51 protein-coding genes and 3 pseudogenes (1 of these 54 cut by a window edge) are annotated in these 57268 nt (G+C 65.2%); 25 read left to right on the plus strand and 29 right to left on the minus strand.

Going from position 1 to position 57268, the window contains the following annotated elements; all coding sequences use genetic code 11:
- The 7 genes and pseudogenes from AWC27_RS23145 to AWC27_RS23170 form a co-directional block, all read left to right on the plus strand.
- On the plus strand, positions 1-2841 hold a 2841-nt coding region (locus AWC27_RS23145; RefSeq protein WP_139837169.1), incomplete at its 5' end, for a type I polyketide synthase.
- 24 nt (positions 2842-2865) lie between these two features.
- Positions 2866-3816, plus strand: a complete 951-nt coding sequence (locus tag AWC27_RS23150) for a 3-oxoacyl-[acyl-carrier-protein] synthase III C-terminal domain-containing protein (protein ID WP_085672618.1) — start codon at positions 2866-2868, stop codon at positions 3814-3816.
- 464 nt (positions 3817-4280) lie between these two features.
- Positions 4281-4412: a hypothetical protein gene (locus AWC27_RS33345; RefSeq protein ID WP_425437507.1), complete on the plus strand. Its 132-nt coding sequence runs from the start codon at positions 4281-4283 to the stop codon at positions 4410-4412.
- Positions 4394-4519, plus strand: a pseudogene (locus tag AWC27_RS23155) (SDR family oxidoreductase); the annotation flags it as partial. The gene AWC27_RS33345 and the pseudogene AWC27_RS23155, both read left to right, overlap by 19 nt.
- A gap of 227 nt (positions 4520-4746) precedes the next feature.
- Entirely contained in the window at positions 4747-6183 is a 1437-nt protein-coding gene (locus AWC27_RS23160; protein ID WP_085672681.1) for an FAD-dependent oxidoreductase, read from the plus strand.
- Between the two features lie 94 nt (positions 6184-6277).
- Entirely contained in the window at positions 6278-7351 is a 1074-nt protein-coding gene (locus tag AWC27_RS23165; protein WP_085672619.1) for a GGDEF domain-containing protein, read from the plus strand.
- A gap of 59 nt (positions 7352-7410) precedes the next feature.
- Positions 7411-7833, plus strand: a complete 423-nt coding sequence (locus tag AWC27_RS23170) for a nitroreductase family deazaflavin-dependent oxidoreductase (RefSeq protein WP_085672620.1) — start codon at positions 7411-7413, stop codon at positions 7831-7833.
- Positions 7834-7836: 3 nt separating this feature from the next.
- On the opposite strand, the gene AWC27_RS23175 is transcribed toward AWC27_RS23170, so the two are convergent.
- Positions 7837-8721: an amidohydrolase family protein gene (locus tag AWC27_RS23175; protein WP_085672621.1), complete on the minus strand. Its 885-nt coding sequence runs from the start codon at positions 8719-8721 to the stop codon at positions 7837-7839.
- Positions 8722-8885: 164 nt separating this feature from the next.
- Between AWC27_RS23175 and AWC27_RS23180 the strand changes: the two genes are divergently transcribed.
- On the plus strand, positions 8886-9830 hold the full coding sequence (locus tag AWC27_RS23180) for an aldo/keto reductase (protein WP_085672622.1): 945 nt from the start codon (positions 8886-8888) through the stop codon (positions 9828-9830).
- 56 nt (positions 9831-9886) lie between these two features.
- Positions 9887-10339 carry a YiiD C-terminal domain-containing protein gene (locus tag AWC27_RS23185; protein WP_085672623.1) on the plus strand — a complete coding sequence of 151 codons (453 nt, stop codon included), beginning with the start codon at positions 9887-9889 and terminating at the stop codon, positions 10337-10339.
- A 5-nt stretch (positions 10340-10344) separates the two neighbouring features.
- Here the strand turns inward: AWC27_RS23185 and AWC27_RS23190 are convergent, their stop codons facing one another.
- Together AWC27_RS23190 and AWC27_RS23195 are read right to left on the minus strand one after the other, a co-directional pair.
- Positions 10345-10914, minus strand: coding sequence for an ATPase (locus AWC27_RS23190; protein ID WP_085672624.1), 570 nt, complete (start codon positions 10912-10914; stop codon positions 10345-10347).
- Positions 10915-10930: 16 nt separating this feature from the next.
- Complete coding sequence (locus AWC27_RS23195) at positions 10931-11341, minus strand: TA system antitoxin ParD family protein (protein ID WP_085672625.1); 411 nt, start codon at positions 11339-11341, stop codon at positions 10931-10933.
- Between the two features lie 229 nt (positions 11342-11570).
- On the opposite strand from AWC27_RS23195, the gene AWC27_RS23200 reads away from it, so the two are divergent.
- Positions 11571-12461: an alpha/beta fold hydrolase gene (locus AWC27_RS23200; protein WP_245847449.1), complete on the plus strand. Its 891-nt coding sequence runs from the start codon at positions 11571-11573 to the stop codon at positions 12459-12461.
- A 20-nt stretch (positions 12462-12481) separates the two neighbouring features.
- Positions 12482-13869, plus strand: a pseudogene (locus AWC27_RS23205) (WS/DGAT/MGAT family O-acyltransferase).
- Between the two features lie 10 nt (positions 13870-13879).
- Here the strand turns inward: AWC27_RS23205 and AWC27_RS23210 are convergent.
- The 3 genes from AWC27_RS23210 to AWC27_RS23220 all read right to left on the minus strand — a co-directional run bounded on the left by AWC27_RS23210 (position 13880) and on the right by AWC27_RS23220 (position 17652).
- Positions 13880-15649 (minus strand): M15 family metallopeptidase, encoded by a 1770-nt coding sequence (locus AWC27_RS23210; protein WP_085672626.1) that lies wholly within the window; start codon positions 15647-15649, stop codon positions 13880-13882.
- 344 nt (positions 15650-15993) lie between these two features.
- Complete coding sequence (locus AWC27_RS23215; RefSeq protein ID WP_085672627.1) at positions 15994-16776, minus strand: PIG-L deacetylase family protein; 783 nt, start codon at positions 16774-16776, stop codon at positions 15994-15996.
- A gap of 18 nt (positions 16777-16794) precedes the next feature.
- A complete protein-coding gene (locus AWC27_RS23220; RefSeq protein WP_085672683.1) occupies positions 16795-17652 on the minus strand; it encodes an LLM class F420-dependent oxidoreductase in 858 nt (285 codons plus the stop codon).
- A 62-nt stretch (positions 17653-17714) separates the two neighbouring features.
- On the opposite strand from AWC27_RS23220, the gene AWC27_RS23225 reads away from it, so the two are divergent.
- Positions 17715-18434 (plus strand): NUDIX hydrolase, encoded by a 720-nt coding sequence (locus AWC27_RS23225; RefSeq protein ID WP_085672628.1) that lies wholly within the window; start codon positions 17715-17717, stop codon positions 18432-18434.
- A 4-nt stretch (positions 18435-18438) separates the two neighbouring features.
- Here the strand turns inward: AWC27_RS23225 and helR are convergent, their stop codons facing one another.
- The gene (gene helR, locus AWC27_RS23230; RefSeq protein ID WP_211281698.1) at positions 18439-20628 is read right to left on the minus strand and encodes an RNA polymerase recycling motor ATPase HelR; all 2190 of its coding nucleotides are present in this window, start codon (positions 20626-20628) and stop codon (positions 18439-18441) included.
- Between the two features lie 111 nt (positions 20629-20739).
- The gene (locus AWC27_RS23235; protein ID WP_085672629.1) at positions 20740-22320 is read right to left on the minus strand and encodes a DHA2 family efflux MFS transporter permease subunit; all 1581 of its coding nucleotides are present in this window, start codon (positions 22318-22320) and stop codon (positions 20740-20742) included.
- A 61-nt stretch (positions 22321-22381) separates the two neighbouring features.
- Here AWC27_RS23235 and AWC27_RS23240 point away from each other — a divergent pair, with 61 nt between their 5' ends.
- Both AWC27_RS23240 and AWC27_RS23245 read left to right on the plus strand, forming a co-directional pair.
- Positions 22382-22591 carry an MbtH family protein gene (locus AWC27_RS23240; protein WP_085672630.1) on the plus strand — a complete coding sequence of 70 codons (210 nt, stop codon included), beginning with the start codon at positions 22382-22384 and terminating at the stop codon, positions 22589-22591.
- A gap of 164 nt (positions 22592-22755) precedes the next feature.
- A complete protein-coding gene (locus tag AWC27_RS23245; RefSeq protein WP_211281699.1) occupies positions 22756-23412 on the plus strand; it encodes a hypothetical protein in 657 nt (218 codons plus the stop codon).
- Here AWC27_RS23245 and AWC27_RS23250 read toward each other — a convergent pair.
- The 6 genes from AWC27_RS23250 to AWC27_RS23275 form a co-directional block, all read right to left on the minus strand.
- Positions 23409-24578 (minus strand): glycosyltransferase, encoded by a 1170-nt coding sequence (locus AWC27_RS23250; protein ID WP_085672632.1) that lies wholly within the window; start codon positions 24576-24578, stop codon positions 23409-23411. The genes AWC27_RS23245 and AWC27_RS23250 overlap by 4 nt on opposite strands.
- 27 nt (positions 24579-24605) lie before the next feature.
- Positions 24606-25817, minus strand: coding sequence for an acyl-CoA dehydrogenase family protein (locus AWC27_RS23255; protein ID WP_085672633.1), 1212 nt, complete (start codon positions 25815-25817; stop codon positions 24606-24608).
- 22 nt (positions 25818-25839) lie between these two features.
- Positions 25840-26436 (minus strand): TetR/AcrR family transcriptional regulator, encoded by a 597-nt coding sequence (locus AWC27_RS23260; protein ID WP_085672634.1) that lies wholly within the window; start codon positions 26434-26436, stop codon positions 25840-25842.
- Positions 26437-26551: 115 nt separating this feature from the next.
- Positions 26552-27766, minus strand: coding sequence for a GNAT family N-acetyltransferase (locus AWC27_RS23265; RefSeq protein WP_085672685.1), 1215 nt, complete (start codon positions 27764-27766; stop codon positions 26552-26554).
- Positions 27767-27802: 36 nt separating this feature from the next.
- On the minus strand, positions 27803-29257 hold the full coding sequence (locus tag AWC27_RS23270; protein WP_085672635.1) for a flavin-containing monooxygenase: 1455 nt from the start codon (positions 29255-29257) through the stop codon (positions 27803-27805).
- 39 nt (positions 29258-29296) lie between these two features.
- A complete protein-coding gene (locus tag AWC27_RS23275) occupies positions 29297-29854 on the minus strand; it encodes a PadR family transcriptional regulator (RefSeq protein ID WP_085672636.1) in 558 nt (185 codons plus the stop codon).
- An 86-nt stretch (positions 29855-29940) separates the two neighbouring features.
- On the opposite strand from AWC27_RS23275, the gene AWC27_RS23280 reads away from it, so the two are divergent.
- From AWC27_RS23280 to AWC27_RS23295, 4 genes are read left to right on the plus strand one after another with little or no spacing between them, the layout of a single operon-like run.
- Positions 29941-30357 (plus strand): nuclear transport factor 2 family protein, encoded by a 417-nt coding sequence (locus AWC27_RS23280; RefSeq protein ID WP_085672637.1) that lies wholly within the window; start codon positions 29941-29943, stop codon positions 30355-30357.
- A 2-nt stretch (positions 30358-30359) separates the two neighbouring features.
- Positions 30360-31400: an LLM class F420-dependent oxidoreductase gene (locus AWC27_RS23285; RefSeq protein WP_085672638.1), complete on the plus strand. Its 1041-nt coding sequence runs from the start codon at positions 30360-30362 to the stop codon at positions 31398-31400.
- A gap of 3 nt (positions 31401-31403) precedes the next feature.
- The gene (locus tag AWC27_RS23290; RefSeq protein WP_085672639.1) at positions 31404-32336 is read left to right on the plus strand and encodes an alpha/beta fold hydrolase; all 933 of its coding nucleotides are present in this window, start codon (positions 31404-31406) and stop codon (positions 32334-32336) included.
- Positions 32337-32344: 8 nt separating this feature from the next.
- Complete coding sequence (locus AWC27_RS23295; RefSeq protein ID WP_085672686.1) at positions 32345-33136, plus strand: MBL fold metallo-hydrolase; 792 nt, start codon at positions 32345-32347, stop codon at positions 33134-33136.
- Positions 33137-33142: 6 nt separating this feature from the next.
- Here AWC27_RS23295 and AWC27_RS23300 read toward each other — a convergent pair whose 3' ends face one another.
- From AWC27_RS23300 to AWC27_RS23310, 3 genes are all read right to left on the minus strand, one after another.
- On the minus strand, positions 33143-35404 hold the full coding sequence (locus tag AWC27_RS23300) for an NADP-dependent isocitrate dehydrogenase (protein WP_085672640.1): 2262 nt from the start codon (positions 35402-35404) through the stop codon (positions 33143-33145).
- Positions 35405-35513: 109 nt separating this feature from the next.
- On the minus strand, positions 35514-36368 hold the full coding sequence (locus AWC27_RS23305; protein ID WP_085672641.1) for a DUF1932 domain-containing protein: 855 nt from the start codon (positions 36366-36368) through the stop codon (positions 35514-35516).
- Positions 36365-36937 carry a TetR/AcrR family transcriptional regulator gene (locus tag AWC27_RS23310; protein WP_085672642.1) on the minus strand — a complete coding sequence of 191 codons (573 nt, stop codon included), beginning with the start codon at positions 36935-36937 and terminating at the stop codon, positions 36365-36367. The genes AWC27_RS23305 and AWC27_RS23310 overlap by 4 nt, the downstream gene beginning before the upstream one ends.
- A 108-nt stretch (positions 36938-37045) precedes the next feature.
- Between AWC27_RS23310 and AWC27_RS23315 the strand changes: the two genes are divergently transcribed.
- Complete coding sequence (locus AWC27_RS23315; protein ID WP_085672643.1) at positions 37046-37957, plus strand: SDR family NAD(P)-dependent oxidoreductase; 912 nt, start codon at positions 37046-37048, stop codon at positions 37955-37957.
- Between the two features lies 1 nt (position 37958).
- Here the strand turns inward: AWC27_RS23315 and AWC27_RS23320 are convergent, their stop codons facing one another.
- The 4 genes from AWC27_RS23320 to AWC27_RS23335 all read right to left on the minus strand — a co-directional run bounded on the left by AWC27_RS23320 (position 37959) and on the right by AWC27_RS23335 (position 42078).
- Positions 37959-38393, minus strand: coding sequence for a hypothetical protein (locus tag AWC27_RS23320; RefSeq protein WP_085672644.1), 435 nt, complete (start codon positions 38391-38393; stop codon positions 37959-37961).
- A 13-nt stretch (positions 38394-38406) separates the two neighbouring features.
- A complete protein-coding gene (locus tag AWC27_RS23325; protein WP_085672645.1) occupies positions 38407-39999 on the minus strand; it encodes an FAD-binding protein in 1593 nt (530 codons plus the stop codon).
- Positions 39996-40748: a PP2C family protein-serine/threonine phosphatase gene (locus AWC27_RS23330; RefSeq protein ID WP_169726848.1), complete on the minus strand. Its 753-nt coding sequence runs from the start codon at positions 40746-40748 to the stop codon at positions 39996-39998. The genes AWC27_RS23325 and AWC27_RS23330 overlap by 4 nt, the downstream gene beginning before the upstream one ends.
- A gap of 70 nt (positions 40749-40818) precedes the next feature.
- On the minus strand, positions 40819-42078 hold the full coding sequence (locus AWC27_RS23335) for a cytochrome P450 (RefSeq protein ID WP_085672687.1): 1260 nt from the start codon (positions 42076-42078) through the stop codon (positions 40819-40821).
- A gap of 181 nt (positions 42079-42259) precedes the next feature.
- On the opposite strand from AWC27_RS23335, the gene AWC27_RS23340 reads away from it, so the two are divergent.
- Positions 42260-45562 carry a helix-turn-helix transcriptional regulator gene (locus AWC27_RS23340; RefSeq protein WP_085672688.1) on the plus strand — a complete coding sequence of 1101 codons (3303 nt, stop codon included), beginning with the start codon at positions 42260-42262 and terminating at the stop codon, positions 45560-45562.
- Here AWC27_RS23340 and AWC27_RS23345 read toward each other — a convergent pair.
- The 4 genes from AWC27_RS23345 to AWC27_RS23360 all read right to left on the minus strand — a co-directional run bounded on the left by AWC27_RS23345 (position 45553) and on the right by AWC27_RS23360 (position 50464).
- Complete coding sequence (locus AWC27_RS23345) at positions 45553-46860, minus strand: aromatic ring-hydroxylating oxygenase subunit alpha (RefSeq protein ID WP_085672647.1); 1308 nt, start codon at positions 46858-46860, stop codon at positions 45553-45555. The genes AWC27_RS23340 and AWC27_RS23345 overlap by 10 nt on opposite strands.
- Before the next feature lie 8 nt (positions 46861-46868).
- The gene (locus tag AWC27_RS23350) at positions 46869-48632 is read right to left on the minus strand and encodes an N-acyl-D-amino-acid deacylase family protein (RefSeq protein ID WP_085672648.1); all 1764 of its coding nucleotides are present in this window, start codon (positions 48630-48632) and stop codon (positions 46869-46871) included.
- Positions 48633-48724: 92 nt separating this feature from the next.
- Positions 48725-49486, minus strand: coding sequence for an SDR family NAD(P)-dependent oxidoreductase (locus tag AWC27_RS23355; protein ID WP_139837172.1), 762 nt, complete (start codon positions 49484-49486; stop codon positions 48725-48727).
- Between the two features lie 36 nt (positions 49487-49522).
- Complete coding sequence (locus AWC27_RS23360; protein WP_085672650.1) at positions 49523-50464, minus strand: extracellular catalytic domain type 1 short-chain-length polyhydroxyalkanoate depolymerase; 942 nt, start codon at positions 50462-50464, stop codon at positions 49523-49525.
- Positions 50465-50538: 74 nt separating this feature from the next.
- Between AWC27_RS23360 and AWC27_RS23365 the strand changes: the two genes are divergently transcribed.
- Positions 50539-51009, plus strand: a complete 471-nt coding sequence (locus tag AWC27_RS23365) for a MarR family winged helix-turn-helix transcriptional regulator (RefSeq protein ID WP_085672651.1) — start codon at positions 50539-50541, stop codon at positions 51007-51009.
- Here AWC27_RS23365 and AWC27_RS23370 read toward each other — a convergent pair.
- From AWC27_RS23370 to AWC27_RS23385, 4 genes and pseudogenes are all read right to left on the minus strand, one after another.
- A pseudogene (locus tag AWC27_RS23370) lies at positions 51008-52273 on the minus strand (acyltransferase family protein); the annotation flags it as partial. The gene AWC27_RS23365 and the pseudogene AWC27_RS23370 sit on opposite strands and share 2 nt — an antisense overlap.
- Before the next feature lie 60 nt (positions 52274-52333).
- Positions 52334-52777: a DUF5078 domain-containing protein gene (locus tag AWC27_RS23375; RefSeq protein ID WP_372516922.1), complete on the minus strand. Its 444-nt coding sequence runs from the start codon at positions 52775-52777 to the stop codon at positions 52334-52336.
- A gap of 61 nt (positions 52778-52838) precedes the next feature.
- The gene (locus AWC27_RS23380) at positions 52839-53540 is read right to left on the minus strand and encodes a YoaK family protein (RefSeq protein WP_085672652.1); all 702 of its coding nucleotides are present in this window, start codon (positions 53538-53540) and stop codon (positions 52839-52841) included.
- 194 nt (positions 53541-53734) lie between these two features.
- On the minus strand, positions 53735-54115 hold the full coding sequence (locus AWC27_RS23385; RefSeq protein WP_085672653.1) for a hypothetical protein: 381 nt from the start codon (positions 54113-54115) through the stop codon (positions 53735-53737).
- Between the two features lie 161 nt (positions 54116-54276).
- Between AWC27_RS23385 and AWC27_RS23390 the strand changes: the two genes are divergently transcribed.
- The 4 genes in view from AWC27_RS23390 to AWC27_RS23405 are tightly spaced (at most 57 nt apart) and all read left to right on the plus strand, a layout consistent with a single transcriptional unit that may run on beyond the window.
- Positions 54277-55422 (plus strand): catalase family peroxidase, encoded by a 1146-nt coding sequence (locus tag AWC27_RS23390; protein WP_372516921.1) that lies wholly within the window; start codon positions 54277-54279, stop codon positions 55420-55422.
- Complete coding sequence (locus AWC27_RS23395; RefSeq protein WP_085672654.1) at positions 55419-55997, plus strand: cytochrome b; 579 nt, start codon at positions 55419-55421, stop codon at positions 55995-55997. Before AWC27_RS23390 ends, AWC27_RS23395 begins: the two co-directional genes overlap by 4 nt.
- Entirely contained in the window at positions 55994-56647 is a 654-nt protein-coding gene (locus AWC27_RS23400; protein ID WP_085672655.1) for a cysteine hydrolase family protein, read from the plus strand. Before AWC27_RS23395 ends, AWC27_RS23400 begins: the two co-directional genes overlap by 4 nt.
- A 57-nt stretch (positions 56648-56704) precedes the next feature.
- Positions 56705-57268: the 5' portion of an ABC transporter permease gene (locus tag AWC27_RS23405; protein WP_085672656.1), read on the plus strand. 486 nt of this gene lie beyond the right edge of the window; 564 of the gene's 1050 nt are visible here — the first part of the coding sequence; the start codon lies at positions 56705-56707; the stop codon falls past the right edge of the window.

Genomic DNA, 57268 nt, shown 5'->3' on the forward strand with positions numbered 1-57268 from the left:
CGCCTGACCCCCACCACCACACTGACCCCCCCACCAGGCCCGCATTGGGAGTTAGTCACTACCGGTAAGGGAGATTTGGCTCATCTGGCCCTGGTCCCTGCGGCCCCGCCCAGCGAGTTAGCCCCCGGGCAGATTCGGGTGGCGGTACGCGCTGCTGGACTCAACTTCCGTGATGTGGTGGTGGCCTTGGGCGCCATCGCCGAAGACGGCTTGGGCGGTGAAGCCGCCGGGATCATCCTCGACGTGGCAGCGGATGTGACCGCCTTCCGCCGCGGTGATGCGGTCATGGGATTGTTTCCTCAAAACGCTTTTGCCCCCACCGCGGTCACTGATCACCGCATGGTGGTTGCGCTGCCAGCGGGATGGTCGATGCCCTCGGCCGCTTCGGTGCCGGTGGCGGTTTTAACCGCTTATGCCTCGCTGATCGAGGTGGGCGGGCTTCGTGCCGGCCAGCGGGTCTTGATCCACGCCGGGGCCGGCGGGGTCGGTCAAGCTGCCATCCAAATTGCTCGGCACCTCGGCGCCGAGGTCTATGCCACTGCCCACCCCAACAAACACCACGTCTTGCATCAGCTGGGCATTGCTGATGACCACATCGCGTCCTCACGGACTCTAGATTTCGCCGACAAGTTCACCCAGACCACTGGTGGGCGCGGCATGGATCTGGTGTTAAACAGCCTGACCGGCGATTTCGTGGACCGTTCACTGGATCTACTTGGCCCGGGCGGATGCTTGGTGGAGATCGGCAAAACCGATATCCGCCAGCCCCACGCCGTTGCGACCACACATCCTGGCGTGAGCTACCACACCTACGACCTGTCCAAGGAAAGCCCCGAGCGGGCTAGTCAGCTCTGGCAGGGCGTGGTCGAAATGATCACCGCCGGTGCACTGCACCCGCTGCCCACCACCAGTTATGGCCTGTTGCAGGCTCCCCGCGCGTTGCGGCATATGAGCCAAGCCCGCCACACCGGAAAAATCGTGCTGGTCCCTCCTCCCGTGTTCACCCCCGAGGGCAGCGTGCTCATCACCGGCGGCACCGGCACCCTGGGCGCCCTGTTCGCCGAGCATCTGATCACCCACTACGGCGTGCGGCATCTGCTTTTAGTCTCTCGCCGCGGCCCCCAGTCCCCCGGCGCCACTGAACTCAGCGCACACCTCAACGCCCTGGGCGCCCAGGTCACCATCAGCGCCGCCGATACCAGCAACCCCACCGAACTCGCCGCCCTACTGGCCGCCATCCCCCCAGCTCACCCCCTGACCGCGATCATCCACACCGCCGCGGTCCTGCAGGACGCCGTGCTCACCGAACTGACCCCCGACCAACTCCACAGCGTCTTGACCGCCAAAGCCGACACCGCCTGGCACCTACACCACCTCACCCGCCACCTACCCCTGGACGCCTTCATCCTGTTCTCCTCGGTTTCTGGGGTACTCGGGGCCTCCGGCCAGGCCAACTACGCCGCAGCCAACGCCTTCCTGGACGCCCTGGCCCACCACCGCCACCACCACCACCAGCCCGCGACCAGCCTGTCCTGGGGCTACTGGCAAACCACCAGCGCCATGACCGCCCACCTCGACAGCACCGACCAAGCCCGCCTCACCCGCAACCACCTGGCCCCCATCACCACCGACCACGGCCTGGCCCTGTTCGACACCGCCCTGACCTATCACCGCCCTCATCTCATCCCCGCTCCTCTCAACCACCACAGCCTGACCCGCCACGCCCGCCAACACGGCCTTGCCCCGCTGCTGTCGGCACTGACCACCACCCGCCGCCAAGCCAGCACCACCCCCACCCACCACAGCCTGCACACCCAACTGGCCACCCAAACCCCCGCACAACAACACGCCACCCTGCTGGCCCTGGTCACCACCACCACCGCCACCGTGTTGGCCCACCCCGATGCCAGCGCACTAGATCCTGACCAACCGTTTAAAGACCTCGGCATCGACTCCCTGAGCGCCCTGGAACTACGCAACACCATGGCCCAACACGCCGGCCTGACCCTGCCCGCCACCTTGATCTTCGACCACCCCACCCCCACCGCCCTCACCCACTACCTGCACAGCGCACTCACCAGCAACACTCGTGCTATTGGCCCGCTTGGCCAGCTACTCAAAGCCGCCTACGACAAAAATCAGCGCTCAACACTGATAAACGTAATTGTCGCCGCATCGGATCTGGACCCCGCCAGTTCTTCTGAATTAACATCCGGCAGCGATCTCGAGAGGTCTCTCTTGAAGCCCGCTCAGGACGCGGCAGTGCACCTAGTGTGCATTTCAGAGTTCAGCGGTCAATACCAACGCTTTGCGCACGGGTTTCCCGATAACGTAGAAGTGATAGAGATCCTCGCACCAGGTTTTTCAGGTACAGAGCCGCCGGCATCGGCGCGAGAGTCGGGGCAGGCGATCTTAGATGCCCTCGACCTGAACATTCTGAATCGCGGGATAGTGATTGTTGGCAGCGGAGTGACCTGCATTCCCGCACTTCAGCTATATCAGTTACTGGAGGCCGCGGATTTACTTTCGAGCGACCATCAACTCGGCCTGGTAGCGATGGCTCCGGTAAACACTTCCGACACCTCGAGCATTGGTGAGGATTCCTTGATAATGGACGCGATCGCAACGCATTTAGAGGATGATGCAGACCTGATCGCGTTTGGACGCTACCTCAGCTTCGGCCTAGTGCTAAAGGATGGCCTGGACAAACGCATTTTGACCTTGAATCCATTTGTCAGCAGCGATATGGATGCCCCGGTCGAGTCACCGCTCACATTTGAGCCAGCAACCGCGGCGCTACGCGTCCATAATTGGTTAACCGACATCGATATACTGATCTAGCTTAGAAGCAAGGGACTGACTCAGATGTTATGGGATGGCATATTTTTGAATTCGATAGGTACATTTCTTCCTCCCCGGATTCCATTCGAAACGATCAAGCCGCAGCTGAAAGGTGAGGTAGTCGACGCAAATGTCGATATCGAAAGTGTTTGCGTGTCGGATAAACCCTCATATGTGATGGGTGGGCTGGCAGCCAAGCAGGCGGTGGATAGATCCACCCATAAGGGGGAGGTGTTATCGCCGATCGTATATGCCGAGCCACTTTGCCTCGAACACCTCACCCCGGCATGTTACATCGAGCGCCTTCTTAAACAGGAGCATTCCTTAGCATTCGACTTAGATGCCGCGAGCGACAGCGGACTGACAGCCATTGAAGTCGTTGCCAAGCTCCTCAAAAGTGACCCATCCACAGATGCCGGCCTCGTATGCGCCGCATCACGCATTCACGCTATAGATCGCTACCAGCATGGTGCTGCTTTAGGCGATGGTGCTGCCGCGGTCGTGGTTTCAAAGAAGGAGGGCTTTGCACGGCTCATCGCCAGCAATAGGACATCCTTTCCAGACTTCGAACTGCTCATGCGCAACAAAGGTTCCGTGGAGCGCCTGGAATTCAAGCACGGATTGGATGAGGTTGGATATGGCCCTTACGTCGGCACACTGTCCCGTGTCGTGCACGCAGGTATCGCTGCGACTTTAGCTGATGCCGAAATCACGGTGGATGACGTTTCGCATTTTTGCCCGCCAGCGCTCTACCGGCTATCCGTGCAAGAGACATTTATCGGCTCTAGCAGCATTCCGCTTGAAAAGACATGTTGGGCCGAGCTGCGAAAGAATGGCCACGTCGGCGCCTGTGACCAGATCATCGGGCTTGGTTATCTACTAGAAACTGGGCAGCTAAGCACAGGGCAGTACGTAATGCTGATTGGCGGTGGGGTGGGGTGGCGCTTCACCTGCCTGCTAATTCAAATGGTGTAACCAGGCGGACGCAAACTCGTTCAGGCATCATCAACGCCCAACGACAGCTCGGCCATCGCTTCGCGCCGGGCATCGACCCGCCGAAATGGGTGTCCGACCGGTTTCCAGCAGCAAGCCTCCAAAACCGGCGGACACCATATCCCGATGCGTTCGGGCCGACTATCTGACTGCGGTGCCACGACCGGCCCGCAGTCCCGCCGAACTTTCACCGCGCTGCTAACCTCAACAGACCGCCGCGACGCCGATTCCCTACGCCTCGCGATCGCGACAACCATGGGCGACCTGCCTCCGCACGTGCTCCGATCGATCACGTGGGCATCGAAATGGCCCGCCACATGCGTGGCGATGAGTCCTGTCCATGCGCAACGGTCCCGGGTCAAGCGACCTAACCTGTGGCGGCCGGATCAAGCGTGAATGCGGTTGGCAGACAGCCTGATAGATGCTTTCGTGACATAACCACATCAATGGGTCTCGGGATATTTGCCTCGCAGGTGACGGGCGATCTGTTGCGGACTCCACCGTTGAGCGAGCAGTTCGGCGACCAGGTCGCACAAGGCGGGGTTCTTGTCGACCCGCCGCCGCACCGCGGGGCATGATGCAGCCGCACGACGTCGCCGCCGTCATCGCCTTTCTTGCCAGCGACGATGCCGTGGCCATCCACGGCGCGGTGTACCGAGTCGACAACGGCAAGGGCGCCGGCTGAATCAGGCCCGATAAAGGTTCGGGCACGTTTCAGTCTCGGCCATTACGGCACCGCCGTATCCGTCGTCCCGTCAATAACAATGCGGGATATGACGCAATCGCCGGATGGTGCCGGCCCGCAGCGCCCGGCTGCGCCGGGCTTGCGACCGGTCACGGGGCCGGATGGTGCCGGCCCGCAGCGCCCGGCTGCGCCGGGCTTGCGACCGGTCACGGGGCGGGAGCCCAGCTTTGGCCCGTGAGATATCCCGCCAGACGTTCCTGCGGGGCGCCGCCGGTGCACTAGCCGCCGGCGCGATCTTTGGGCCGGCGCGGGCTATCGCCGATCCGACTGCCTCCGGCTTAGACGGTCTCACCACCGCCCTCGGCGGACGGGTGCTACAGCCGGGCGACCCCCAATTCGCCACGGCCAAACAGGTTTTCAACACCAACTACAACGATTCGACACCGGCGGTGATCGTCACCCCGACCTCGGCGGCGGACGTGCAAAAGGCGATGGCATTCGCTGCTGCCCACAATCTCAAGGTCGCACCGCGCAGTGGTGGGCACTCCTATACCGGGGCGTCCACGGCCAACGGGACCATGGTGCTCGATCTGCGGCAACTGCCGGGCGGAGTCAAATTCGACGCCGCAACCAATCACGTGACGGTCACACCGGCGACCACGCTCTATGAGATACACGAAGTGTTGGCCGCGTCCGGCCGGGGGATCCCGACGGGCACCTGCCCCTCGGTCGGCGCCGCGGGGCACGCCCTGGGTGGCGGCATGGGGGCTAATTCGAGGCACGCGGGGCTGCTCTGTGACCAGCTGACCTCGGCCTCAGTGGTGCTGCCCAACGGGCAGGCGGTCACCGCGTCAGCCTCCAGCAACCCCGACCTGTTCTGGGCGTTACGCGGCGGCGGTGGCGGAAACTTCGGAGTGACAACCTCTTTGACGTTTGCCACCTTCGCCACCCAGGACGTCGACGCGGTGAACCTCAACTTCCCGCCGGAAGCCTTCGCCCAGGTTCTGGTCGGCTGGCAGAACTGGCTGCGGACCGCGGACAAGAACAGCTGGGCACTGGCCGACAGCACCACCGACGGGCTCGGCACGCATTGCCGGATCCTTGCGACCTGCCCAGCTGGGTCAGGTAATAGCGTTGCGAGCGCCATAATCTCAGCCGTTGGAGTACAACCGACCGGAACCGACAACCACACGTTCAACTACCTGGACCTGGTGAGGTATCTGGCCGTCAACAACCTCAATCCGTCCCCGCTGGGATATGTCGGCGGGTCCGACGTCTTTCCCACCGTCAACGCGGCCGTCGCCAAGGGGATCGCCGCAGCGGTCGACGCCTTTCCCCGCGGTGCCGGGCGCATGCTGGCGATCATGCATGCTCTCGACGGCGCACTCGCCAGCGTGCAACCGGCGGCCTCAGCCTTCCCGTGGCGTCGGCAGTCCGCCCTGGTGCAGTGGTACGTCGAGACTTCCGGATCGCCATCGGCGGCGACCAGCTGGCTGGGCACGGCACACCAAGCGGTACAACCGTATTCGGTTGGTGGGTATGTGAACTACATCGAGGCCAACCAGCCGGCCGCACGCTACTTCGGACCGAATCTGTCTAAGCTAAGCGCTGTACGGCAGAAGTACGATCCCGGCCGGGTCATGTTCTCGGGGCTGAACTTCTAACTGCCAAGACGCCGCCGAAGTACCACAGCGCGATAATCTGCTTCGGGGGCAGCCTCGACCATCGATGTTCGGTGGTAGCTATTGGGAGTCAACGATGACTGCGATGTTCGGCCGATGGTGGCAGGCCGACCAGTATGACTGGTTCTCCGGCTACCTGGCGGCACGCGGCCTCAGCGGTGCCACCCGGGCATTGATGGCATTCATCGCGGCCTCGATGGTGTTGTGCCTTGTCGCGTTGCTGGCCGGCTCGGACGGTCCGCGCGGGCAGGTACCGGTCGCGATGACCTGGGTCGCCATCGCCGGGGGACTCGCGGGGGTCTTGCTATGGATGTGGCGCTGGCCGACGCGCGCGCAGTCGGTGGCCTTCGCGCTCACGTGCAACACCGCGGTCGCTTTGGCGTGTCTGGCGCACCCCAACCCGCTGGCCGCTCTGATCGGCTGCATCGCTTTCGCTACCTTCGGTGCCTACATCGCCTTCTTCCACACCACCGGGTTCGTGCTGTACAACTTCGCAGTGGCCGCCGGTGTCGGCCTCTTTGAGGCCGCGCGACTGGCGACCTCCGGACACCCCAGCCTGGCGGGCGTTGATCTATGGCTGGTGGTCGAGGTCAACATCGCGCTACCGCTTGCCATCCGGATCCTGGTCCGCGCGCTGGCGGGAGACCTGCTGAGTGCCGACCGCGACCCGTTGACGGGCCTGCTCAACCGGCGGGCGTTTCAGCACAACGGCCTGGGGATGATCCTGGCGCGGCGCGGCATCGACGCGCATCTCGTTGTGCTGTCAATCGACCTCGACAACTTCAAAGCCCTCAACGACAGCCGCGGCCACGCCGCAGGCGATCGCGCATTGGTCCAGGTCGCCCAAGCGCTACTGGCAGTCGCCGACAGCCAAGCGGTGGTGGCGCGCAGTGGAGGTGAGGAATTTCTGCTCGCGGGCACCGCGCCGACGTGCAACGCCGACAAGTTGGCCGCCGAGTTGTGCCACGCCATCGCGGCCTCGACCGCGGGAGTGACCGCGAGCATCGGCACCGCCTGCGTCCTGCTGGATGAAACCGCACATAACGACCCTCAGATCCTTCTCGCCGAATTGATCACCGCCTCAGATGCCGCGATGTATCAGGCGAAGCGGCTAGGGGGCAATCGCTTTCATCACCACCAGTTGTGTTGACCCGCCGGGTGCCCCGGCCTTGGGAATGCATTGGACGCGCCGAAGTGTTAAGCACGGGTATGGCTGATCACATCGAGCTGAGCCCTACGGATTGGGTACGCGCGCAGACCGAGAAGATATTGAAGCAGGGCACCACCGACGGGGTTGAAATCTTCGACCGCCCCGTTGTGCTGCTGACCATCACTGGTGCAAAATCGGGCAAGCAGCGCTACGTGCCGCTGATGCGCGTCGAAAAAGACGGGCGCTACGCCATCGTCGCGTCGAAGGGCGGGGCTCCGGAGCACCCTTCCTGGTACCACAACCTGAGGGTCAATCCGGCGGTGACACTGCAGGACGGCGACAAAGTCGTCACCCTCACAGCTCGCGAAGTCGAGGGCAGCGAGCGCGAACAGTGGTGGCAGCTGGCGGTCGAAGCCTATCCCCCCTACGCCGAATACCAGACGAAGACAACCAGGCAGATCCCGGTCTTCGTGCTCGAGTAGTCCTTAGCTGACCGGCAGGCCGAACAGACGGGCGCCGTTGTCGTGAAACACTTTCCGCAGCCACACGTCGTCGATGCCGGGCAGCCGGATAAGGACACGCATGGCATCGATAAACCCATACGGGATGTTGGGAAAGTCGCTGCCGAACAGAATGCGGTCGCCGTGAGCGCGCAGCCGCGCGTATTCCGACGGTGGGAACGGCATGGCTTCTTCCACGAATTCGGTGAACGCCATGGTGGTGTCCAGCCGTACTTCGTCGTAACGCTCGGCCAGGTCGAGGAATTCGGCGTATTCGGGCATGCCCAGGTGTGCGATGATCAGACGCAATCTGGGATGGTGCGCCAGCAGCGTCGCGACCGGCTCGGGTCCGGTGTGTTCGCCAGGCGCAGGACCGGATCCGCAGTGTATGACGACCGGAATGGCGGCGTCTTCGATGACTCCCCAGGCCGCGTCCAGCAGTGGATCAGTCGGATCGTAGCGGCCAACTTGTATGTGCGCCTTGAACACTCGTGCGCCCTCGTCGACCGCTCGCGCGACGTAGGCCTCGACGCCGGGTTCGGGGTAAAGGGTGGCCGTGTGTAGGCAGTCCGGTGTGGCTGCGGCGAACCCCGTCGCCCATTCGTTGAGCCAGGCCGCCATCTGCGGTTTGTGTGGGTAGACCAGTGATGTGAACGCACGCACCCCGAAACCGCGCAGCGTCTCGACCCGGTGTTGCTCGTTGGTGCGGTAGGCGATCGGCCAGGGGCGACCTACGAGCGGCCCGGCATCGTCGAAGTACTGCCACACCTTGTCCATCACCGGTTTCGGCATGAAATGCGTGTGGACGTCGACGATGCCCGGCAACCCAAGGGACTGCCACAGCTGACGTACCGAGTCGGTCTCCTCCATCACCCGTCAGGATGGCAGAGGCAGGCCTGAGGAATATTGGCGGGGGGAAATCACTTGTACTCGGCACGTTCGCCGTCAGACGCCGTTTTGATCTGTTGGCGTGCAATCACTTCGGGATCGCCCCCGTCGCATAATGAAATCATCAAAGCAGGAAGCCGGAAGCCATGGCATCGCACGAGAGTCTGAGTCAGCACAAGTTCCTCTTGAACGATGGCAGCGGTGAGATTCCGGCACTCGGCTTTGGGACGTCGCTTTCGGATAGCACCAAGACGCGAGATGCCGTCAAGGCCGCCGTCGAGGTCGGGTTCCGTCACCTCGACGCCGCAGAGCGGTACCGCAATGAAGCGGAAGTCGGCGCGGCACTCACAGAGCTGTTCGCCAACAAAACGGTGCGCCGCGAGGAGTTGTTCGTCACCACCAAGCTTTGGAACAACAACCATCGACCTGAACGGGTCAAGCCCGCGCTTCAGGCGAGTCTGAACAGGCTCGGGCTAGACGCGGTCGACCTGTACCTGGTCCACACCCCGTTCGCGTTCAGGCCCGGCGACGATCAAGACCCCCGCGACCCGCACGGCGCAGTCATCTACGACGACGGAGTCACCTTGGCCGAAACCTGGGCCGCGATGGAGGCCCTGGTCGATGAGGGACTTTCCCGGGCGATTGGTTTGTCCGACATAGGTGTCGAAGGCACCAGGGAAATCGTCAAGACGGCCCGAATCAAGCCGGCGGTCGTGGAGGTCGAGGCACACCCCTATCACCCGCAATGGGAACTTCACGAGTTGTGCAAGGCGGATGGAATCATCCTGCTGGCATTCGCGTCGCTGGGGCACGCGCTGGAGCCGCGACTGCTCGACGACGCCCTCATCGTCTCGATGGCCCGACGTTTCGGAAAGACCGCCGCACAAATACTTCTGGCCTGGGGTATTCAGCGCGGTAGCGCAGTTCTCACCTCCTCCGTCAAGCCGGCACGCATCGCCGAGAACTTCGATGTGACCGCGCTTCCCGAGAGCGCGATCCACGAGATCAACGAGCATCTTCGGACTCGGTACCGGTTCAATTCGGTTGTGGACGCCGGCGAGCCGGGGTTCGCTGAGGTTCCCACTGGGTGAGCGATCGATCGGGCTCAAGTCTGCGGTTGAGTGACCGACTGTGCGACGATCGGCGAATGGCTGACTCGCTCGTAGAGATGATGAACGCCGGTATGTCGTCGACCATCCCGGTCGCCGACCGGATGGGATTCCGGGTGCTCGAGGCGCGCCGCGGCTTTGCCGCCGCCAGCGTTCCAGTCGAGGGCAATGGCAACCACTTCGGCGTCGTCTACGCCGGCGTCCAATTCACCGTCGCGGAAATGCTCGGCGGAATAATCGCGTTGGCGACGTTCGACGCCGGCAAGTATTTCCCGTTGGTGAAGAAGCTCGAAATCACCTTTGCCGCTAGAGCCACCTCAGCGCTACGCGCCGAGGCGCACATGGACGACGAGACCATCGCCCGGGTCGAAGCCGAGGCCGCCGCGCAGGGCAAGTCCGACTACACGCTGGATGCGGTCATCACCGATGCCGCCGGAACTGTCGTCGCCACCACTCATGGCCTGTATCAGCTACGCGCACAACGCAATTGAAAAAACTAGGGGGAGGTCAGAGCCAACGGGGTCCAGTCCGGCCAGTCGGGTCCGCCGACTAGGTAGCCGTTGCTCATCTGCGCGACGATGCGCGGCCCTTGCCTGCTGCTGTTGTCGTATACCGTGGTCGCGTCGCACCGGGCGACAGCGGCGGCGACGAGCGCCCAAAGGCGTTGGTAGCGGCCGCGTACTTTGGCTTCGGGAACATGGTGCCCGCCGGCGCGGACGCGGTATTGCACACGTTGTACCGCGAGTTCCTCGGGGATGAGCAGGACGTGCAGAACGACGATGTAGCCCGCCGCGTGGGCAGTGTCGATGAGCTCCAACTTCGACGGGTGGGAGAACACCGTCTCGGCGATGAAGGGTCGGCCTAATTCGATGAGCCTGGCCCTGGTTGCGGCGGCGACCCTGGCGGCTTCATAGGAGTGCGACACCGGATCGTCCGGCCACCGTTGCCGGGCGATCTCGTCGGCGTTGACGAATTGGCTCCCGGAAAGCAGTGCGGCCAAGGTGAACTCGACAAACGTCGATTTGCCCGCCCCGTTAGGTCCGACGACGAGATCAAGGCGGTTCATCGGGTGGCTGAGGCAATCACTTCCCGCGCCGGGCGGCTCGACGCTTCGACGTCACCACGGTCGAGGTGCCGTCGGGTTGGTATTCGACTAGCTCGCCGGCGTCGCTGAGGGCGACGGTGGTGATGCCGCGCTGGGCAAGAACCTGGCCGTAATTCGAGTGCGCCAGGCTCTCCTGGATGGCCGCTGAAATCTCGGCGTTGAACACCACACCTTCCTCGACGGTTAGCTCGCGCAGTGCGAGCCGGCCGGCCAGAGCGGCTTCTACGCGCTGACGCGCGGCGCTGTGCTGACTGGACACCGCACGTCCGACCCTGGCCCAGTGGTCGAGCTGCTGCTTGGCGGATCGGCTCTGCCGGCGGCCTTCAACGGCCGCGCTGTCCATCAGGTCTGCGGCGACACGGGTGACTCGATCGGTAGCCTCAGCCATGGCTGCCCGTCTGGAGCATCATGTTACAAATGTAGCAGTCTGCTACATCGTGAGCGTGTCGAATGGTTTCTACGTGCGGGCTGGCCGAGGTTGTCCGCGATCGATGCGCGGGGCGTACCCGCTGGACCCGCCGCTCGAGGTAGCGCTGGAATACAGCGCCAATTTGGGCGGGGGCTAGAACGTGTTCTAATAACCCATCGACAGCTTTTGGCGCCTGCAAGGCATCCCAATGACAAGATTGTCGCGGTTACTCAACGTCCCCGCGTTAGCCTCCGTCGCGCAGATACCCGAGGGATCGGTGGTCGACCTGCCCGGCCGGGGAAGCACCTACGTGTATGACTCGGGACCCTCCGACGGACCGACCTACATTCTGTTGCACTCGCTGGCCTGTACCGGGCTGATGACCTGGTACCCAGCGCTGGACGTGGTGCGCGAGTTCGGCCGGGTGGTGGTCTTCGATCAGCGATGCCACGGGCAAGGCATCACACCGCCCCGCATGCTCTTCGAAGACTGCGCCGACGACGTCGCCGCACTGGCCGACGTCCTCGGCATCGACAGCTTCGTGCCGGTCGGCTATTCGATGGGATCGCTGGTCGCCCAGCTGGTGTGGCGCCGGCACCGCGAGCGGGTCGACGGTCTGGTGCTGTGCGCGGCGACAGCAGCGGTCAGCCGCGCCGCATACGAGCGGGTGGGCACCGGGCTCTTCGCGGCACTGCTGGACTCGCTCACCCCCGGGCCACGCCGCTGTGCACCTGCGGGGGCTGCGACGAGCGGACGCTATGCCGATTATCAGTGGGTACTGGGGCAATTCCGCGCGACCTCGCCTGGAGGTATCACGCGGGCGATCGCCGAAGTGGTCCGGTTCGACTCCTCGACGTGGGTCGGCGACATCGATGTTCCCACTGCCGTCGTTGTGACGGGCAAGGACCGCGCGTTCGGCGTGGGGCGGCAGCAGTGGCTGGCTGAGCACATCCCCGACGCCGAGATGTTCACGGTCGATGCGGGCCACGGCGGCTGCACTCTAGCGCCGGCGGCCTTCGTGCCGGGATTGGCGCGCGCGATCGACTCGGTACACCGGCGGCTTCCGACGGCTGATTACGCCAAGCGGGCAATCACGTAGCCCATAGCGGAGGAGCGGCGGTGAAGCGACTCAGTGGTTGGGACGTGCTGATGCTGGCCAGCGAGACTCCCAACGTTCATCAGCACACGCTCAAGATCGCCGTCGTCGACACCAGGGGCTTCGAGGGCACCGCGACGTTCGAGGCATTCCGCGAGGTGTTCCGCTCCCGGCTCCCGGTCCTGGAACCCATGCGCTACCAATTGGTGTCCACGCCGTGGCGTCTGCATCGCCCGATCTGGCGCGACGACGCCGAACCGGACCTCGATTACCACCTGCAGCGGGTGCGGGTGCCCGCACCCGGCGGCCGGCGCGAACTCGACGCCCTGATCGGCACGATCGCCAGCACCGCGCTGGACCGCACCCGCCCGCTGTGGCAGTTCTACTACGCCGAAGGATTGGCCGATGAGCGCGTGGCGGTGATCGGCAAGGTCCATCACGTCCTGGCCGATGGAGTCGCCTCCGCGAACCTGATGGCACGGGTGATGGATTCCGGCGCCGAACCACCGGCGCAACCAGCGCTTGCCCCGCCGACGACCGCAGAAGTGTTGCGCTTCGCGGCCCGCGACCATGCCGCACGAGTTCGGACGCTGCCGTCGGCAATTCGGGACGGCGTCGTCGGCGCCTACCGGCTGCAGCGCCGAGCGCGGCAGCGCCATGAACATCCGGAATTGGCAAGGCAATTCGACCCCGCGCCGACCTTTCTCAACCACAAGCTGACGCCGGGACGAACATTCGCCAGCGCGGCCCTGCCGCTCGCCGAGGTCAAAGCGACCAGCAAAAAGCTCGGCGTCACCATCAACGACCTGGTCCTGACGGTGGCCGCGGGGGCACTGAGACGGCTGCTGCTGAACTACGGAGAACCCGCCGACCGGCCGCTGACCGCCTCGATACCCACCGCCACCGACACCTCGCCGGACCGGATCGCGGGCAACGCCCTGGCCACCATGCTGGTCTCGCTGCCGGTGCAGATCGCGGAGCCGATGCAGCGGCTTCGGCTCATCTCCACTTCGACGCGCATCGCCAAGGAAGATCACCAACTGCTCGGCCCGACGCTGTGGGCCGCTGGCTGGAGTTCATCCCGCCGACCGTCACACGCACGACCTTCGGCTGGATGTCGCGGCGGGAGGCGCCTAACCAGCTTTTCAACCTGATCGTCTCGAACGTCCCGGGACCTCGCGAGCCCGCCCGCATCGCCGGTGCGGTGGTGACCGAGTTCTATTCGGTGGGGCCACTTGCCGCCGGGGCGGCGCTGAACGTCACGGTCTGGAGCTACGTCGATCAGTTGAGCGTCTCGGTGCTCGCCGACGACGCGACGCTGACCGACACCCACGAGGTGACCGATGCATTCGTCGCCGCCTTCACCGAGTTGCGCGACGTGGCGGCCTGCACCAACGTCCCCGCCGGTTAGGGGCGCGAAGTTACTTGGGCGCGTTCGACTTTGGCCGCCTCCTGGCCTCGGTCTTCGCCGTTGCCTTGGCGGCCCCGGTAGTCCGTTTCGCGGGTGCCTTCCTGGGCCGCGAAACCTTTGCAGCGCCCGCGCGCTGAGGTCGCCCGTTGGTCAAAGCACCAGCAAGGGCCGGCTGTTCGCCGCTTGTCGTGGCCAGGTATTGCTTGAGCAGGTCGCGTACCTCTGTGAGCAGGGCCCGGTCTTCCTCGGTGAAGGTTGTCGGATGCGCGGCCGACACCTGGTCGACCTCAGTCTTCCCCTCCCCGCCGTTGATGCCCCAGGCCTGTAGCCAGGCACTGAGCGTCATACGGCTTTGATTGATGTCGGTCGGTCCGAACGGCGGGGTGTTCTCGTCTTCAGCGTATTGATGGGCAAATACGGAAACCCCCGCGGGAACGACCGGCGGATTGTCGGGTCCGGCGCAGCGGGGCACGATGATCTTGACCCCTTTCGGCAGCGACGCCACCGGCAGCAGGTCGGGGTTGGCGTTGAAGTTTATGTAGATGCTCGCGGCTTGCCGATTGACGAAAAGTGCCTGCCCTTTCGTGATGAATTCGTTGACGCCACCGGATTGGTCGCCGCGGATGTCCCACTTCGGGCCGCCGTCCTCGACGTCGACCATGAACGCCAATTCGGGGAAGACGCCGCCGATGGCATCGATGGCGGCCTTGAACGTGCCCCAGTTGTCGAAGTTGGGCACCCAGAAGTGATACGCGATGATCTTCTTCAGCTTGCCCTCGGCGACCATCTGCTTGGCCCGCGTCATGTTGTCGACGAACTTGGTGTCGATGCCCCCATAGCGAGTCGCGGTCGTGGCGCTGGCATCGGCGATCGATGCGCGGAAGCAGACGACCGGATACGGGTAGGACTCGTCAATGCAGCATTCTTGGTACTGGCTGTAGTCACCCCACTTGACCAACGGAATTTCGGGGCCTTCGACTTTGGAGGCATCCCAGTCTTTGGGAAGCTGCCAGTTGTCCCGCATGACGGCGTCCCATTCGGCGGCGTACACCCCGCCATAGCCGAACGCCGGGTTGGGTTTCCAGCCTCTCTGATGCTGCAATTCGGTCGCGGCCTTGGCAGTCGCATCGTCCCAGTGCTTCGTTACCGGTAGACCCAGCTTTTCCTGCCACCGGCCCAGCCCGTCCTTGGCGGCCTGCGAGTCGGTCGCATAGTCCCCCGAGATGCAGTTGTCGGGTCCCTCCAGCGGTCCGTAGTAGTAACCCAGCGGCAAGGGAAAGGCCAACGGATCGGGCGGGCCGAAGATATTGAGGTACCCGTCGCGCAGCCGTTGAGCGAATTGCGCAAAGCGTGGATTGTTCCAAGTGTCGTAACCGCACTGAAAGTGCATTTCATCCTGGTCGCCGGCACCCCAGTCCCGGCCCCAGTAGATGTTTGCCTCAAACAGCGAAAGACCCTGCTGTACTTTGGTGACCTGGTCTTGCGGCATGTCGTATCTGTATTGATTGAGTTCGTCGGCGCACAGATCGATTGCGGTACCCGACAAATGGTTGGAGTTCCACACACTGTCGACCGGATCCCAATACCACCAATTCTGGTGTCCGTCAGGGGGTTCGATGGAGCGTATGTTGCGGTGGAACCACGCGGCCCAGGCGCACAGCACGGTGGCGGCGTCGCCCGCACGTACCACAAGACGAACCTTGTTAGTGCCGGGTACCGACACCGTTTCGCACTCGTCGCGCGAGCATTGCGGCCATCCGTTTTCGGTGATGAGGACCATTTGGGAACCCCCTTTTGGTTGATTTGGCCGGCTGCGACTGCCCGTTTCAGCCGCCGACCGGTCCGTTCTTGCCGACGTAGGTGAGTGCCGTGAGGTTATGGACGCTCCGGTTTTCCCAGGTGCCCCTCACGCAGATAGCGACATTCTTCGGCATCGCCACTCCTCGTACCGCTGAAGTTGGTACGGACAGTTGATATCTTGGCACTCCAGGGTGCGCTGCGACATACCCAAATGTGGGCTGAGTCCGGCGTAGTCGTCCAGTCCCTTAGAAAGCGATATCGCGGACGATATCGCTTTCCGAATCTGACTATTGGTCTGGAGCCCTCAGCGAACTCGGCGCCCAGTCAGTCGAAGATGTCGCAGCGCGGAGGTCGCGGCAGACCTGACGGACTAGCCGGATCGACGAACCACTCATGGCTGAAGATCAAGCCCAGTACGACGGATGGCAGTCGAAGCAACAGACCGAAAAGCCGCGCGTTGCGTCCCTCACCGATCTGCGATCGATGCGCAGCGAGCGCCACGCATTTCTGCCGCGCGAACCGGCGCACATTGATCCGATGGGTAATGGTGGCTCGCGGGGCGTATGCGGTGCGCACCACGTCGCGGTCGTAGGGCGCCGGCAGGCGCAGCAACCGCGCGAGATCCCCTATGCGGCTGAGCAATTCGCGCGGCATCGTCGCTTCGAGCACGCGTGGAGTCGCGGCCAGCTCAGCGGCTCGCTTGCCGACGTGGTGCACCTGCACGTGGTCGCGGTGGCCGTACCCGCCGTTGCTCTGATAGCTGAGCAAGAGCTGCGCATTTTCGGCGCGAAGTATCGCGGCGAGCCGCTGGGCCGCCTCGTCGACATCGGCACGGCCGAACCGGACCCGTCCCGGGGGGTCCGGGTAGAAGTCGGGCCCGTAGCCGCTGTCGGCGTAGCCCAGGCATTCCACCCGGTGCACTCCGAGAACGCCTGCGCTCGTGCGTAGTTCATGCAAGCGGAGGTCGTCGGCCTCGTTGCCCATCCGGCCGTCGGTCGCGGCCACGACGACCACTCGATGCCCGGCCGCCGCCGCTTTCGCGAGCGTGCCGCCGGTGAGGATGACCTCGTCGTCAGGGTGTGCGTGGAAAGCGACGACGGCGGCCATGAATTGCAGTATGCAGTGCTAGGTGAGGTCCGCCGCGACCCGCTCCAATGCAGCGAGATGGTCGTCGACTCCGGCCAGGCCAGCCTTCATGGTGTTCACCGATACGTGTGTGGCGCCCGCGGCTTTCCAGGCCTCGATGTCGGCCTCGATCTTGTCGAGGTCGCCGGTCCAGCTGACGCGGCCTTCCATCCCAAGGGCCTCGGCATCCCGTCCCGCGGCGGTTGCCGCGCGGTGTACCTGCTCACGGGCGTAGTCCAGGCCGGGCCCGGGCTCCATCATCGGAAACCAGCCGTCGCCGAGCCGGCCCGCGCGCTCATAAGCCCGGTCGGACGCCGCACCGAACCACACCGGAATCGGCTGCTGGGTGGGCAGCGGCGCCAGGCCCGCCCCGGTGACCGTGTGGTACTTCCCGGCGAACGTCACCGACCGCTCGGTCCACAGCTTGCGCATCACCTCGACTTGCTCCTCCGAGCGCCTGCCGCGGTTGCCGAACTTCTCCCCGAGTGCCTCGAACTCGACAGCGTTCCAGCCCAATCCCACCCCGAGCCGAAACCGCCCGCCGGTGAGGAGGTCGACCTCGGCGGCCTGCTTGGCCACCAGCACCGACTGTCGCTGCGGCAGGATGATGATCCCGGTGACCAGCTCCAGCGACGTGATCGCCGCCAGGTAGCCGAACATGACGAACGGCTCATGGAATGTTGAGTCGATGTCGTAGGGCCCCCACCACCCCTGGTGGATTTCCGGGTCGGCGCCCACCACGTGGTCGTAGGCCAAGATGTGGGTGAACCCGAGGTCTTCGACACCCTGCCCGTAGGCACGCACGACCGCGGGGTCTCCACCGAGCTCGGTTTGCGGGAAGACGACTCCAATGCGCATTCCGCATTCAACCGCACCGCACCGCGGCTGCTTCCCAGCGGTACCCGGCATATGGTCGAACGGTGACGATCGCGTACGACGAAACGCTGCGTGCGCAGATCCGTGCGCGCTTGGCGGGCCACGACCGCCGCGCCGTGACCGACCCGACCAAACGGCATGCCGCCGTCGCCGTGGTGCTTGTCGATTCGGAGATCGGTGAGGACCGGATCGATCCGGCGCCGGTGCACGAGTGGATCGGTGGCCGGGCGATGCCGGAACCGGGCCTGGACGGCCATATGGTCGACGTGTCCGGTGGTGCCGCATTCCTGTTGTGCCGCAGAACATCTCGGCTCAGCTCACACGCCGCACAGTGGGCGCTGCCCGGCGGTCGACTGGACCCGGGTGAAAGCGTGGTCGAGGCCGCGTTGCGGGAGCTGCACGAGGAGGTCGGCGTGGAGCTGTCCGACTCGACCGTGCTGGGGGTACTCGACGACTACCCGACGCGATCGGGTTACGTCATCACCCCGGTGGTGATCTGGGGCGGCGGGCGGCTCGAGCTACGACCCGCGCCCGCTGAGGTGCTCGCGGTTTACCGGGTGGGGCTGCACCAATTGCAGCGCCCCGATTCGCCGCGGTTCATCGCAATTCCCGAAAGCCCACGGCCGGTCGTGCAAATCCCGTTGGGAAACGACCTCATTCACGCGCCCACGGGCGCCGTGCTGCTGCAACTGCGCTGGCTGTGCCTGGAGGACCGCCACGACCCGGTCGACGAACTCGAGCAACCGGTGTTCGCCTGGAAGTAAGCCGCTACGAGCCAATCCCGTTCAGAGCGGGTGGCAACGGGCCTAAATGCAGGACGCCCAGCCGCTGGGTGGCGCGGGTGAGAGCGACGTAGAGGTCGGCCGCACCGCGCGGGCCGTCGGCGAGAATTCGCTCCGGCTCGACCACCAGCACGGCGTCGAATTCCAGGCCTTTGGTTTGCGACGGGGTCACCGCGCCCGGCACACCAGGCGGCCCGATCACCACACTGGTGCCCTCTCGCTGCGCTTCGCCGCGGACGAATTCCGCTATGGCAGCCGCCAATTCGTCTTCGCCGACGCGCCGAGCCCAGGGCTGCACCCCGCAGGCACGGACCGATTCCGGCGGCTGGACGCCGGGTGCGAACTCGGCGAGCAGTCTCGCGGCGACGGCCATGATCTCCGCCGGGGTGCGGTAGTTCACCGACAGCGACCGGTACACCCAGCGGCCGGGCACATGCGGCTCCATGATCGGACCCCACTGCGTTGCTCCGGCCGCCGAGCGCCGCTGGGCGAGGTCGCCGACCACCGTGAAGGAACGCGCCGGGCAGCGCCGCATCAGCACCCGCCAGTCCATCTCGGACAACTCCTGGGCCTCGTCTACCACGATGTGCCCGTACGTCCAATCCCGGTCCGCCACAGCGCGTTCGGCGAGATCGCGAGTGTCGTGCTCGTGGAAACGCTCGGCCAGGTCCTCGCCGTAGAGCATGTCCGTCGCGAGCAGCTGATCCTCGTCGTCCATCAGATCCTCGCGGTGGATCATCAGATCCAGCACACCGGCGGCATAGGCGGCCTCCTCGGCGGCCTCGGCATCGCGTTCACGGGCAGCGGCTTCGTCCGCCGCCTTGTCGCGGCCCAGCAGATCCACCAGTTCGTCCAGCAGCGCCACGTCCGAGACCGTCCACGCTTCGCCATCGGTACGCAACAGCGCCTGGTCGGCACCCGCCGCGCGTAGCCGCTCCGGCGAGGTGTACAGCGATGCCAACAGTCCTTCCGGTGTCAGCCTCGGCCAGAGTCGCTCGAGCGCGGCATTGAATTGGGCGCTCTCCGCGAGTTCGGTGAGCAGGTCCTCGCGCAGTCGCTCCCAGGCCTGGCGGTCCTGCCGAGTCAGCCAGCCCCGTCCGATGCGGGCTATCGCTCTTTCGGTGAGGACAAACGTGACGATGTCGCTGAACACCGCTCGGGCCTCGTTGTGCGGCAGTCCGCTGTCGCGTGCCTCCTGCCGGGCCCATTCCGCGGTCTCGGTGTCGATGCGCACCTCGACGTCGGACAGCTGGATCGGCAGCGGTTCCTGCGGTAGCCGCTGCCGATCGGCGATCGCTGCCGTGAGCACCTCCAAGATCTGCAGTGAGCCCTTGATCCGTGCGACTTCCGCAGCGTCCTCGGCGGTGATGTGCAGCCCGGGCATCAGGTCGCCGGTGGTCATGAATACCACCTCCGACTCGCCCAGCGACGGCAGCACCCGGCCGATGTGGTTGAGGAACGCATGGTTGGGCCCCACCACGAGTACCCCGTGCCGTTCAAACCGGTCCCGGTGGGTGTAGAGCAGGTATGCGACGCGGTGCAGTGCCACCACCGTCTTGCCCGTGCCCGGGCCGCCCTCGATAACCAGCACCCCGGGGTGATCGAGCCGGATGATCTGATCCTGTTCGGCCTGGATCGTCGCGACGATATCGCGCATCCCCGCACCGCGAGGCGCGTTGACCGCCGCCAAAAGCGCTGCGTCACCACCCTGTTCGCCGCTGGGGCGGCCGAAAAACTCGTCGGTGAAGTCGAGGATCCGACGTCCGCGGGTGTGGAACTGGCGGCGTCGGCGCATATCCTCCGGGCTCGCGGCGGTGGCGACGTAGAACGCGCGCGATGCCGGCGCCCGCCAGTCGAGCAACAGCGGCTGGTACTCGCTGTCGTTGTCGAGAATGCCGATCCGGCCGATGTAGAGGTGTTCGCCCGACAGGGCGTCCAGCCGGCCGAAGCACAGGCCGTCGTCGGCGACGTCCAACCGCTGCATCGCTTTGGCGAGCGCACGCACCCCGGCATCGCGCTCGACCAATGTACCGCCATTCTGTGGATCAATCGGATGCTGCAGGGCGTCCCGGTAGCCCTCCTTGAGTCGCGCGCGTTCGGCGTCGAGTCGCGTGTAGAGATCGGCCACGTAGCTTTGCTCGGACCGCAATTCCTCGTCGTACTTGTGCGTTGACACGTGCCCCCATCTGCGCCGTTTCTCCCTAGGCCAGCGATTGTGCGCCATCAGGGGGGTCTTGCCGCAAGTCCCCGGGTGCGGTATACGGTGGAAAGGGAAATCGCTGAAATATCAGGTCGTCGCGCTGGTGCTGCCGGCCAATAGCGCAGCCGGCCCCGCCGCTTGTACCGGCCTATTCGGCAGAAGCCAGGCCGGGATCAGTGCAGACCCTGCCAGGCACGCGGCAACCACACCCACAACCGCGTACGCGTGTGAGAGGTCGTTCGCGGCGTGGCTCATGAAATCAGCCGGGAAGGCCTGTTGGGGCGGTGCTGAAAGATCTAGTGGCACATCGGTTTTGGCCGGATCGCCGGGCGACGTGGCCGCCCGTTTGACCGCCGAGAGGTACGGGCTGCGGTTGAACTCGGCGGTCAGGATGACCGACATCAGGGCGGCGCCGGTCGAGATGGCTATCGGCGGATTCACACCCATCAATGTCGAACCGCGCGATACCTGGTGCGGTTTGAGCGTCCCGATCGCCGCCCCGGAAATTGCTGGACTGGTGCAGCCCATACCCATCCCCATCAGGGCGAGGGCAACCAGCACCATCGGCCAATAAGCGCAGTGCCGGCTGGCGGCATATGCGAAGACGACCATCCCCGTCACGATCAGCGCGAGGCCGCCGAGTGCCAAATTACGCGGGCCACGTTTGTCCACGAAGTAGCCGGCGATCGGCATGGTCGCCGCCAATCCCAATGCCTGGGGCATCAGATGCACTCCGGATTGCAGCGGTGTCTGCCCGAGCGCTTGCTGCAAATAGCTCGGTATCAGCAAACCGATGCCCGCGGAGGCGGCCAGGTACAACAACATCGTGGCACTGGCCGCCGCGAAGGTTCGGTTACCGAACAATCGCAGGTCGACAAGCGGATGGCGGGGCCGGTACAGCGCATGGAAGAGGAAACCGGCGAGCAGCACACACCCGATCGACACGAAAAAGTACGGATGCCAACTCTGGGTGGTTCCGCGGCGCGGAATCGAGGAGATGCCGTACAGCAGCGTCGCCAGGCTGGGTGACAGCAGCAGCAAGCCGATGAAGTCGAGCCGCTCGGTGATGGCGCGTTCGCCGTCGGGTAAGACCGCCAGCGCAAGTAGGAATACCACCAGGCAGATGGGCGGGTTGATCAAAAAGATCCATCGCCAGCTGAATGAACCGATCAACCAGCCCCCGAGCATCGGAGCAAAGACGGCGGGAAGCATCATGGGCACGGCGAGAACGACCATGAGCCGGCCGATCCGATGCGCGCCGGCCTCCCGGGTCACGATGATGAAGGTGAGCGGCAGCAATACGCCGCCGGCCAGAGCCTGCACCACCCGGAACGTCACCAGCAAGGCAATGTTGGGCGCCGCGGCACACAGCAGTGATCCCACGCCGAACAACACCACCGCAGCGAGGAAGAGTCGCTTGGTGCCGAAACGGTCGGCGGCCCAGCCGGTGAGCGGAATCACCGCCGCCAACGCCAACGTGTAGCCGGTCAGCGTCCAGGCGACAATGGCTGGCGGCGAGCCGAATTGGCGCGCGAAGGTCCGTTGCGCGACGATCACGATCCAGGAGTCCAGATCGGTGATCATTACGCCCAGCACACAAACGGCCGCGATCCTCAACACGCGTGCGTCGAGGCCGTCGGACACGGTGGTGCTTCGACTTGCGTGCATCGAAAATTCTCGTTAATCGCCGCTGGGTGGATCTAAGGTTGGGACAGTACACTTCCTCCCGATGAGCACCAATCCATTTGATGACGAAAACGGCACCTTCCTGGTGCTGGTCAACGACGAGGAACAGCACAGCCTGTGGCCGACCTTCGCCGACGTCCCAGACGGCTGGAAGGTGGTGTTCGGCGAGGCCAGTCGAGCGGAGTGTCTGGAATACGTCGAACAGAACTGGCCAGATATCCGTCCGAAGAGTCTGCGCGACCGGCTCGGGTAGCCGGTATGTCCGTCGTGTCGCGGACGTACCGCAAACTTCGGTTGCCATAGAGTGCGCTTGAAGCGCACTCGTAGGAAGCAGCCCATATGGACCTAGACCGCATCACCCACCCGTTGCGCTTGGCCCGGGGATCACACCAGCCGGGATCCGCCAAAGGGTGCGCCATGAACGCGATTTCTTACATCAACGGCGACGCGCACATCACCGACTTTCCGGCGACTTCGGCCCGCCCGCTGGCCGCCTTCGTTCAGTTGTGCAACGACCTGCTCGCCGGGCCGGACGGCTACTTGTCTCCGCAAGACAGCTTCGTTGCCCTCGACCTCGGCTGGCTGACGGTCGGAACCGCCGAGTCCACCGATCACGTCATGCACATCTGGGTGGACAAACTGCTGACCAGCCCACCGTGGGGTGTCGTGCGATACGCCGGGGATGCTGCGGCTCGGGCGATCAACGACATCGCCGAGCTACATCGCCGGCTCGGCCCCGGCGACATGCCGTCGATCGCGGCCTGGGACAGCGCCGCGCGCACCGCGCGCGACCTCAGCGCGAACATGCCGGTGGGCGCCGAACGATATGCCGTGCGCGCGGCCTACCAGTCGACCTCGCTCGTCGACCCTGACGACGCTGTCACCCTCGATGCCGTGACCGGCAACGCCTTGCGTGCTCACCGAATGGCGATCGGCGAAACCGACCCGCGCCGGATTGTGGAGATCACTCGTCAGGCCATCCGCTCGTGGCGCCGGCTGGCCGGGCTCAGCGTTGTCAGCAACACTCCGATTCCGGTCAAGGGCGTCGTGCAGCGGGTGGGGATAGCCGCTTAGTCAGGCCTGGTCAGGCCTTCCAGCAGAGCGGCGGCAGCGGCGACGCTTACCGCGGGATCAGTCATCTCGGCGGCCACCGCGCGGGCTCTGCTCGTGCAGTGTGGAGTGAGGATGGTACGCAGGTCCGAGACGAGTGAGTCGCGGGTGGTTGCCGAAAAGGCCCGTGCTGCGCCCACTTCCAGTTCTGCGACGGCGGCTGCCCAGAGCGGTTGATCGAGCCAGAACCAGAGGATCAGGGTTGGAACGCCGGCCCGCAAGCCCGCGGCTGTGGTGCCGGCGCCACCGTGATGAACCACTGCGCGGCATGCCGGGAAAACGGCCGAGTGGTTCACCGCGCCGACGGCCATCAGGTGATCGCTCCGGGTTGGCTCGGTCCCGCTGCCGCAAATCAGCGCACGCTCACCCAGCTGCGCGCAGGCCGCCTCGATCATGGCGACGGTCTCGGCGGGCCGCGCCAGCGGAGTGCTGCCGAATCCGAAGTAAATTGGCGCCTTTCCGGCGGCGATCCAGCACAGCACCGTCTCGTCGGCGTCGGTCGGCAACTGCAGCGTCAGTGCGCCGACGAAGGGCCGGCGAGCATCGGGCTGCACCCATTGCCCGGCAGGCTCGGGCAGGCACAGTTCGTCGTACGCCTGTATCTGTAGCGCTGGTGGCACCGGCTGGGCCTCCGGTAATCCGAGTGCGTCGCGCTGAGCGCCTTCCACCGCCGTGGTGATGAGCGGTGCCGCCCCGCCGGAGGCCCAGATCCGCGCCGGGAAGGGGTGCACGGCGGCCAGCGGAATGCCTTGGTATTCAGCTACATTGGCGGCCAGACCTTGTTCGTTGAAGCTGGCCACCAGCAGGTCGGCGCCGGCCGTGAGCGACGTCAGGGTCGCGCTTTTGTCCAGATTGATCAGGCTGACATGCTCAATCACCTCGGAGAGCATGCTGACCGGATTCTGGACCTGCGTTGCGAGCTTGCGAGCCAGATCCGACGCCGGATTCAGTTCCTCCCGCGAATCCGGCCCGTAGGTAGCGGCAATCAGCCCCGCCGACTCGACGAAGCCAACCAGGTTAGGTGGGACCGCCATGCACACGCTATGACCCCGGCGCGCCAGTTCCACGCCGACGGCCGCGCAGGGCTCGACATCACCGCGACTTCCATACGCTGCCAGCACGACTCGCACTTGCCGACCCTAGCCCGCGGATTGGGGCTAGCGGATCGGCAAGCCCGTCAGCGCGCGCGAAATCACCAGGCGCTGGATTTCGCTGGTTCCCTCGAAGATAGTGAAGATCTTGGAGTCGCGGTGCATCCGCTCCACCGGGTAGTCGCGGGTGTACCCGTTGCCGCCGAGGATCTGGATGGCCTCGTCGGTGACATACACCGCGGTTTCGCTTGCCATCAGCTTGGCCATCGACCCTTCGGCCGAGTCGAAGTTCTGGTTGTTGCGGGCCATCCAGCCGGCCCGCCAGACCAGCAGCCGGGCCGCGTCGATGCGGGTTTTCATGTCCGCGAGCTTGAACGCCACCGCTTGGAATTCGCCGATCTTGCGGCCGAATTGTTCGCGCTGGCAGGAATATTCGAGCGCGTACTCATAGGCGGCGCGGGCAACACCGACGGCCATGGCACCGACGGTGGGCCGGGTGCGTTCGAAGGTCTTCATCGCAGCCTGCCCACCGGCGGAGGCACCGGACTTCACCCGGGCGATGCGTGCTTCGAATTTTTCGCGGCCACCCAGGATCGTGTCCTCGGGAATCCGCACGTTGTCGAGAACCACCTCGGCGGTGTGCGAAGCACGGATCCCGTGCTTTTTGAACTTCTGCCCCTGCGCCAATCCCGGGGTTTCCGGCGGGATGACGAAGGTGGCCTGGCCGCGGGTGCCGAGCTCGGGATAGACCGATGCGACGACGATGTGCACGTTCGCGATACCGCCATTGGTGGCCCAGGTCTTGGTGCCGTTGAGAACCCACTCGCGGGTCGCCTCGTCATAGCGTGCCCGAGTGCGGATGGCGCCGACGTCCGAGCCCGCGTCGGGCTCCGACGAACAGAATGCGCCGAGCTTGGGCTCGCCTGGGGTACCGAACATCTCGGGAAGCCAGCGGCCCAGCTGTTCGGGAGTTCCGTTGCCCGCCAACGCCGCCGCGGCCAGCCCGGTGCCCATGATGGACAGCGCGATACCGGCATCGCCCCAGAACAGCTCCTCTAACACGGTGATCATGGCCAACCCGGTCGGCTCGCCGGACTGCTGCCCGAAGAATTCAGGCGAATACAGGCCCACCTTCGCAGCCTCCTGGATAACCGGCCACGGGGTCTCTTCACGCTCATCCCATTCGGCGGCGGCGGGGCGTATGACCTCGGCGGCAAACTGGTGCACCCAGTCGCGCACCTCGATCACGTCTTCGCTCAATTGCAGCGAGAATGTCATGGCTTTACTCCTTGGTGGTCCTTTATTCCTTGGTGGTTAGGTAGCTGACCGTTTGGCTGACCCACGCCTCGAAATAACGCTTCTCATCAACGTTTCCGGGGAGGCGGCCGGTCAGCGCTTGCAGCGTGGCGGCATAGGACAGGGACCCGATTGCAACTGCCGCGGCTGCTTCGGGATCGCGGACGGTCATCCGTCCGCGGTTGTTCGCCTTGCCGAGTTCGTCGGCGAATCGCTGGTAGGCGTTGTCGGTGATCACCTGCCAGGTCTTCTCGTCGAGATCGCCGAGTTCGTCGGGTTCGCGCAGCATGACCTTCAGCAGATCCTCACTCTGCTTCAGGTTGTTCCAGATCAGCTGGCCTGCGGTGCGCACCGCATCCTCGACGGTCTTCGGCCGGCCTGCGTCGTATTCCTCTCGCGCGGCGACCACGCTCTCGATGCGGTGGCTGACCGCCGCCTCCAGCAGCGCACGCTTGGAGGCGAAATGCTTGTACAGCGCGCCCGATCCCGGCGCCAGGCCGGAGGCGCGCTGAATGTCGGCGACCGACGTCGCCGCATACCCCTTAGCGGCAAACAGCTTCAGCGCCTCGGCCAGCAGCCGGTCACGTCCGGAGGCGAGCATGAGTGAGAGAGTACTCACTCACCTTCCATCGGCGCAAACCGATCCGGCTGCGCCGAACGTGCACCCACAGCGAGAAAACCGGCGAAAAATCGCGGTCAGTGCACGCTCGGTGCTCCTAGAAAAAGAACCCGGCGTATGGAGCCTGCGGTACCGCGAAGAGCCGATCGGCCACTACGAGCGCCGCCGGATCGTCGGTGCGGGCCAGTCCGGCGACCGCGAGGCTGCGCCAGTTATGGCCACCGAGCAGCACCGCGCCCAGGCCCTCGATCGTGATATGCACTTCGGCGGGCCGGGTGCTCGATTCGGCACCGTCGGCGCTGATGGTGAACCGGCCCGAATTTCGCAACACCGGATCGTCGACCGCGATAGTAACGGCGCCCTCGCCCGCATAGCTGCGCGCCGACAGCGCCGTTGCGACGTCGATGACGCGCAGCCACGTTTCGTCGTGCACCGCGGTGATCTTCGCGGCACGGCGGTCGAGCAGCAGGGCCGGCAGCGGATCGTCGAGCGGCAGCATCCAGAACACCACGCGGTCAATGAGATCCAGGCCGAGCAGGAAGCGCAGCAACCCGAGATAGGCCTCGGTGGTGGGGGCGAAGAAATCCTCGACCACGATGGTCCGCTGATCGCTGACGAACCACGTGCCGGTGTCGGTGGGGCGGTAGCGGGCGAAGCCGGATTCGGCGCCCGGCTCGCCGTGCACTGCGATATATGAAGGGCCCGGCGATGATTCGGTGCGCAGCTGCAGACTCTCCCACCACGCCTGCGGGCGGTCAACCGTTCCGGCCCGGCACGGGCGATTCTCCCGGTAGATCCTGGGCAGCAGATCCCACGCCTGCGCGGCCTCGATGAGTCGCACCCGCCCGCCGGCTTCGACTCCTGGCCGCAGCTTTGCCCGCGCCGCCTGCACCTCGATACTTTGCACCGAATTGGCGACGCCATAGCCGTAGCGACCATAGATGGTCGCCTCCGACGCGCGCAGTGTGGCGACCACCTCACCGCGCGCAGCGAAGTCGTGTAGCTGGTGGTGCACCAGTCCGGTGGCGATACCGCGCCTGGTGAACGACGGCAGTACGCCGATGTGTGTCACGCCGGCGTGGGCCACGGTGGCTCCGCCCGGCAACGTCAGTCGGCCGGTTATGGCGTCAGCGGTGCCGATCAATTTGCCGTCGACGAATGCACCGATTGTGCGGCCCGGTTCGAGGAGCTGCGTGATCTGCCCCGGCGGCAGATTCGGTAGTGGCGGCAAGCCGACCATCGCCGCGCGAAACACTTTGGCGGCAGCCAGCAGGTCGTCTTCGCTGTCCAGAACCCGGATATCGGTGCTCACCCGGCAAATGTAATCGCCGACGGCGGCCGGCACGCCTTAGCGGATGTCGAAGTGCCCGGGCTCCGGGTCGGCCAGCATGGCCGTCAGCGTCGCGCGGTCATACGGCCACAGATCGATGGTGTTGTTTTCGGTGCGGTACCAGGAGTTGCAGCCGGTATTCCAGACCGTGGGCGTCATGGCCGCGGCCACCGCGGCGTTGAATTCGTCGGTGGCCTCCTCGGTCACCTCGATCGAGGTCGCCGTGCCGGCGCGCAGCATGTCCAGGAACCGCGCGATGTAATTGGCAGTCCGTTCGGCCGAATACTGCAGAGAGATGGATCCGGTGGGCGAGTTCGGACCCAGCACGGTGAACAGGTTGGGGAATCCGGGGATAGCGGTCATCCGGTATGCCCTCGGGCCGCCGGCCCACGCCTTATCGATGGTCAGGCCGTCACGGCCGGTGATCTCCATGGGCCGCATGTAGTTGTGCGTCTGAAATCCGGTGGCCAGAATGATGACGTCGACGGGCCGGTCACGGCCGTCGGCGGTGCGAATGCCGGTGGGTGTCACCTCGGTGATCCGTTCGGTCACCAGCTCAGCGTTGTCGGATTGTATTGCGCGGTAATAGGTTCCGGACACCACCTGCCGTTTGCACAGCGGCTGGTAGTCGGGGGTCAACCGGCTGCGCAGGTCTGGGTCGCGGACCTGCAGGCGCAGGCAGAGCCGGGCGTAGGCCTGGACCGTGCGCCGGCGCCACGACGGCCTGGTGGTGACGTCGGCCAGAATTCCCGAGCCCCACAGCAGGCCCCGGTACAGTGCCTCGTGCGCCCTGGGCCAACGGGTCAGCGCCGCGCTGAGAAAAACGCTCTGGCGCAACGACATCGGCGCCCAGAGAATCCACTGCGGGGAGCGGACGTAGTGGGCGATGGCCGCCGCGCTCGGCTGCAGCGCGGAAACGATTTGCACACCTGTGGATCCGGTGCCGATGACCGCGATTCGCTTGCCGCACAGATCAAGCTCGTCGTCCCAGCGCGCGGTATGCACCACCGGGCCGGCGAACTCGTCGAGGCCGGGAATGTCCGGGGTCGCCGGGTGGTGGAGCACTCCGGTGGCGCAGACGACGACGTCGGCGACGATCTGCTCGCTGCCGGTGGTGGTCAATGTCCAGCTCGCGGTGTCAGCACACCACTGTGCGGCAACGACTTCGGTGTTCAACCGGATGCGATCGCCCAAGCCGAGCGAATCCACCACCTCGCGGTGATAGCGCTGGATGTCGCGGCCGTCGGCCCAGACGTGCGACCAATCGGGCTTCGGTGCGAAACCGAATTGGTAAAGCTGAGAGGGCACGTCGCAGGTGAGGCCGGGATAGTGGTTCCAGTGCCATACCCCGCCCACGTCGGACGCCTTGTCCAGCACGGTGACGTCGGTGCAGCCACGGTGGGTGAAGATGTGCAGCGCGGTGATTCCGGCCAGACCGGCGCCGATGATGACAACCCGCGGCTCTCGGCTCATCCGCTGATCCCGCTTCTCATAGCTGCGTTCGGATCGGGGTCATAGCCGGTACCGGTGGTCGATGATCGTCAACGCATGCTCAGCCCAGCGAATGTTCTCCTCCTCGAACGAGATTCCGCGCAGCAGCGTCAGGTAGGGGCCCACTCGCTCTGCCTCGGCGAGGAAAGCCCCTTCGGTACGGCCGTCAAGCATGCGGGCCCGAAGCCGTTCGTAGCGTTGCAGTTTGGCGCTGGCCCAGTGAAGTCGTCCGGCGATGAAGTCGCGGACCGCTTGCGTGTCACCGGCGTCGGCGGCTTGGACTTTGACCAGCAACTCATCACGGATCACCGACGGCTTGGGTGCCCGCGCGGTGAACTGCCGGATCGCCTCATGGCCGGCCTCGGTGAGCGTATACATCCGCTTGTTCGGCCGGCGTTCCTGGTGAACGACGCGTGCGGAGATAAGGCCTTGTTCGGCCAGCCGGTCGAGTTCGCGATACAACTGCTGCGGGGTGGCCATCCAGAAGTTCGCCACCGACGCATCGAAGCCCTTGGCCAGGTCGTATCCCGACGATTCGCCCTCGAGCAGCGCAGCCAGCACGGCGTCTCGCAGGGACATCGGGCGATCATATAACCATGCACCTATTCAACAAAGTGATTAATCACCTATGGACACGTCCGGGGTGTGGCGTCTAACTTGTCCACATGCATCCATTCCGTAAGGCGGTCGAAGCGCGCGATGAGGCGGCCGTCCAGGCGATGTTGGCCGACGACGTCGTATTCACCAGCCCGGTGGCGTTCAAGCCGTACGTCGGCAAGCCGATCACCGCAGCCCTGCTGAGCGGTGTGTTGCGGGTCTTCGAGGACTTTCACTACATCCGGGAGATCACCGACGCCAACGGCCGCGATCACGCGTTCGTCTTCGAAGCCGGGATTTCGGGCTCGCCGGGGGTGAAGATCACCGGCTGCGATTTCCTGCACTTCAACGACGACGGCCTCATCGACGACTTCATGGTGATGGTCCGGCCGCTGTCGGGTGCAACCGCACTGTCCGAGGCGATGGGGGCCCAGTTCGACCGGATTCAGCAAGAGGCGCTCGAATTCGCCGCGCAGGCAGGCTGACCATGAGAATCGGATTGGGCATCAACTATGCCGGCGGCTTCAAGGATGTCGCCGCCGAAGTGGCGGACCTGGAACGGGCCGGCCTCGATATTGTCTTTGTCCCCGAAGCGTATTCGTTCGACGCGGTGAGCGCGCTGGGCTACCTGGCCGCAAGCACCGAACGCGTCGAGTTGGCCTCGGGCATCCTGCAGCTCTACACCCGGACACCCACGCTGACCGCGATGACCGCGGCCGGTTTGGACTACGTCTCCGACGGCCGGTTCACCCTCGGTCTGGGTGCCTCCGGCCCCCAGGTGATCGAGGGTTTTCACGGTGTGCCCTACGACGCCCCGATCGGCCGCACCCGGGAAGTGATCGAGATCTGCCGTCGGGTGTGGCGCCGCGAGACTCTCGACTACCAGGGCAAGCACTACACGATTCCGCTGCCGGCCGGGCAGGGCACCGGGCTGGGCAAGCCGCTGAAGCTCATCAACCACCCTGTGCGGGAACGCATTCCGATACTGGTGGCCGCGCTCGGACCCAAGAACGTCGAACTGGCGGCCGAAATCGCCGAAGGCTGGCAACCGATCTTCTATCTGCCGGAGAAGGCGCAGGACGTGTGGGGCGAGTCGCTGGCCACCGGCCAGGCCAAGCGCGATCCGGCGCTGGGCCAGCTCGAGGTGTATGCCGGCCCGGCGCTGGCCATCGGCGAAAACGTCGAATCCCTAAGGGAATTCGTCAAACCCCACTTGGCCCTCTACATCGGCGGAATGGGCGCCAAGGGCAAGAACTTCTATCACACCCTGGCCACCAAGTACGGGTACGGGCCGCAGGCCGACCGCATCCAAGAGCTCTACCTCGCCGGCGACAAGGAGGGTGCGGCCAAGGTGGTACCCGACGAGCTCGTTCGCGACGTCAACCTGATCGGCACCCGCGAGTTCGTCAAGGAGCGAGTGGCGGCGTTCCGCGCGGCGGGGGTCACGACGCTGAACGTGACGCCCATGGCGGGGTCACCAGCGGAGCGGGTCAAGCTCATCGAGGAGTTGCGTCAACTCGTTGACTAGCCGATGAACCGATTCGCATTCACCCTCGCATTGCTGGTTGCGCTGTCGGGATGCGCGGCCGATCCGGTGAACAGCCGACCGGCCCGAGCGGCGGTCGCAGCGGGCGACTTCAGCGGTTCGGTCGACATCGGCAACGGGCGGCACCTTTATCTCGAGTGTCGCGGAAAGGGCAGCCCGACAATCATTTTGGAGTCTGGCTACCACAATGCGTCGGATCTGTGGGGCGTGTCCGATGCTGCCGCGCCGGCGGTAGGACCGGCCGTGTTGCCCGCGCTTGCAAGGCAGCATCGGGTGTGCGCATACGACCGGCCTGGAACCTTGCGCTCGTCCACCCCGCCCACGATTACCGACCGCAGTTCGCCGGCGCCGATGCCACGCACCGCGCAAGACGTCGTTGCCGACCTGCATGCGTTGCTCGGTGCCGCTCGGCTGCCGGGGCCGTACATCCTGGTCGGGCACTCGCTGGGTGGCTTGTTCGTCCGGCTGTACGCGCAGACCTATCCCGCGCAGGTGCGCGCGCTGGTATTCGTCGACGCCTTCGCCGTCGAGATTCCGAGCCTGATGGAATCCGACTGGCCGGCTTATCGGCGGGCGCTGGATGGCCCGTTGCCGCAGTTCGCCACCGCGCCGTCGTTCGAGCTAGTCGACATCGACACCAGCGTCGAGCAGGTGTCCGCCGCTGCTGCGTTCCCGCCCATCCCTACCGCGGTGCTCACCAGAACCGAGCCCTTCATCATTCCCCCGGACGTCCCGACCGAAAAAGGCCCGCAGTTAGAACAGGCATGGCGTGACGGTGCTGCCGATCTCGTCGCACTGCGGCCGCAAACACCACACATCGTGGCCGCGGGCAGCGACCACTTCATTCAGATCCACCAGCCTGACGTGGTGGTGGCCGGCGTCGAGCTGGTAATACAGAGGTCGGCAGGGAGCCACTGATGTCCGATGTGAAAGTTCACCATCTCAACTGCGGCACCATGAAAATGCCGGGAGCGTCGCTGGTGGCCCATGTGCTCCTAGTCGAAACGCAGAACGGGCTCGTGCTCGTCGACACCGGCTTCGGCATCCAGGATTGCGAAAACCCAAGCAGGATTGGTCCTTTCCGGCATTTCCTGCGGCCGGTATTGTCGCGCCAGGAGACCGCAGTCCACCAGATTGAAGAACTCGGCTTCGACCGCAGCGACGTACGGCACATCGTCATCACCCACTTCGACTTCGACCATATCGGCGGTATCGCCGACTTCCCATCCGCCCAAATTCATGTCACCGCGGCCGAAGCGCTGGGCGCCGTGCACGCACCCTCCGCGCGGGAGAAGCTGCGTTACCGCAGCGGGCAATGGGCGCATGGGCCCAGCCTCGTCGAGCACGGCCCAGCCGGCGAATCATGGCGAGGTTTCGCCGCCGCGAAACCCCTCGACGCCATCGATCCAGGGGTCGTGCTGGTTCCCATGCCCGGCCATACGCGTGGCCACGCCGCGGTCGCGGTCGATGCCGGCCACCGCTGGATCCTGCACTGCGGCGACGCCTTCTACCACTCCGGCACCATCGACGGGCGCTCGCGCGTGCCGCGCGTGCTGAGCGCTCAAGAAGCGATGTTCGCCTTCGACCGCAAACAGCTTCGCGCCAACCAGGACCGCTTGACCGAGCTGTACCACCGCCAAGAACCCGGCCTGCTCATCGTGTGCGCACACGACCCGGGGCTCTACGCGCGGGCCCGCGACAGCCAGCATGCGGCGTAAAGCGAGCTAGAGCGACTCAGCGCGGGGGTCTTCCCAGCCCTTGTCGCCGGTCAGCACGGCATTGAACGTCTTGCTCGGCCGCATCACCGCCGCGGTCTTCTCCGGGTCGGGAAAGTAGTAGCCCCCGATGTCGGCCTCTTGGCCCTGGACCTCATTGAGTTCGCGCACAATGACCTCTTCGTTCTCGGCCAACTTTTCGGCGAGCGCGGCGAAGTGCTTCTGCAACTCCTTGTCCTCGGTCTGCGCGCCGAGTTCCTGGGCCCAGTACAGGGCCAGGTAGAACTGGCTGCCCCGATTGTCGAGCTCACCAGTCTTGCGCGACGGGCTCTTGTCGTTTTCCAGCAGCTTGCCCGTCGCCGCGTCGAGGGTCTTGGCCAGAATCTTGGCGCGCTCGTTGTCGCTCTTGCGGCCCAGGTCCTCGAAACTGACGGCCAGTGCCAGGAATTCGCCCAGCGAATCCCAGCGCAGGTGATTCTCTTCCACCAGCTGCTTGACGTGCTTGGGCGCCGAACCGCCCGCCCCGGTTTCATACATCCCACCGCCGGCCATCAGCGGCACGATGGACAGCATTTTGGCGCTGGTGCCCAGCTCCAGGATCGGGAACAGGTCGGTGAGGTAGTCGCGCAAGATGTTGCCGGTGGCCGCGATCGTGTCCAGCCCGCGGATCAGCCGTTCGATCGTGTAACGCATGGCGCGCACCTGCGACATGATCTGGATGTCGAGGCCTTCGGTGTCGTGCTCCTTCAGGTAGGTCTTGACCTTCTTGATCAGCTCGTTCTCGTGCGGCCGGTAGGGGTCCAGCCAGAACAGCACGGGCATGCCGGAGAGGCGGGCGCGGGTCACCGCCAGCTTGACCCAGTCGCGGATGGGTGCGTCCCGAACTATCGGCATGCGCCAGATGTCGCCGGCTTCGACGTTCTGGGTCAGCAGCACCTCGTCGGTGTCCACGTCGACGATGTTGGCGACGCCGTCCTCGGGGATCTCGAAGGTCTTGTCGTGCGAGCCGTACTCTTCGGCCTGCTGTGCCATCAGGCCGACGTTGGGGACGGTGCCCATGGTCTTGGGATCGAAGGCGCCGTTGGTCTTACAGAAGTTGATCAGTTCCTGGTAGATGCGGGAGAAGGTGGATTCCGGCATCACCGCTTTGGTGTCCTTGGTCCGTCCGTCGGCGCCGTACATCTTGCCGCCGGCGCGGATCATGGCCGGCATCGAAGCGTCCACGATCACGTCGCTGGGCGAGTGGAAGTTGGTGATTCCCTTGGCCGAATCCACCATCGCCAGCTCCGGACGATGCTCATGGCAGGCGTGCAGGTCTCTGATGATCTCGTCGTGCTGCGAGGCGGGCAGCGACTCGATCTTGTCGTAGAGATCCACCATGCCGTTGTTGACGTTGACACCGAGTTCGTCGAACAACTGCTGGTGCTTGGCGAAGGCGTCCTTGTAGAAGACCTTCACCGCGTGCCCGAAGACGATCGGATGCGAAATCTTCATCATGGTGGCCTTGACGTGCAACGAGAACATGACGCCGGTCTTGCGGGCGTCTTCCATCTGCTCTTCGTAGAACTCCACCAAGGCTTTCTTGCTCATGAACATGCTGTCGATGATGTCGCCCTCGAGCAGTTCGACCTTGGGCTTGAGCACCAGCGTTTCACCGCTCTTGGTCTCCAGTACCATCTTCACGTTGCGGGCGCGATCCAGCGTCAGCGACTTCTCGCCGTGGTAGAAGTCGCCGTGCTTCATGGTCGCGGCGTGAGTACGGGAGGCCATCGACCACTCGCCCATGCTGTGTGGATGCTTGCGGGCATACTCTTTGACCGCCTTCGGCGCGCGACGGTCCGAATTGCCTTCCCGCAGTACCGGATTCACCGCGCTACCCAAGCAGTTGGCGTAGCGGTCCCGGATCTTCTTCTCCTCGTCGGTCTTGGGATCCTGGGGGAAGTCGGGCAGGTCGTATCCCTTGCTCTTCAACTCCTTGATGGCCGCGACGAGCTGGGGCACCGAGGCGCTGATGTTCGGCAGCTTGATGATGTTGGTTTCCGGCTTCTGCGTCAGCTCGCCCAGCTCGGCAAGGTTGTCGGGCACCCGCTGCTCGTCGGTCAGACGATCGGGGAACTCGGCCAGGATGCGGGCTGCCAGCGAGATGTCGCTGGACTTGATCGTGATGCCTGCCGGTTCGGCGAAGGCGCGGACGATCGGCAGAAAGGCGTAGGTCGCCAGCAGCGGCGCCTCGTCGGTCAGCGTGTAGATGATGGTCGGCTCGGCGCTCATGGTTGTTCTCCCGGCGTCACTGTCGGTCAAGATTGGCGAAGGGGTCCGTACGGATTGCCTGTTCGACCTTACTAATGATCCACCGGTGCTGTGCGTCCGCGGCCAGCTTTCAGCGCACAGCCTCGCCGTTTGGCGGCGGTTTCCAGAGCAGCGCAAGCACGGCGGCGACGTCGAGGTCGTCACGGTCCTTGACTGACGTCCAGCGCTCGAGCGCGGTGGCGGCGCCTACCGCCATGTCGCCGGGAAGCCCGGCGGCGCGCAACGCCTCGTCGGCCTCACGCATTTCCGGTGCCCATCGCCAGGCGCGGGCCGCGGCGGCGCGAAATGCGTCGGTGTCGGCAAGCGGGCGGCTGTGCAACAGGTCGGCCTCCCGGGCCAGGTGGTCTTCAACGCCGTGCCGCTGGGCCAGGGCGTGGGCGACGGCGCCCAAGACCCGACTGGCCTTTTGATAGGACGCGTAGGCCATCTTCAACGCTGACGCCTGGCCGATGTCGCCGGGCAGCGTGACGACCTCGAGTGCGGTGCCTTCGAAGAGCCGCGCGATCCGTTCCGCATGGCCGCATACGTAGAGGCGGGTGGTGCCCGGTGTCATCGGCGGCTCGCCGATGATTGCGCCGTCGGCGAGCAGCGCCGTCGGCAATGCGGCCGCGACCCGTTGCATCCGGGCCGGGGCGATCGCGTTGGCGTCGAGGTAGACACCGGTGAAGGCGCTTTCGGTGCTTTCGGCAACCAAGCGAGCCACGTCCTCGGCGTGCGCGGGTGGGCAGATCGACACGACGATGTCGCTGCCGTCGAGCGCGGCAGCCAGCTCGGCGCATTCGACCAGGTCCGCGTCCTTGGCGCGCCTACCCGTTTCGGCGCTGCGGCCGGCGGCAACCCACCGCACGATCGCGCCGCTACGCCCTGCCTGGGCACCCACCGCGGCGCCCATCGAACCGGGATGCAACAAGGTCACGACTGTCATCGCGGCTGCCCGGCGCGCAGGCCGTCGAGGGCCACCTCAGTGACCCGTTCGGCGATCTCGGCGTTATAACCCTGCATCGCTTGGCAGCCGACCAGCAGCGCCTTTACCTCGGGCACTCCCACATCTGGGCGTGCGGTACCCGCGTCCTGGGCCGCGCGTAGCAGTTCGGCGAGCAGGCTCAGGAAGTCCTGCTCAGCCTCGGGAACGGTGCTGTTGATGTCGATCCCGAGGCCGGCCAGCGCCTCGACAAGGCCGCGGTCGGTGGCGCCCCACTGCAACACCATCGAATGCAGAAACGCAAACAAAGCCTGGCCGGGCTGCTCGGACTTGAGCAAGGCGCGGCCCTCGCCGATGATGCGGCCCATCCGGTCGGCGATCACCGCCTGGAAGAGCGCCTCCTTGGTGGGGAAGTGCCGGTACACGGTGCCGGCGCCGACGCCTGCGCGCCGGGCGATCTCGTCGATCGGCACCGTCAGACCCTCGGCGGCAAAGGTCTCATAGGCGACCTCCAGCACGCGCGCCCGGTTACGGGCGGCGTCTGCGCGAACCGGCCGACCGCATCGACCCAACTTTCACCCCTGGAGTACACGTGTTGACAAAACGGGGCGCACGTTCCGTATAGTCGGAGCCAAGCGGAGCGCTCGCCCCGTTTATCGCATCATAGCGAGGAGTCCCTCATGACCAAATGGACCGCCGACGACATTCCGGACCAAACCGGCCGCACCGCCGTCATCACCGGCGCGAATACCGGCCTTGGCTTTGAGACGGCCGCGGCGCTGGCCGCGCACGGCGCCCGCGTCGTGCTGGCCGTGCGCAATCTCGAGAAGGGCAAGCAGGCGGCGGCCCGGATCGCCGCGGCCACCCCGGGAGCGGAAGTCGAATTGCAGGAGCTCGACCTGTCCTCACTGGAATCGGTGCGTGCGGCCGCGGCGCAGCTGCGCGACGATCACGACCGCATCGACCTGCTGATCAACAACGCCGGCGTGATGTACACACCAAAGTCGACCACCGCGGACGGCTTCGAAATGCAGTTCGGAACAAACCATTTGGGCCACTTCGCATTCACCGGCCTGCTACTGGATCGGCTGTTGCCCGTGCCGGGTTCGCGGGTGATAACCGTCAGTAGCATCGGCCACCGTATCCGCGCCGCGATCCATTTCGACGACCTGCAGTGGGAACGCCGCTACAGCCGGGTCGGAGCGTACGGGCAGGCCAAGCTCGCCAATCTGCTGTTCACCTACGAGCTGCAGCGCCGACTGGCGCCGAGCGGCACCACCATCGCGGTGGCCGCCCACCCGGGTGGCTCCAACACCGAGCTGATGCGCAACCTGCCGCGGGTGCTCGTCGCCGCGAGCGCAGTGCTTGGCCCGCTGTTCCAAGATCCCTCGCTGGGTGCCCTGCCGCAGTTGCGGGCCGCCACCGACCCTGAGGTGCTCGGCGGCCAGTACTTCGGGCCCGATGGATTCCAGGAGACGCGGGGTTACCCGAAAGTCGTGGCGTCCAGCCGGCAGTCGCATGACGCCGGGCTGCAGCGCCGGCTGTGGACGGTCTCCGAAGAACTCACCAAGGTGGTCTATCCCGTCGGCTGATTCAGGCGGCGGCTTCGGCGTGAATGTTTCTGGCGCCCTTGACATTCCGTAGGCCTGAGCAATTCACGCAGCCGATGCACCCGACGCAGTCGGTACATCGCACGCACCCGATGCAGGCCACGCATCGGGTGCAGGCGATGCAGCCCAAACAGGCAACGCATTCGCGGACGGCGACACACAGCACGGTCAACAGGCTGCTGATCACCGCGACGCTGCCCGCGGTGGCCGCCGACCCGGCGACCGCGACGCTGCCCGCGGTGGCGACCGATCCCGCAACTGCCACGCTGCCCGCGGTGCTGGCCGACCCGGCCACCGCGGCGCTGCCGGCGACTGCGACCGATCCCGCTACGGCGACACTGTCCCGGACCGCTATCGAGCCCACGACAACGTCAGCGGCCTCACCATCGACTACCGGCGTATCCCACGCAACTGTCATAGGCCTCATCATCTCAGGCAGATGCTGCGGCCGCGTGTGTCCCGGCTCGCCGGCCGGCGAAGACGCAGTCGGACAGCGATAGCCCGCTGACGTAGGAGTTGGAGCAGATGCCGGTGGCAGTGCGTCCGGCGCTGAACAGGCCGGGAATCCGCTCGCCCGCTCCATTGAGCACCGCGCCGGTGTCTTCGTCGACCCGGATGCCACCCAGGGTAAGCATCGGAGTGGGGTTGAGCAGACTGGGCCGCACCGAGATGTTCAGCAGCGTAAAGGGCGGTTGCGAGATGCGCCGGACGAACTCGGCGGGCTTGCCGGCCGGATCCGGTGTCCCGTTGTCGATCGCATCGTTGTGCGCCGTGACCGTGGCCAGCAGTCCCTCCGGATCGACGCCGGCCGCCTGTGCGACCTCGTGTAGCGAGGCGCGTCTGACGGAGTCGAGGGACATCAGCGCTGCCGACTGCGCACGCTGAAACCACAAGGGCTGCTGGATCATTTGGCGCCGGGCTTCGCGCATCAGCGCGGCGTCGGCCAGAATCCAGCCCTTGCCGTTGTGGTTTCGCACCATGGCTTGTCCGACGGCGGCGCCGTAACGGCTTTCGTCGATGATGCGTTGGCCCTGCGCATCGACGATGATCGCGCTGATGAATGCGCTCGGCGGCGTGATGAAGCGCCACGCCGAAATGTTGTCCATCCGCTCGGTCACCGCTCCGACGCTCTGCGCCAGCGCGATGCCGCTGCCGTCGTCGCCGCTGGTGCCCAGTTGCAGCCCGTTGAGGTATTGCGGCGCGAACCGATGCACCCATTCGGTGTTGGCGATGAACCCGCCGGCGCAGACGATCACCGCGCGCTGCGCGTTGATGCGCAATGTTTGGGCGTAGCGCCGTTCCAGCTTGCGCAGTCGGTGTTCCAGCACGCGCCGCAGCGGCGGGTAGTAGACGCCGGGTTTGGCCGATATAGCCGACAGCTCGGCATATAACCTGCGGATCCGCGGCGGCGCGTAGCTCATTGTGCTCGTTTCGACCCCGCTGACACGCCCGGCCGGATCCTGGATCAGACGGGTCGCGGTGGTATGTGGGAGAAGCCGGACGCCAAGGGACAGTGCGGATTTGGCCAACGGCTCATACATCTTCTTGCCGGAGGTGCCCTTTCCCTTCACCCGATGGCCGCGCTGCACCGGCGGGGTGTGGCAGCGGAAGGCCCCGGCGTTCTCGCTGCCCGAGTGGTACAGGTAGTAGCGATTGTTGGGAAACGAGGTCTTATAGGGGCACAGGGTGGAGTCGAACGGCACGCCGTACTTGATCAGCCAGTCGATCATTTCGGGGCTGCCCTGCACGAAGGATTCCAGCGTCTTCGCGCTGACGGCGTCGCCCACTTCGAGCCGCAGGTAGGTCAGCATCTGCTCGGCGCTGTCGCTGACCCCGGCCTGCCGCTGGATTGCCGTGCCTGCGCCGGCGTAGATGATGCCACCCGACATTGCGGTGGCGCCGCCACCGTTGGCACGGTCCACTGCGATGACGTCGGCACCTTGCTCGCGGGCGGCGATCGCGGCGCACACACCGGCCGCGCCGAAGCCGATCACCACCACGTCAGCCGATTGGTCGGTGGTCATTCCGTCACTGTATCGGCGATGTCGATGACCACCGCGGTGATGTTGTCCGGCCCGCCCGCATTGTTGGCGGCGTCGATGAAAGCCGCACAGGTATCGTCGGGATCGCGCTGCTCATCCAGTATCCGCACCAGGCCCGCTTCGTCGACCACTCCGGATAGGCCGTCGCTGCACAACAGAATACGGTCGCCCGCGTGCAAATCCACGGTGGCCGAATCGGCCAGCGCGTGCGGATACATCGCGAGGTGCCGGCTCAGCGTGTTACGGGCCGGGTGGCCGTCGGCGTCCTTGATGTCGACTTGGCCCGCGTCGATCAAATCCTGCAGCACGGTGTGATCGCGGGTAAGCCGCTGTAGTTGGTGTTCGCGGTACAGATAGACGCGGCTGTCTCCGAGGTGTGCGATCAATGCTCGCGCACCCGTGATAACCACCGCCACCACCGTGCTGCTGGCCCCGGACGCCCGCGGATCGGTGGTGGCGTAGGCGCGAAAGTCGTCGGAGAACTCCGCGACGGCACGGCCCAGCATCTCGGCTGCGTCAGGATCGTCCTCTGCCGACTTGAGGTGGCGCGCAACATATGTCGGCAGTAATTCGATCACCAGCGCAGCGGCAAGAGCGCCATCGGTGCTGCACGCCACACCGTCGGCGACCATGAAGAGATTCTGGTCGGCATCGGCGCCCCAGCGGTCCTGATTAGTGGATCGCAGCCGCCCGATATCACTGCGCCCGGCAAACCGCACGGATTCGTCCACCGCTACATCATTACCGAGACGGTGCCGCGAGTCATGCGTTCGGACGGCGGAGATCACGGGAGTGCTCTTTTCACGAGCAGGCCGACCGGCGGCGACCCTCGGTGTCGAATTCGATGGGCAGGGTGGTGGGTCCGCCCAGCGCGTTCACCGGTCGCCATGGTGCGGGTCCGGTGCGGCGGGCGTTGGGCATGCGCCGGGTCATGATCCTCAGCGCTTCGGTTAATTCGAGACGGGCGAGATTGGCACCGAGGCAATAGTGCATGCCGGCGCCGAAGGTCTGGATCGGCGGCACACCCGTGCGGCGGATATCCAGACGGTCCGGATTGTCGTAGACCGCGGGATCGCGGTTGGCCGAACCGGTGTTGATCACCACGATCGTGCCGGCCGGGATTGTCACGCCGGCCAGTTCGACATCTTCGGTAGCTGCGCGCAGCGTCACGAAGGTCACCGGTGAATGGCGGATCAGCTCCTCGACGGCTCGGGTTGCCAGCTCTGGATGCTGGCCGAGCAGCGCCCACTGCTCGGGGTGATCGCACAGCACGTGCGCCGCCGCGCCCAACTGGTGACGGGTGGTGTCGGTGCCGCCCAACAGCAAGGCGGCCACCAGCATGCGGAGTTCGTCGGCGCTGAGGCGGTCCCCGTCGTCTTCGGCGTGGATCAACTCTGAGATCAGGTCGCCGGTCAGGGCGTGCCGCCGCCGCGCGACCATGTCATCGATATAGGCGTCGAGGGCATCCCAGGCGGTGAGGATCGCCGGCGTTGCGGCGGCGGCTTCCCAACTGAAGGCCTTGAGGATGTCATCGGTCCAGTCGGAGAACAGTTCCCAGTCGGCGGACGGCGCGCCCAGTAAGGCACAGATGACGGGGATCGGGTATTGGCGGGCAATGTCGGTGACGACGTCGCAGGCGCCGCGGGCACTGTTGCGGTCGACAAGTTCGGTGATGATCTCGGTGATCGTCGTGCCCAGCCGCGTGGTCGCTGCGGGTGTGAACGCCTTGCTGACAATTTTTCGCAGGCGCCGGTGTTGTTCCCCGTCGAGGCTGAGAATGTTTGCGGCGACCCGGTCCCACAACGGGCCTGACGTAATGCCTTGGGCGGCAAGGAACATTCCCTGCGGCACCCGAAAACGACCGTCGCGCAGCGTCATTCGCACAAGATCGTACGTGAGTAGCTCGGGCCCATACGGTCCCATCGCGATTGGCGACTGCTCGCGGGCCTGACGGATGATGGCGTGGGCGTCGTCGGGGTGTTGTGCCTGTCCGTAGTTGATTGTCGGCAGCCCGGCATTGAAGACGCTCGGGCGGTTGGGTCGATCGATCGTAGTGGTCATGCTGGCCACTATCTGACTCTTGCCGCGCCGGACCATCCGAGAGAACCCGTAAATCCCTTGGCCTATTGACTCTGCGGGTGTGGCGGGAACGTGCGAGAAGCGCGCGGCGAGCGCAGGGCGAATGCTGCTGCCCAAGCCGGCATACGAGATTTCCCCGATGTTCGGGGTTCCGTACCCCGAGATGCTGGTTAGCATGACCGATACGGATCCACGCACGGAGTTGAACTGGAGCGACGTGCTGCCAACTGGAACGGTGACGCTGCTGCTGGCCGACGTCGAGGACTCGACGCGGTTGTGGGAAACCGAACCCGACGAGATGACAGCTGCCGTCGCGCGGCTGGATCGGACGCTGGCGGATCTGCTCGCGGCCCACGGCGGGGTGCGGCCGGTCGAGCAGGGTGAGGGCGACAGCTTTGTGGTCGCGTTCGCGCGCGCTACCGAGGCGGTCGCCTGTGCATTGGACCTGCAACGTGCGCCGCTGGCCCCGATCCGATTGCGCATCGGTGTGCATACCGGCGAGGTGCAGTTGCGCGACGAGAATAACTACGTCGGCCCCACGGTCAATCGGACGGCGCGTCTGCGCGATCTTGCTCACGGCGGGCAGACCGTGCTATCCGGCATCACTGAGGATTTGGTCGTCGATGCGCTTCCGGCGGACGCGTGGCTGACCGATCTGGGCCGGCACGAGCTACGCGGTGTCGTGCGTCCCGAACGAGTGGCGCAGCTGTGTCATCCCGACATCCGCAACGATTTCCCAGTACTTCGAACATCGAAAACCGTTGCCGCTGACCACTTGCCTGTGCAACTGACCAGATTTGTCGGTCGCGACGCCCAGATTGACGGCTTACGGACGGCGCTCGCCGCCGACCGGTTGATCACGTTGACCGGTGCCGGCGGGGTGGGCAAAACCCGGCTCGCCATCCAGGTAGCGGGCCGCTTGGCCACCGATTTCGAGGCCGGCGTGTGGTATGTCGATCTGGCTCCGATCGCCGATCCGGACCTGGTGGCGGTTGTGGTGGCGGCTGCACTCGGCCTGACGGACCAGCCCGGCCGCTCGACGACCGACACACTCATCCGGTTCGTGGCAGATCGTCGGATGTTGGTGCTGCTCGACAACTGCGAGCACCTGCTGGATGCGGTGGCCGAGCTGACGACCGCGCTGCTGCGCGTATGTCCGGACCTGACGCTGTTGGCGACCAGCCGCGAACCGATCGGAGTGGCCGGCGAGGTGACCTGGCGGGTGCCGTCCCTGTCGCTGGACGACGAGGCCATCGAGTTGTTCGTTGACCGGGCACGTCGGGCGCGACCAGAGTTCGACGCCGCCGGCGAAATCGATGTGGTGCGCGAGATCTGCCGGCGGCTCGATGGCATGCCGCTGGCCATCGAACTCGCCGCGGCCAGGATGCGGGCGCTGTCGCCGGCGGAGATCGTGGGCAGCCTGCATGACCGCTTCCGTCTGTTGACCGGCGGAAGCCGCATCGCGGTACGCCGCCAGCAAACGCTGCGCGCTTCGGTGGACTGGTCGCACGCGCTGCTCACCGAACCCGAGCGGGTGTTGTTCCGCCGGCTCGCGCCTTTTATGGGCGGCTTCGATCTCGCGGCCGCCCGCGCGGTCGCCGGCGACACCGAGGTCGAGCGCTTCCAGCTTCTCGACCAGCTCACGCTGCTCGTGGACAAATCGCTGGTGGTGGCCGATGACACCGGCGGACGAACGCGGTATCGGATGCTGGAGACCGTTCGCCAGTACGCCTTGGAGAAGCTCGGCGAGTCCGGTGAGGCCGACGCAGTGCGCTCGCGTCACCGCGACTACTACACCGCGATGGCCGCCGTGCTCGACGCGCCAGCCGCCACCGGACATCAGCGTCGGGTCGAGCAAACAGAATCCGAGCTCGATAACCTGCGCGCCGCGTTCGCCTGGAGTCGCGAAAACTGCGACATCGAGTTGGCATTACAGCTCGCGTCGTCACTGCAGCCGTTGTGGCTCACGCGCGGCCGCCTGCGCGAAGGAATGAGTTGGATCGATGAGACGCTGCCCGACCTGGACTCTAGCGAGTGCGAGGTGGCACCTGCGGTGCTGGCGCGGGCGCTGGCCGACGCGGCATTGTTCGACGGTTGGGTCGGTGTGCCGGAGCGCAGGGAGCAGGCCAACGAGGCACTGGCGATCGCTCGCCAACTCGACGACCCGTCATTGTTGGTCCGCGCCCTCACCGCCTGCGTGGGTACGGGCGCCTTCAATCCCGAACAGGCGGCAACATACTTCGCCGAGGCCATTGAGTTGGCGCGCGCCCTCGGCGACACGTGGAGATTGAGCCAGCTGCTCGGTTTCCAGGCGTACGCGGCCGCTATGGCGGGCGGCTCTATCTCCGAGAGCGCGGCCGCCGAAGGCCGCGACCTCGCCGACTCGATCGGTGACCGAGCCGCCTCGGGTCAGTGCCGCCTGTGGGGTATCGCCGGCGGACGGGCGATGCTTGGCGACCTGCAAGGCGCCGAGGACGAATTACGGGATTTACTCGCCGATGCCGAGGCGGCCGGCGACATGTTGACCAGGTTCAACGCCCTGATGGCGCAGAGTTTCGTGCTCGGGTGGCATGGCAATACGACAGCGGCGCTCGCTGCCGCCGAAACGGCGGTCAAGTCCGCCGCCGAGCTCGGCGCGGCAATCGAGGGACTCGGCTATCTCGCGTTGGGTTGGACACTCCTGGCCGCGGGAGACGTTGCGGCAGCCAAGGAAACTCTCGCTACGGCCTATGGCCGCATCCCGGACGCCGGCTGGTCTTCGACGAACCTGATGTGGAGAGCCGAAACCGAGCTCGCGGCAGGCGATGTCGTGGCGGCCCGGCTCTGGGCTGATCAAGCGGTGTCGGCAACCGCGGGATATCACCGAACGTTCGCGCTGAATACGCGTGCTCGCGTGGCCCTCGCCGAAGGCCACCCAGAAAGCGTCGAAGCGGCCGAACGCGACGCGCACCAAGCACTGGCGTGCGCGGCCGATTCCGGGGCGCAGCTAGGCGTACCTGACGTTATCGACGGTCTTGCGGCGCTCGCCGCCCAAGCCGCGAGCAACCGGGAAGCGGCGCGACTCTTCGGCGCGGCAGCGGCAATCCGGCAGCGCACCGGCGAAGTGCGGTACACAATTCACCAATCCGACTACGAAGCATCAGTCGCCGCGCTGCGGGATGCCATGGGGCAGAACGACTTCGGCTCGGCATGGGCCGAGGGTGCCGCGCTGTCCACCGCGGAAGCGATCGCCTATGCCCGGCGCGGCCGTGGCGAACGCAAACGCCCGTCCACTGGCTGGGCGTCGCTCACCCCGGCCGAACTGGATGTGGTCCGGCTGGTCAGCGAGGGCCTGGGCAATAAGGACATCGCCGGAAGGCTTTTCATCTCACCGCGCACCGTCGAAACTCATCTCACGCACGTCTATACCAAGCTGGGCCTGGCTTCCCGCGTCCAACTTGCGCAGGAGGCGGCACGTCACGCCTGACCTTCCGTCAGACCGAGGTAGCGCTCGAGGTTGCGATGCATGTTGATGACGCGTCGCTCCTCGCTGGACAACACGAGATGGGTGAAGCCGGGTTGATGCAATCCGCGCTGCAAGCCCGGCAGGATGCGGATGTCTTGGGTGAGAACCACTCCCGGCTCGGCGTCGGCAGCAGACATCCGCACGTCCGTCGGTTTGTTGCGCGGTGCTCCCGGGGGCAGCCGTGTCATCAGAAATATGACCATCTCACCGCGATCGGGATCCGGGCCGGGCCGCGAGCACATGATGGTCAAGTGGTCGGCGTTGGCCAGAAAAGTCATGTTCGGGAACACGTTGTACTGGTGCAGCCGGGTGATCCGGTCGGTGTCGGCCCAGCCGAGATCGACTCCGCGGGTGGCTGCGAACTCCCGGGTGCGTGCTGCGATCAGGTCGGCAACGGTCTGTTCGGGTTGGCCGGTGGGAAATGGGGTGCCTTCGGGTGCACCCATCAGTGCTCCTTGGGTGTAAACATAGGCGTCCCAGACTTGTTCATCGCTCAGTGTGCCGTCGAAACGGGGGCTCGGCACACCATACGGTTGATCGGATTTGGCGGTATGGCCCCAAATCTGTTGCGGGGCATGGATGTCATCGACGCAGCGCAGCAACTCCGGATGCAGAGTCTGGATGTGGTAGGTCTCGCTGTAGCCGTCCGCGATGGTCTTCCAATTGGCCTCGACTTCGACGGTGAGCGTTGCATAACAACGGAAGTCGCTCAACTTGCACCAGGCGATGTCGTCGGGCACCGCCTCTAAGTACTCGATCAACGGCATTGCGTCGAGGTCGAGGTTGACGAAAACCATTCCCTCCCAGATTTCGACGCGGGTCGCCAGCAGCGGGAAGTCGGATGTGCGCAACGCGCCGAAGCCCTTGCGGTTGGGCACCCGCTTGAGCGCGCCGGCCAGATCCCAGGTCCAGCCATGGTACCCGCATTTGAGTTCACGCAGGCCCGACCCGGAGCCGACGCAGATCGAGTTGCCGCGATGGCGGCAGACATTCTGGAACGCGCGCAGCACGCCGTCGTCACCATGGACGATCAGCACTCCATATGGGCCGCAGCGGTATTCAAAGTAATCGCCAGGCTTCGCCACGTGGTCGGCCATGCAGGCGATCTGCCACACCTTGGGCCACAACCGTTCGGTTTCGAGGGCAGCGAACGCCGGGGAGTAGTAGCGCTCGGCCGGCACCAAGGTCGGCGTGGCAGAGGGTGTGCCGATGGCGTCCTCGTCTCGGATGCGGGCAGGATTCCCGGCGGCCAGCTTCATGTCGCGACCTAACGCGCGCCGCGCACCAGCCGGCCGGGGCGTGCACCGGTATCCACATCATGTCGACGGGTCACCATCCCGCTGACAACAGTCGCCGCGTATCCGCTGGCACCCTGCAGGATTCGGTGTCCACCGGCGGGCAGATCGTACGCCATCGCCGCCGGGTGCAGCTTCAGGGCGGCCAGGTCGATCACATTGACGTCGGCTTTCTTGCCGAGCTCGATCGTGCCGCGGTCGGTGAGACCGTACAAGTGGGCGGTGTCGCGCGACTGTTTGCGGATGACGTATTCCAGCGACAACTGATCACCGCGGTGGCGGTCCCGTGCCCAGTGTGTCAGCAGGAAGGTGGGATATGAAGCGTCACAGATCATTCCGCAGTGCGCACCGCCGTCGGACAGGCCGAGCACGCCGGCCGGGTGCAGCATCATCTCCCGGATCGCGTCGTGGTTGCCTTCGGCGTAGTTGAACAGCGGCAGCATCAGCATGGCGGTGCCGTTCGACTCGAGCATCAGGTCGTAGAGGGTCGCCAGCGGATTCTCGCTGCGCGAGCGGGCGATCGCGGCGACGGTCCGATCAGGTGTGGGCTCGTAATCCGGCGGGTCGCCGAGCGCATAGAGACGTTCCAGCGAGTGCTGCACGAACGCGAACATTCCGTCGAACAACTGGGTCGGGTCGGCGGGCAGGTCGTCCTCGGCCAGAATCGCCGCCTTGACCGCAGGATCGGCGAGGCGCTGCGCGAGTTCTTCGCGGCCGCATTGTTCCCTCAGCCGCCGATAGGTGGGCCGATGCGAAAAGCCGTGGTGCCCTTCGAATCCGATCATCATGCCGAACGGGCGGGCCGCGATCTGCGGATGCAGCCGGCTGCCTGCGGCGTGTGCGTCCGCGGAAAGATCCAGCTGCTCCCGCCAGAGATTCGGATCGGCGTCCACCTGGATGAGCGCGAACGACAGCGGCCGATCGATTTCAGACCCCAGCCGTCGCATCCAATCCAGCTCCTTCCTGGGCCCCACGATGTCCTCGCCCGCGGCCCCCTGCGGAGCCAACTCGAATACCCCTTGCCCGCCGGCCGCCATGGCGCGGCCCAAACCGAACAGCTCCTCCTCGGCGGCGAATGTACCGGGGACAGGTTCGCCGTCCATCGCCCGGTGGGCCAGCGTGCGGGAGGTTGAAAAGCCAAGGGCGCCTGCCTCCATGGCCTCGGTGACCAAGCGGCTCATCGCAGCGATGTCGTCGGGCGTGGCCGGTTCGTTGCGGGCGCCTCGCTCGCCCATCGCGTACGCGCGGACCGCGCCGTGGGCGACTTGACTGCCGACGTCAATCGAGAACGTCTGCTTGCCGATCGTGTCGAGATACTCGGGGTAGCTCTCCCAGCCCCAGGTGATGCCCTCGGTGAGAGCGGTACCGGGAATGTCCTCGACGCCTTCCATCAGCTTGATCAACCAGTCCTCGGTGCCTGGACGCACCGGGGCGAATCCGACACCGCAGTTGCCGGTGACCACGGTCGTGACACCATGACCGCTGGACGGCTCGAGAACGGCGTCCCAGCTGACCTGTCCGTCGTAGTGGGTGTGGATGTCGACAAAGCCGGGAGTCACCACTTGCCCTGTCGCGTCGATGGTTTCGGCGGCCGGGGCGGCGTCCAACCCGGGGTCTTCGGCGCCGCGCCGCACGATGTCGACAATCTTGCCGTCTTTGATACCGATGTCGGCGCGATAGCGCTGGGCGCCCGTGCCGTCCACGACGGTCCCGCCGGTGATTTTCAGGTCGAACATGACTACCCCAGCTCTGTGCGCATTATTACGCTACGCACGGTAGCGTATGTCCCACCGTATGCGTCCGGACCGATCGAGTCAATGAAGCGGGCTCAGCCGCCGACCATGATCAGGCCGCCGTCTACCGGCAGCAATTGGCCGGTGATGAAGCCTGAGCCGCTCCCGGACAGAAAGACCAGCATCGGGCCGACATCGCGGGCGGGATCGCCCAACGTACCGCCGAGCGGAATCATCGTTTTGAGTTGCTGGTCGATCAGCGGGCCGGCGGCTGGACCGAGGAACTCGCGTAACCGGTCGGCCCCGGGCGTCTGCACCGCCGGCGCCAGTGCGTTGACGGTGACTTCGTCGGCGGCCCAAGCACGCGCGGCCGAGCGGGTCCAGGCCTGCACGGCGCCTTTCGTCGCGGCATAGACCGCCGAAATCGGGCTGCCCATAACGGCTTCGGCGGATCCGAAGTTGATGATTCGGCCGCCTTTGGGATCCTGGTCCTTCATCACGGCGTAGGCGGCCTGATTGGTCAGGATCGTCGCCTTCACGTTGGTGTCCAGTAGGAATGAAATCTCGTCGGCGCCGAGATATCCCGGTACGCCGGGCTGCCACTGCCCTGCGGCGTTCACCAGGACATCGAGTCCGCCGAGGACCTCGGCAGCTTGCTGCACCATCGCCGAAACAGCCTCGGCGTCGCGCACGTCGCACTGCAGCCAGGTGGCTGCGAGATCCTCCGGTGGTGGCGTTCGGTGGTAGGTCGCAGCGACCTCGGCGCCCGCTTCGGTGAGGACTCCGACGGCGGCCGCGCCGATGCCGGTCGCTGCGCCGGTGACCAGAATCCGGCGGCCGCGCAGGGGTGGCGTCACTTCTGCCATGGCCGAAACGCTATATCGTGATGCCTCTCAACGGTGGTGCCGAGTGAAGAACTGCCAGATGGTGTCGGTGGCGTCGAGCGCCGTGGACGGGGCGGGGATACCGAATCTCTCGAGCACCGGGCTGCGCGAACCGCCGGGCCATTGATGGCCGGCACCGGCCACCGAGATCAACTCGACGGTGCGTCCATCTGCGCACGCGGCCGTCTCGGTTGTCACGTCTCCAGCGGTGCTGGAGGCCGGCGGTCCGCATGCGTCAATACCGCGCCAGGTGGCGTTGACCGATGGCACCGAGGGGCCGTCGACGCGTGCCGTTCCGTTGGCCGCGAACGCTTTACCGGGCCCGCCGCCGTAGGGCACCCGGTCGTCCGCGGTGCCGTGGATCTGCAGGACCGATGTCGGCTGGGCCCGCGAGCAATCGGTGAGCAGCGTTCCCGCCACGGGTGCGATGGCCGCGAAGGTGTCGGTCTCGCAGGCCAGCCGAAGCGCCATCATGGCACCGTTGGACATGCCGGTGGCGTAGACCCGAGTCGTATCGATTGGCATCTGTTGTCCGATCGCCCCGACCATCGCGGTGATGAACCCGACGTCATCCACGCCGGTGTGGCCCGGCATGCCGCAGCAGGACCCGGCATTCCAGGCGCGACCGAGGCCGTCGGGATAGACGACCAGAAAATGCCCATTGTCGGCCTCGCTGTCCCAGTGGTAGGCGCGCTCGGCCTGCGCGCCATTGCCGAAGCCGCCATGCAGCATCACGACCAACGGCGCCGCACCCGTCAGTCCCGCGGGCCGGTAGATGTTGAAAGTCCTTGTAGTGCCGCCGAACCCGATGCTCTGGCTGGATTGCCCGACCGGGATCGTCCTGGGTGCCGGAGCGCCTATCGCATGCCCTCCGCCGAAGCAGCCGCTGAGTACAACGCCCAGCGCCGCGACCAGGACCACGTTGAATATCCGAACAAATCCGGGAGCCATCACCCCATCGTGACAGGCCGGCGCGAGATTGACAAGTAACTTGTCAATCTCGCGAAAAGTGGCACACTCAGGCCATGCGACGTCTTCTGGATGCGGACTGGGAACCCACTGTTCCGGCCTTGTTGCAATTGGCGGCCGCCAGCGGGGGACCCCGGTTGAGAGCTGCATTCGCCGCTGCCGGACTCGATGGGATCCGGCCCGCCCAAGCGATGGCGCTGGTGCCGCTGGTGACGGGCGGATTGCACGCCTCAGATCTGGCAGACCGGCTGCGGGTGAGCCGGCAGGCGGTGGCGCAGGCGGTGGCTGCGCTGGAGCGACACGGCTATGTGAGTCGGGTGCCCAACCCCGCCGATGCCCGCACTCGAATCATCGAGCTGACTCCGCGTGGGCGGCAGGCCCTGCGGGTAATGCGCTCCAATGCACTGGAATTGGAGAAGCACTGGCGGCAGACGCTGGGGCAGCAGCGGTTTGACGAATTCCGCAAGAGCCTGCAGATGCTGCTGTCCGCCGAAGCCGAAGCCGAGCGTGATACGGCGCCGCCGTGAGCACTCTGGCGGCGACGAGCGCGGTCACCATCACCGTGACGCACAGCAGTCCATCGTCTTTGAGTCCCCACTTGACCGAGGCCAGGATAGCGGCCCCCGCGACACAGAGCAGCACGCCCACCGCAGTGCCGCGCCGGACCGAAGTGATCGCGGGCGCGCCATCCCAACCGGGCAGCGGTGTGTTCTCCAGCGGTCGCAGCGCGATGAACAAGACTGCGACAACGGCGACCATGATGAGGACCTGCGCCACGCTTATCGTGATGAAGTGTGGCTGGCCGGGATAGCGGGCATGACCCAGCTCGTCGCACAGCAGGTGGACGGCCAGCAGCGCGGGCATATGCCAGAGGTACAGCGTCATCGCGCCGGAGTTGCCGGTCACGGTCCACCACCACACCCGCGGGCGCTGTGCCCATCGTGCAATCGCCGGAGCAGCCGCAATCGCCAACGCGCTCAGTATGATTGCGTGCCCGGCCAGCAGCAGTGAGGGCGGACTCATGTTGGGGAAATGCTGGCCTGCGATGCCCACCAGACTCAATTCGTAAGGGCCCCAGCACAGCAGCGCGACATTGCCGGCAAGTAGGGCCATCGCAATGCCCAGCGCCGCACGCCCGGTGAGTAGCCCGCGGCGGTAGGCGATACCGAACATGCCCGGCAGCAGCCACACCGTCATGTTGAGGTAACCGAGCGGCGCCATGGCGGGCCAGTGCAGCCGCACCGCGTCAATGACCGCGACCGCCCCGTATGCGGTGACCACACCGGCGACCAAGCGGCTGGTTGTGGTGATTCGCGATAGCACCGGCATGGCGGCCAGCACCAGCACGTAAGCGCCGAGAAACCACAGCAGCTGAATGCTGATTCCGGCGATCGGCTCATAAACATGTTGCGGCAGAACGTGATACAGAATCGTGAGCGTGGCGGCCCAGAACGCCAAGTAGTAGAACACCGGCCGGAACAGCCGGGTGCAGCGTTTCATCAGCCAGCCGCCCCAGTTGATACCCGGCTGCCACGATGCTTCGCACGCCGCGACACCCGCGAAGAAGAACAGCGGCATGATCTGGAAAATCCAGGTCAGCGTCTGAAACGTGGTTGAGGTGGAGAGCAGGTTGTCCCAAATGAGTACGCGATTGCCGATGACGCTGGTCGCCATCACCGTGTGTCCGATTACCACCCCGATCAGGGCGGTTATCCGGATGACGTCGATTGCGCGATCTCGGCTCGGGGGCGTGCTGATCGCAAGTTCGGCAGGGCCGGGAATTGATTTCACTCAGGAAGCATCGCCAATCGGCGGGCTGGTGCGCTTGCGTAGTTCTACTCGTCCTGCCGTTTAGTTACCCCAGTTCCACACCGACATGTCGCCCGCGGGGTAGTTGTTGCACACCTCGGTGGACTTGGCGACCACGCCCTTGTTGTTGAAGAAGATCTTCATGTGGTTGGGCCAGGCGAACCACAACGGGTCGCCGTTGTAGAAGTGTTCGGAATAGTCCCTGCGGTCGGCGGGCGACAGCGAGAAGAACCAATGCGCTTTGTCCTGCACCGCCTGCGCAACGTTGGGATGGTTGTTGTAATCGATCATGTATCGCTGGTAGTAGATCGGGCTGGTATCCCGGGTGGCTGCCAAGATCTGTTCGGCGGTGCACGGCGTCGAGATCATCCTGCGCAGAATCGGGAAGTCTTCAGTGGAATCGGCCGCGGCGAGCTTGGGTTCGGCGACCGCACCGATGACCAGGGCCACGAAGATGGCCGCGAGAAGGACGATATAGAGGGCTATGGACGCCGGGCCGGATCGCGACCCGAGGGCTTTGTTGCGCACGGCTGAAGGTTCCTTTCGATCAAAGTGCTTGGGCCTCAACGGCGTCGGCCTGCCGCTGATTCGGGATGTCGGCACGGTTGGTCCGGAAGGTGTAGACCGTGATGGCCGCGGACACGGCGGTGGCGGCCGCGAGCATCTGCGAGCCGTTGGCAACCAGGCTGATACATCCGCCGATGGTGGCGCCGGCGGCGTAACTGGTGAACTGCACAATGTATCCGAGCCAATCGCTGGCCGATCCGCCGCTGATGTGACGCTCGATCCCTTGGCCGAACTTCACCAGTGTGCCGGTCACGTAGCTCACCGGAGTCGAGACCTCACCGTCGCGGACGAAGGAGGTGTTCATGGCGCCAAGAGCGAAGGCGACGAACACGATTGAGACGAACGTGACTCCGTCTACGCCGTCAACCGCATCAATCGCGGTCGCGATGATCAAGAACAAGGTCGTCAGCGCCGTCGGACTGTGCGGATGTCCCACCCAGACGTGCCGCCGGCACAGCGATGCCAGCACCACACCTCCGAGGAACGACGCCATCAACATCGCGCCACTCGCCGACAGCCAGTAGTGACTCTTGAACAGGCCCACCACTGCCACCCGGGCGTTGCCGGTCATGAAGGTCACGAAGTAGCCGACGGTCTGAGTGAGGGCCGTCGCGCCCAGTAAGCCGGATAACGCGGTCAAGACCCACAGCAACCGCGCTTCACGAGTGCGGATTTCACGCATGCCATTACCCAATCGGTAGGCCGCCGATGCTGTTCGACAATGAAATCAATCGACGTGAACTTGCATATAGCCGCAGAATTTAGCCGGGCGCTGTTCGACCGGCCATGGGCATATTCACCGATGCACCTGGCGGCGGTCGACACTGTGCACATTGCCACGGCCGAAGCCGGGAGGCACCACCGCCGTCAGGCGCTCTACCAGGGCGAAGCCTGCTGAGTCAGGTTCACGAACAAGTAGGCGAGGCAGAACAGGAAGTTCAGCACGACAAGCACCAAACCGGCGAATATGGCCGAGTGGGTGCTGCGCTTTCTTAAGCGCTTGAGCTTCGCGGCCCGCTTTTCATGGTCGAGGTGGGTGGCGATGAGGGCGAAATTCACGTCCGTTAGTTCGACGGTGGAGGCGGGAGCGCCCGCCATCATTTGTTGCAGGCGCCTCGGCGCAATCTCGACGCCGACCCCGACGAAGCGCTGGCTCAACCTGCGCGCTTGCCGCCGGCTGAGAATCTGATCTCGCATCCGAAGCTGATGCGAGAGATACCTTCGTTCGTCGCCCCAGGGGTTCGACGGGGTCGTCACAAATCGGGATTGTAGTTCGCCTGCGTGTGCAATAGGGCAGTTCCACGCCGATATTTCGGGCGCATTGGCCGAACAATTCGTCGATGGCGGGATGAACCGCACTGGGGTCAACCTCGTGATCGAATTGCTTATACCTACTACGTTTCCGGAGGGACGTGTTGATGGACGCCGACGAGGGCAGCGAGCGGGACGACACATCCAACGAGAACAATCCCCGGGCGCTCGCGCGTGTCGCCGTCAGCCGACGCGGCGCATTGCTGGGCATGGCCGCCGTGGGCGGTGTCGCCGCGGTGGATGTCGGCGGGTTTGTTTATGCGGGCGGCTGGCTGGCCAACTTCTCCGGGCCTGGCGCGCTGACCCCGGCACGGTTCGCCGATCGCTTTGAAAGCGTCTATGGCCGTCACGAGGGTTTCCGCCGAAACCACGCCAAAGGTCTCAGTGCCACAGGAACTTTCGTGAGCAGTGGGGCGGCCGCAGAGATCTGCCGGGCCGCCGTCTTCCAGCCGGGAAGCGTCCCGGTGATCGGCCGGTTTTCACTGGGCGGCGGCTTGCCGGATCAGGCCGACAAGCCCGACGCCGTCCGGGGCCTGGCGCTGCTGTTTCAGATGGGAGGACAGCAATGGCGTACCGCGATGATCAACATTCCGGTTTTCACCGACAGGACACCGCAGGGGTTTTACGAACGGTTGCTGGCCACCAGACCGCTGCCCGGCACGGGCAAGCCCGACCCGCGGCAGATGGCCGCATTTCTCGATCGCCATCCCGAGACCGCCGCCGCCATGAAGATCATCAAACAATCGCCGCCCAGCTCCGGATTCGCGGACAGCACGTATTACGGGCTGAATGCGTTTTACTTCACCAACAGTGCCGGCGCGACAGTTCCGGTGCGCTGGGCGGTGGTACCGCAGCAAGACGGTGACGCTAGGCCGGTCTCCTCGCCGGGGGTGCCGGGAAAGGATTTCCTTTTCGACGACCTCATCCGCACCGTGGCCCAAGGGCCCCGGCAATGGCGACTGGTCATCACCGTCGGTGCGCCGGGCGACCCGACCCACGACCCCACCAAACCGTGGCCGCCGTCGCGGCGCACCGTCGACGCCGGCACTCTGACGATCGACGCGGTGCACACCGAGGAAGCCGGTAACGCACGCGATATCAACTTCGACCCGCTCGTGCTGCCCGACGGCATCAGTGCCTCCGACGACCCCATACCCAAGGCGAGATCGGCTGTTTACGCTCGCTCCTTCACCCGCCGCGCCGAGGAACCCAAGTCGCCCAGCGAGGTCAACGTCGCGCGGGTGCTGTCATGACACAGCAGGCCACCGCCGTCCCATCGCGCTTCGCTCTCCCGTCGCGGATTCTGCACTGGCTGATGGCGCCGATGGTCGTCGCGCAGCTGTTCATCGGCGTCACCATGGTGGCTTCGCTGAGTTACTACCCGCTGCTGCTGGCCATCCACCGGCCGTTGGGAATCCTGATTCTGGGATTCGCGGTGGCGCGCCTGGCTAATCGGCTCAGCCACCGGCTGCCACCGTTTCCGGCTACCATGAGCCCGGCCGAACGCCGCATCGCCTCTTGGTCGGAATACCTTCTCTATGCCTTGCTGCTCGTGCAGCCCCTGATCGGCTGGGCGATGCTCTCGGCGGCCCGGTTTCCGATCACCGTGGCCGGGCCACTGCGGCTGCCCGGGATTGCGCCGTACAACTTGGATGTCTACGGGGCGCTTCGTTTTTGCCACAGCGCTTTCGGCTATCTGTTGTTCGCGACGTTCACCGCCCACATTTGTGCGGTGGTGTTTCATACGCTGGTGCTGCGCGATGGGCTCCTCGACCGTATGGCGATCTGGCCCACCGAACCCACACCTGCGAAATCGGATGAACAATGAACCTGACCTATCGAAAAGACCTCACCGGTCTTCTTCTCATCGATCCGTACAACGACTTCATCTCCGAAGGTGGCAAAGTATGGGATCGGCTCAAGGGTGTTGCTGAGGCCAACGGGTGTGTTGCGCACATGAAGCAGGTGCTCGACGCGGCCCGAGCGGCCGAAATCCGCGTCTTCTACGCGCTGCACCGCCGATATCGTCCGGGCGACTACGAGAGCTGGAAGTACGTCGCGCCCATTCAGAAAGCCGCATGGTCGCGTCAGACCTTCGCCTACGGCACCTGGGGTGGTGAGCTCCATCCAGATTTCGAACCCCAGCTGGGCGGGCCGGACGGGCCGCACCGCATAAAAGACATTGTCGCCCAGGAACATTGGTGTTCCAGCGGTTTCGCCAACACCGATCTGGACCTGCTGCTCAAGAAGCACGGCATCCACCGGCTGATTGTGATGGGACTGATAGCGCACACATGTGTGGAAGCCACCGTCCGATACGCCGCCGAACTCGGCTATGACGTGACGATGGTCAAGGATGCGACGGCGAGCTACTCGGATGCGGAGATGCACGCGGCCCTTGAGGTCAACATCCCGAACTACGCCACCGCCGTCGTCACCGCGGGCGAGGTCGTCGCTGCGCTTGGCGGGGAGCCGTAGCCAGCAAAAACCTCGACAGCTCTGCCCGGAGGGCCCCGACGTTGGTAGCGTCGGGGAATGCTCTTTGCGGCACTGCGCGATATGCAATGGCGAAAACGGCGTCTTGTTATCGCGATCGTCAGCACCGGACTTATCTTCGGAATGACTTTGGTGCTGACCGGCCTGGCGAATGGATTCCGGGTCGAGGCGAGGCACACCGTCGATTCCATGGGTGTGGATGCATTCGTGGTGAAGACCGGGGCGGCCGGACCTTTCCTGGGTTCGACGCCGTTCCCCAATGCCGACCTGGCCCGAGTGGCCGCCGAACCCGGCATCGTGGCCGCGGCTCCGTTGGGCTGCGTCGGGACGATCATGCAGGAAGGCAAATCAGGAAAGAACGTGACGGCCTTCGGTGCACCCGAGCGCGGGCCCGGGATGCCGCGCGTCTCGCAGGGCCGGGCACCGTCGAGGCCCGACGAGGTCGCAGTGTCCAGCACCCTGGGCCGGCGCCTCGGTGACACCATTGAGGTCGGTGTGCACACCCTGCACATCGTCGGCATCGTGCCCAATTCGACTGCGCTGGCCAAGATTCCGAATATCTTCCTGACGACCGAAGGATTGCAGCAGATCGCGTACAACGGT

The sequence above is a fragment of the Mycobacterium szulgai genome (assembly GCF_002116635.1).
Taxonomy (GTDB): Bacteria; Actinomycetota; Actinomycetes; order Mycobacteriales; family Mycobacteriaceae; genus Mycobacterium; species Mycobacterium szulgai.

What these genes read in the sequence shown, in the direction of transcription:
- AWC27_RS23150 (WP_085672618.1), top strand. Translation starts at nt 2,866, where the DNA reads ATGTTATGGGATGGCATATTTTTGAATTCGATAGGTACATTTCTTCCT.
- AWC27_RS33345 (WP_425437507.1), top strand. Translation starts at nt 4,281, where the DNA reads ATGGGTCTCGGGATATTTGCCTCGCAGGTGACGGGCGATCTGTTGCGG.
- AWC27_RS23165 (WP_085672619.1), top strand. Translation starts at nt 6,278, where the DNA reads ATGACTGCGATGTTCGGCCGATGGTGGCAGGCCGACCAGTATGACTGG.
- AWC27_RS23170 (WP_085672620.1), top strand. Translation starts at nt 7,411, where the DNA reads ATGGCTGATCACATCGAGCTGAGCCCTACGGATTGGGTACGCGCGCAG.
- AWC27_RS23175 (WP_085672621.1), bottom strand. Translation starts at nt 8,721, where the DNA reads ATGGAGGAGACCGACTCGGTACGTCAGCTGTGGCAGTCCCTTGGGTTG.
- AWC27_RS23180 (WP_085672622.1), top strand. Translation starts at nt 8,886, where the DNA reads ATGGCATCGCACGAGAGTCTGAGTCAGCACAAGTTCCTCTTGAACGAT.
- AWC27_RS23185 (WP_085672623.1), top strand. Translation starts at nt 9,887, where the DNA reads ATGGCTGACTCGCTCGTAGAGATGATGAACGCCGGTATGTCGTCGACC.
- AWC27_RS23190 (WP_085672624.1), bottom strand. Translation starts at nt 10,914, where the DNA reads ATGAACCGCCTTGATCTCGTCGTCGGACCTAACGGGGCGGGCAAATCG.
- AWC27_RS23195 (WP_085672625.1), bottom strand. Translation starts at nt 11,341, where the DNA reads ATGGCTGAGGCTACCGATCGAGTCACCCGTGTCGCCGCAGACCTGATG.
- AWC27_RS23200 (WP_245847449.1), top strand. Translation starts at nt 11,571, where the DNA reads ATGACAAGATTGTCGCGGTTACTCAACGTCCCCGCGTTAGCCTCCGTC.
- AWC27_RS23210 (WP_085672626.1), bottom strand. Translation starts at nt 15,649, where the DNA reads ATGGTCCTCATCACCGAAAACGGATGGCCGCAATGCTCGCGCGACGAG.
- AWC27_RS23215 (WP_085672627.1), bottom strand. Translation starts at nt 16,776, where the DNA reads ATGGCCGCCGTCGTCGCTTTCCACGCACACCCTGACGACGAGGTCATC.
- AWC27_RS23220 (WP_085672683.1), bottom strand. Translation starts at nt 17,652, where the DNA reads ATGCGCATTGGAGTCGTCTTCCCGCAAACCGAGCTCGGTGGAGACCCC.
- AWC27_RS23235 (WP_085672629.1), bottom strand. Translation starts at nt 22,320, where the DNA reads ATGCACGCAAGTCGAAGCACCACCGTGTCCGACGGCCTCGACGCACGC.
- AWC27_RS23240 (WP_085672630.1), top strand. Translation starts at nt 22,382, where the DNA reads ATGAGCACCAATCCATTTGATGACGAAAACGGCACCTTCCTGGTGCTG.
- AWC27_RS23245 (WP_211281699.1), top strand. Translation starts at nt 22,756, where the DNA reads ATGAACGCGATTTCTTACATCAACGGCGACGCGCACATCACCGACTTT.
- AWC27_RS23255 (WP_085672633.1), bottom strand. Translation starts at nt 25,817, where the DNA reads ATGACATTCTCGCTGCAATTGAGCGAAGACGTGATCGAGGTGCGCGAC.
- AWC27_RS23260 (WP_085672634.1), bottom strand. Translation starts at nt 26,436, where the DNA reads ATGCTCGCCTCCGGACGTGACCGGCTGCTGGCCGAGGCGCTGAAGCTG.
- AWC27_RS23270 (WP_085672635.1), bottom strand. Translation starts at nt 29,257, where the DNA reads ATGAGCCGAGAGCCGCGGGTTGTCATCATCGGCGCCGGTCTGGCCGGA.
- AWC27_RS23275 (WP_085672636.1), bottom strand. Translation starts at nt 29,854, where the DNA reads ATGTCCCTGCGAGACGCCGTGCTGGCTGCGCTGCTCGAGGGCGAATCG.
- AWC27_RS23280 (WP_085672637.1), top strand. Translation starts at nt 29,941, where the DNA reads ATGCATCCATTCCGTAAGGCGGTCGAAGCGCGCGATGAGGCGGCCGTC.
- AWC27_RS23285 (WP_085672638.1), top strand. Translation starts at nt 30,360, where the DNA reads ATGAGAATCGGATTGGGCATCAACTATGCCGGCGGCTTCAAGGATGTC.
- AWC27_RS23290 (WP_085672639.1), top strand. Translation starts at nt 31,404, where the DNA reads ATGAACCGATTCGCATTCACCCTCGCATTGCTGGTTGCGCTGTCGGGA.
- AWC27_RS23300 (WP_085672640.1), bottom strand. Translation starts at nt 35,404, where the DNA reads ATGAGCGCCGAGCCGACCATCATCTACACGCTGACCGACGAGGCGCCG.
- AWC27_RS23305 (WP_085672641.1), bottom strand. Translation starts at nt 36,368, where the DNA reads ATGACAGTCGTGACCTTGTTGCATCCCGGTTCGATGGGCGCCGCGGTG.
- AWC27_RS23315 (WP_085672643.1), top strand. Translation starts at nt 37,046, where the DNA reads ATGACCAAATGGACCGCCGACGACATTCCGGACCAAACCGGCCGCACC.
- AWC27_RS23320 (WP_085672644.1), bottom strand. Translation starts at nt 38,393, where the DNA reads ATGACAGTTGCGTGGGATACGCCGGTAGTCGATGGTGAGGCCGCTGAC.
- AWC27_RS23325 (WP_085672645.1), bottom strand. Translation starts at nt 39,999, where the DNA reads ATGACCACCGACCAATCGGCTGACGTGGTGGTGATCGGCTTCGGCGCG.
- AWC27_RS23335 (WP_085672687.1), bottom strand. Translation starts at nt 42,078, where the DNA reads ATGACCACTACGATCGATCGACCCAACCGCCCGAGCGTCTTCAATGCC.
- AWC27_RS23340 (WP_085672688.1), top strand. Translation starts at nt 42,260, where the DNA reads ATGCTGGTTAGCATGACCGATACGGATCCACGCACGGAGTTGAACTGG.
- AWC27_RS23345 (WP_085672647.1), bottom strand. Translation starts at nt 46,860, where the DNA reads ATGAAGCTGGCCGCCGGGAATCCTGCCCGCATCCGAGACGAGGACGCC.
- AWC27_RS23350 (WP_085672648.1), bottom strand. Translation starts at nt 48,632, where the DNA reads ATGTTCGACCTGAAAATCACCGGCGGGACCGTCGTGGACGGCACGGGC.
- AWC27_RS23360 (WP_085672650.1), bottom strand. Translation starts at nt 50,464, where the DNA reads ATGGCTCCCGGATTTGTTCGGATATTCAACGTGGTCCTGGTCGCGGCG.
- AWC27_RS23365 (WP_085672651.1), top strand. Translation starts at nt 50,539, where the DNA reads ATGCGACGTCTTCTGGATGCGGACTGGGAACCCACTGTTCCGGCCTTG.
- AWC27_RS23380 (WP_085672652.1), bottom strand. Translation starts at nt 53,540, where the DNA reads ATGCGTGAAATCCGCACTCGTGAAGCGCGGTTGCTGTGGGTCTTGACC.
- AWC27_RS23390 (WP_372516921.1), top strand. Translation starts at nt 54,277, where the DNA reads ATGGACGCCGACGAGGGCAGCGAGCGGGACGACACATCCAACGAGAAC.
- AWC27_RS23395 (WP_085672654.1), top strand. Translation starts at nt 55,419, where the DNA reads ATGACACAGCAGGCCACCGCCGTCCCATCGCGCTTCGCTCTCCCGTCG.
- AWC27_RS23400 (WP_085672655.1), top strand. Translation starts at nt 55,994, where the DNA reads ATGAACCTGACCTATCGAAAAGACCTCACCGGTCTTCTTCTCATCGAT.